General features: G+C 59.5%; 50 protein-coding genes and 2 tRNA genes (1 of these 52 cut by a window edge). 19 read left to right on the top strand and 33 right to left on the bottom strand.

Going from position 1 to position 56,042, the window contains the following annotated elements:
- Window positions 1-102 precede the first annotated feature (102 nt).
- From msrQ to mrcB, 9 genes are all read right to left on the bottom strand, one after another.
- Window positions 103-723 carry a protein-methionine-sulfoxide reductase heme-binding subunit MsrQ gene (msrQ, locus tag OPU96_RS13055; RefSeq protein WP_498559172.1) on the bottom strand — a complete coding sequence of 207 codons (621 nt, stop codon included), beginning with the start codon at window positions 721-723 and terminating at the stop codon, window positions 103-105.
- Complete coding sequence (gene msrP, locus OPU96_RS13050) at window positions 723-1,736, bottom strand: protein-methionine-sulfoxide reductase catalytic subunit MsrP (protein WP_226455712.1); 1,014 nt, start codon at window positions 1,734-1,736, stop codon at window positions 723-725. The genes msrQ and msrP overlap by 1 nt, the downstream gene beginning before the upstream one ends.
- 63 nt (window positions 1,737-1,799) lie before the next feature.
- Complete coding sequence (gene pssA, locus OPU96_RS13045; protein ID WP_017734128.1) at window positions 1,800-2,657, bottom strand: CDP-diacylglycerol--serine O-phosphatidyltransferase; 858 nt, start codon at window positions 2,655-2,657, stop codon at window positions 1,800-1,802.
- A gap of 144 nt (window positions 2,658-2,801) precedes the next feature.
- The gene (gene ilvC / locus OPU96_RS13040) at window positions 2,802-3,818 is read right to left on the bottom strand and encodes a ketol-acid reductoisomerase (RefSeq protein WP_003194132.1); all 1,017 of its coding nucleotides are present in this window, start codon (window positions 3,816-3,818) and stop codon (window positions 2,802-2,804) included.
- Between the two features lie 47 nt (window positions 3,819-3,865).
- Window positions 3,866-4,357 carry an acetolactate synthase small subunit gene (ilvN, locus tag OPU96_RS13035; RefSeq protein ID WP_003176102.1) on the bottom strand — a complete coding sequence of 164 codons (492 nt, stop codon included), beginning with the start codon at window positions 4,355-4,357 and terminating at the stop codon, window positions 3,866-3,868.
- Between the two features lie 2 nt (window positions 4,358-4,359).
- Window positions 4,360-6,084 carry an acetolactate synthase 3 large subunit gene (locus OPU96_RS13030; RefSeq protein ID WP_192298891.1) on the bottom strand — a complete coding sequence of 575 codons (1,725 nt, stop codon included), beginning with the start codon at window positions 6,082-6,084 and terminating at the stop codon, window positions 4,360-4,362.
- Window positions 6,085-6,515: 431 nt separating this feature from the next.
- Entirely contained in the window at window positions 6,516-6,845 is a 330-nt protein-coding gene (locus OPU96_RS13025; RefSeq protein ID WP_192298892.1) for a YqcC family protein, read from the bottom strand.
- The gene (locus tag OPU96_RS13020) at window positions 6,845-7,579 is read right to left on the bottom strand and encodes a tetratricopeptide repeat protein (RefSeq protein WP_192298893.1); all 735 of its coding nucleotides are present in this window, start codon (window positions 7,577-7,579) and stop codon (window positions 6,845-6,847) included. The genes OPU96_RS13025 and OPU96_RS13020 overlap by 1 nt, the downstream gene beginning before the upstream one ends.
- 16 nt (window positions 7,580-7,595) lie before the next feature.
- Window positions 7,596-9,920 (bottom strand): penicillin-binding protein 1B, encoded by a 2,325-nt coding sequence (gene mrcB / locus OPU96_RS13015; protein WP_192298894.1) that lies wholly within the window; start codon window positions 9,918-9,920, stop codon window positions 7,596-7,598.
- A gap of 118 nt (window positions 9,921-10,038) precedes the next feature.
- Between mrcB and OPU96_RS13010 the strand changes: the two genes are divergently transcribed.
- The 3 genes from OPU96_RS13010 (at window position 10,039) to OPU96_RS13000 (ending at window position 12,509) form a co-directional block, all read left to right on the top strand.
- Window positions 10,039-11,595 carry a bifunctional aminoglycoside phosphotransferase/ATP-binding protein gene (locus OPU96_RS13010; RefSeq protein ID WP_498559171.1) on the top strand — a complete coding sequence of 519 codons (1,557 nt, stop codon included), beginning with the start codon at window positions 10,039-10,041 and terminating at the stop codon, window positions 11,593-11,595.
- Between the two features lie 93 nt (window positions 11,596-11,688).
- Window positions 11,689-12,033, top strand: a complete 345-nt coding sequence (locus OPU96_RS13005) for a pentapeptide repeat-containing protein (RefSeq protein ID WP_192298896.1) — start codon at window positions 11,689-11,691, stop codon at window positions 12,031-12,033.
- 203 nt (window positions 12,034-12,236) lie between these two features.
- Window positions 12,237-12,509: a TfoX/Sxy family protein gene (locus OPU96_RS13000; protein ID WP_010562703.1), complete on the top strand. Its 273-nt coding sequence runs from the start codon at window positions 12,237-12,239 to the stop codon at window positions 12,507-12,509.
- Window positions 12,510-12,753: 244 nt separating this feature from the next.
- Here OPU96_RS13000 and OPU96_RS12995 read toward each other — a convergent pair whose 3' ends face one another.
- From OPU96_RS12995 to OPU96_RS12985, 3 genes are read right to left on the bottom strand one after another with little or no spacing between them, the layout of a single operon-like run.
- The gene (locus tag OPU96_RS12995; RefSeq protein WP_226455714.1) at window positions 12,754-13,521 is read right to left on the bottom strand and encodes a heme ABC transporter ATP-binding protein; all 768 of its coding nucleotides are present in this window, start codon (window positions 13,519-13,521) and stop codon (window positions 12,754-12,756) included.
- Window positions 13,521-14,504, bottom strand: a complete 984-nt coding sequence (locus tag OPU96_RS12990) for a FecCD family ABC transporter permease (protein WP_305392801.1) — start codon at window positions 14,502-14,504, stop codon at window positions 13,521-13,523. The genes OPU96_RS12995 and OPU96_RS12990 overlap by 1 nt, the downstream gene beginning before the upstream one ends.
- A gap of 50 nt (window positions 14,505-14,554) precedes the next feature.
- On the bottom strand, window positions 14,555-15,433 hold the full coding sequence (locus tag OPU96_RS12985; protein WP_498559170.1) for a heme/hemin ABC transporter substrate-binding protein: 879 nt from the start codon (window positions 15,431-15,433) through the stop codon (window positions 14,555-14,557).
- A 155-nt stretch (window positions 15,434-15,588) separates the two neighbouring features.
- On the opposite strand from OPU96_RS12985, the gene OPU96_RS12980 reads away from it, so the two are divergent.
- Window positions 15,589-15,906 carry a Rieske (2Fe-2S) protein gene (locus OPU96_RS12980; protein ID WP_226455716.1) on the top strand — a complete coding sequence of 106 codons (318 nt, stop codon included), beginning with the start codon at window positions 15,589-15,591 and terminating at the stop codon, window positions 15,904-15,906.
- On the opposite strand, the gene sfsA is transcribed toward OPU96_RS12980, so the two are convergent.
- Together sfsA and OPU96_RS12970 are read right to left on the bottom strand one after the other, a co-directional pair.
- The gene (gene sfsA / locus OPU96_RS12975; RefSeq protein ID WP_226455717.1) at window positions 15,903-16,613 is read right to left on the bottom strand and encodes a DNA/RNA nuclease SfsA; all 711 of its coding nucleotides are present in this window, start codon (window positions 16,611-16,613) and stop codon (window positions 15,903-15,905) included. The two genes, OPU96_RS12980 and sfsA, sit on opposite strands and share 4 nt — an antisense overlap.
- A complete protein-coding gene (locus tag OPU96_RS12970; RefSeq protein WP_498559169.1) occupies window positions 16,613-17,785 on the bottom strand; it encodes a pyridoxal phosphate-dependent aminotransferase in 1,173 nt (390 codons plus the stop codon). Before OPU96_RS12970 ends, sfsA begins: the two co-directional genes overlap by 1 nt.
- Window positions 17,786-18,103: 318 nt before the next feature.
- Here OPU96_RS12970 and dksA point away from each other — a divergent pair, with 318 nt between their 5' ends.
- From dksA to OPU96_RS12900, 14 genes are all read left to right on the top strand, one after another.
- Window positions 18,104-18,547 (top strand): RNA polymerase-binding protein DksA, encoded by a 444-nt coding sequence (gene dksA / locus OPU96_RS12965; protein WP_192298902.1) that lies wholly within the window; start codon window positions 18,104-18,106, stop codon window positions 18,545-18,547.
- 83 nt (window positions 18,548-18,630) lie between these two features.
- Entirely contained in the window at window positions 18,631-19,518 is an 888-nt protein-coding gene (gluQRS, locus tag OPU96_RS12960) for a tRNA glutamyl-Q(34) synthetase GluQRS (RefSeq protein WP_498559168.1), read from the top strand.
- A 62-nt stretch (window positions 19,519-19,580) separates the two neighbouring features.
- Complete coding sequence (locus tag OPU96_RS12955; protein ID WP_003176118.1) at window positions 19,581-19,757, top strand: hypothetical protein; 177 nt, start codon at window positions 19,581-19,583, stop codon at window positions 19,755-19,757.
- Window positions 19,741-22,695 carry a sensor histidine kinase gene (locus OPU96_RS12950; protein WP_192298904.1) on the top strand — a complete coding sequence of 985 codons (2,955 nt, stop codon included), beginning with the start codon at window positions 19,741-19,743 and terminating at the stop codon, window positions 22,693-22,695. The genes OPU96_RS12955 and OPU96_RS12950 overlap by 17 nt, the downstream gene beginning before the upstream one ends.
- Before the next feature lie 22 nt (window positions 22,696-22,717).
- Window positions 22,718-24,148, top strand: a complete 1,431-nt coding sequence (locus tag OPU96_RS12945; RefSeq protein WP_192298905.1) for a sigma-54-dependent transcriptional regulator — start codon at window positions 22,718-22,720, stop codon at window positions 24,146-24,148.
- 696 nt (window positions 24,149-24,844) lie between these two features.
- Complete coding sequence (locus OPU96_RS12940) at window positions 24,845-26,239, top strand: polynucleotide adenylyltransferase PcnB (protein ID WP_192298906.1); 1,395 nt, start codon at window positions 24,845-24,847, stop codon at window positions 26,237-26,239.
- A gap of 3 nt (window positions 26,240-26,242) precedes the next feature.
- The gene (folK, locus tag OPU96_RS12935) at window positions 26,243-26,728 is read left to right on the top strand and encodes a 2-amino-4-hydroxy-6-hydroxymethyldihydropteridine diphosphokinase (RefSeq protein ID WP_498559167.1); all 486 of its coding nucleotides are present in this window, start codon (window positions 26,243-26,245) and stop codon (window positions 26,726-26,728) included.
- A 278-nt stretch (window positions 26,729-27,006) separates the two neighbouring features.
- Complete coding sequence (panB, locus tag OPU96_RS12930; RefSeq protein WP_226455721.1) at window positions 27,007-27,807, top strand: 3-methyl-2-oxobutanoate hydroxymethyltransferase; 801 nt, start codon at window positions 27,007-27,009, stop codon at window positions 27,805-27,807.
- Window positions 27,804-28,655, top strand: coding sequence for a pantoate--beta-alanine ligase (gene panC / locus OPU96_RS12925; RefSeq protein WP_498559166.1), 852 nt, complete (start codon window positions 27,804-27,806; stop codon window positions 28,653-28,655). The genes panB and panC overlap by 4 nt, the downstream gene beginning before the upstream one ends.
- Before the next feature lie 213 nt (window positions 28,656-28,868).
- Entirely contained in the window at window positions 28,869-30,533 is a 1,665-nt protein-coding gene (pgi, locus tag OPU96_RS12920) for a glucose-6-phosphate isomerase (RefSeq protein WP_226455723.1), read from the top strand.
- A gap of 105 nt (window positions 30,534-30,638) precedes the next feature.
- The gene (gene acs, locus OPU96_RS12915; RefSeq protein WP_498559165.1) at window positions 30,639-32,576 is read left to right on the top strand and encodes an acetate--CoA ligase; all 1,938 of its coding nucleotides are present in this window, start codon (window positions 30,639-30,641) and stop codon (window positions 32,574-32,576) included.
- Between the two features lie 16 nt (window positions 32,577-32,592).
- Window positions 32,593-33,462, top strand: a complete 870-nt coding sequence (locus tag OPU96_RS12910; RefSeq protein ID WP_226455725.1) for an oxygenase MpaB family protein — start codon at window positions 32,593-32,595, stop codon at window positions 33,460-33,462.
- Window positions 33,463-33,529: 67 nt separating this feature from the next.
- Complete coding sequence (locus OPU96_RS12905) at window positions 33,530-34,546, top strand: class I SAM-dependent rRNA methyltransferase (RefSeq protein WP_192298913.1); 1,017 nt, start codon at window positions 33,530-33,532, stop codon at window positions 34,544-34,546.
- Between the two features lie 87 nt (window positions 34,547-34,633).
- A complete protein-coding gene (locus OPU96_RS12900; protein ID WP_226455726.1) occupies window positions 34,634-37,552 on the top strand; it encodes a DUF748 domain-containing protein in 2,919 nt (972 codons plus the stop codon).
- A gap of 237 nt (window positions 37,553-37,789) precedes the next feature.
- On the opposite strand, the gene OPU96_RS12895 is transcribed toward OPU96_RS12900, so the two are convergent.
- The 16 genes from OPU96_RS12895 to rlmE form a co-directional block, all read right to left on the bottom strand.
- Window positions 37,790-38,410, bottom strand: a complete 621-nt coding sequence (locus tag OPU96_RS12895) for a BON domain-containing protein (protein WP_192298915.1) — start codon at window positions 38,408-38,410, stop codon at window positions 37,790-37,792.
- A gap of 296 nt (window positions 38,411-38,706) precedes the next feature.
- Window positions 38,707-40,812, bottom strand: coding sequence for a polyribonucleotide nucleotidyltransferase (gene pnp, locus OPU96_RS12890; protein WP_192298916.1), 2,106 nt, complete (start codon window positions 40,810-40,812; stop codon window positions 38,707-38,709).
- A gap of 194 nt (window positions 40,813-41,006) precedes the next feature.
- A complete protein-coding gene (gene rpsO, locus OPU96_RS12885; protein WP_003176135.1) occupies window positions 41,007-41,276 on the bottom strand; it encodes a 30S ribosomal protein S15 in 270 nt (89 codons plus the stop codon).
- Between the two features lie 115 nt (window positions 41,277-41,391).
- Window positions 41,392-42,309 carry a tRNA pseudouridine(55) synthase TruB gene (gene truB / locus OPU96_RS12880; protein ID WP_026136642.1) on the bottom strand — a complete coding sequence of 306 codons (918 nt, stop codon included), beginning with the start codon at window positions 42,307-42,309 and terminating at the stop codon, window positions 41,392-41,394.
- A gap of 3 nt (window positions 42,310-42,312) precedes the next feature.
- Window positions 42,313-42,708 (bottom strand): 30S ribosome-binding factor RbfA, encoded by a 396-nt coding sequence (gene rbfA, locus OPU96_RS12875; protein ID WP_065883945.1) that lies wholly within the window; start codon window positions 42,706-42,708, stop codon window positions 42,313-42,315.
- Between the two features lie 159 nt (window positions 42,709-42,867).
- Window positions 42,868-45,384 carry a translation initiation factor IF-2 gene (gene infB, locus OPU96_RS12870; protein WP_226455727.1) on the bottom strand — a complete coding sequence of 839 codons (2,517 nt, stop codon included), beginning with the start codon at window positions 45,382-45,384 and terminating at the stop codon, window positions 42,868-42,870.
- Window positions 45,385-45,411: 27 nt separating this feature from the next.
- Complete coding sequence (gene nusA / locus OPU96_RS12865; RefSeq protein ID WP_017735551.1) at window positions 45,412-46,893, bottom strand: transcription termination factor NusA; 1,482 nt, start codon at window positions 46,891-46,893, stop codon at window positions 45,412-45,414.
- A gap of 47 nt (window positions 46,894-46,940) precedes the next feature.
- Window positions 46,941-47,399, bottom strand: coding sequence for a ribosome maturation factor RimP (rimP, locus tag OPU96_RS12860; RefSeq protein ID WP_032862957.1), 459 nt, complete (start codon window positions 47,397-47,399; stop codon window positions 46,941-46,943).
- Between the two features lie 140 nt (window positions 47,400-47,539).
- Window positions 47,540-47,616 (bottom strand) — tRNA-Met (locus tag OPU96_RS12855).
- 96 nt (window positions 47,617-47,712) lie between these two features.
- Window positions 47,713-47,798, bottom strand: a tRNA-Leu gene (locus OPU96_RS12850).
- Between the two features lie 22 nt (window positions 47,799-47,820).
- Window positions 47,821-48,204, bottom strand: coding sequence for a preprotein translocase subunit SecG (gene secG, locus OPU96_RS12845; protein ID WP_010206600.1), 384 nt, complete (start codon window positions 48,202-48,204; stop codon window positions 47,821-47,823).
- A gap of 4 nt (window positions 48,205-48,208) precedes the next feature.
- Window positions 48,209-48,964: a triose-phosphate isomerase gene (tpiA, locus tag OPU96_RS12840; protein WP_192298918.1), complete on the bottom strand. Its 756-nt coding sequence runs from the start codon at window positions 48,962-48,964 to the stop codon at window positions 48,209-48,211.
- A gap of 66 nt (window positions 48,965-49,030) precedes the next feature.
- Window positions 49,031-50,368, bottom strand: coding sequence for a phosphoglucosamine mutase (gene glmM / locus OPU96_RS12835; RefSeq protein ID WP_192298919.1), 1,338 nt, complete (start codon window positions 50,366-50,368; stop codon window positions 49,031-49,033).
- Window positions 50,369-50,384: 16 nt separating this feature from the next.
- The gene (gene folP, locus OPU96_RS12830; RefSeq protein ID WP_498559164.1) at window positions 50,385-51,236 is read right to left on the bottom strand and encodes a dihydropteroate synthase; all 852 of its coding nucleotides are present in this window, start codon (window positions 51,234-51,236) and stop codon (window positions 50,385-50,387) included.
- Between the two features lie 8 nt (window positions 51,237-51,244).
- On the bottom strand, window positions 51,245-53,155 hold the full coding sequence (ftsH, locus tag OPU96_RS12825) for an ATP-dependent zinc metalloprotease FtsH (RefSeq protein ID WP_226455730.1): 1,911 nt from the start codon (window positions 53,153-53,155) through the stop codon (window positions 51,245-51,247).
- 200 nt (window positions 53,156-53,355) lie between these two features.
- Entirely contained in the window at window positions 53,356-54,006 is a 651-nt protein-coding gene (rlmE, locus tag OPU96_RS12820; RefSeq protein WP_192298922.1) for a 23S rRNA (uridine(2552)-2'-O)-methyltransferase RlmE, read from the bottom strand.
- A gap of 105 nt (window positions 54,007-54,111) precedes the next feature.
- Here rlmE and OPU96_RS12815 point away from each other — a divergent pair, with 105 nt between their 5' ends.
- The gene (locus OPU96_RS12815) at window positions 54,112-54,420 is read left to right on the top strand and encodes a YhbY family RNA-binding protein (protein WP_017139256.1); all 309 of its coding nucleotides are present in this window, start codon (window positions 54,112-54,114) and stop codon (window positions 54,418-54,420) included.
- Between the two features lie 9 nt (window positions 54,421-54,429).
- On the opposite strand, the gene OPU96_RS12810 is transcribed toward OPU96_RS12815, so the two are convergent.
- The 3 genes in view from OPU96_RS12810 to carB are tightly spaced (at most 28 nt apart) and all read right to left on the bottom strand, a layout consistent with a single transcriptional unit that may run on beyond the window.
- Window positions 54,430-54,834, bottom strand: a complete 405-nt coding sequence (locus tag OPU96_RS12810; RefSeq protein WP_192298923.1) for an MFS transporter — start codon at window positions 54,832-54,834, stop codon at window positions 54,430-54,432.
- Between the two features lie 28 nt (window positions 54,835-54,862).
- Window positions 54,863-55,339, bottom strand: coding sequence for a transcription elongation factor GreA (gene greA / locus OPU96_RS12805; protein ID WP_003235048.1), 477 nt, complete (start codon window positions 55,337-55,339; stop codon window positions 54,863-54,865).
- On the bottom strand, window positions 55,336-56,042 hold the 3' end of the coding sequence (gene carB / locus OPU96_RS12800; RefSeq protein ID WP_192298924.1) for a carbamoyl-phosphate synthase large subunit. Its footprint extends 2,515 nt past the window's final position; only the last 707 of its 3,222 coding nucleotides appear in the window; its start codon lies off the right edge, out of view; the stop codon is at window positions 55,336-55,338. Before carB ends, greA begins: the two co-directional genes overlap by 4 nt.

Here is a 56,042-nt window from a genome sequence, read left to right as displayed (position 1 = left end):
CCGAAAACTGCGTAACTCATTGTTTACCAAGGAGTTTTCCGTTTCGACTGCGCCGGAAGTGGGGCGAATTATAGACAGTTACAATTCGCCGTCAACCTTTAATTACGCTTTTGTTGCAGAAGGTGCCTTTTTGGCAATAAGGCGAGGGATTCGGCGCATCACCGGTGGTATCCGCAGGGCCAAGAGCAACACACCTATAGATGCATAGACCGCCCACTCCTTTAGATCAGCCCGCACTATCCACAACATATGCAGCAAGCCGAGCCCAAGAATCACGTAAACCAGGCGATGCAATTTCTTCCACCGACTCCCCAAACGTCGCTGGCTATAGCGATTTGAGGTCACCGCCAACACCAAAAGCGACAAGAAGCCCAGCGCCCCCACAATAATATAAGGCCGCTTGCGCAACTCCACACCCAACTGCGACCAATCGAGCCCAAGGACAAACACGCAATAAGCCGCCAGATGCAGCACTACGTAAGTAAAGCACCACAAGCCCAACTGCCGGCGTACAGCTATCCACCCCGCCCAGCCGCTGAGCTTCTGCAACGGCGTCATTCCAAGGGTGATCAGCAAAAGGACCAACGCCCCCAGGCCCAGCCGATCCACCAGCACTTTGCCCGGATCAGGCCCGAGAACAGAGCTCCACGCCTCATATAGCCAGAATAGCGGCCACACGGCCACTGCGATAAAAACGCCGAGGCGCCAGATGGGGTAGCGCATCAGTAGTTCTTCCGCAGATCAAGGCCGGCATACAGGGAGGCAACCTCATCCGAGTAGCCATTGAACATCTGTGTCTCACGCACATTGGGACTGAACAGGCCGCTCGGCAGGCGACGCTCCCTCGCCTGGGTCCACCGCGGATGATCAACCGTGGGGTTCACGTTCGCGTAGAACCCATACTCATCCGCCGCAATACTCTGCCAGGTGGTTTTCGGCTGTTCACTCACCAGGCTGATGCGCACAATGGACTTCACGCTTTTGAAGCCGTACTTCCAAGGCACCACCAAGCGCAGCGGCGCACCGTTCTGGTTGGGCAGTTCACGCCCGTACATGCCAACGGCAAGAATCGCCAAAGGGTTCATCGCTTCATCCAGACGCAACCCTTCTATATATGGCCAGTCGATCAAACCAAAACTCGAACGCTGGCCCGGCATGCTCTTGGGATCCTGAAGCGTTTCAAATCGAATGTACTTGGCCTTGGAGGTCGGTTCGACTTGCTTGAGCAACGCCGAGATAGGGAAACCGATCCAGGGGATGACCATCGACCACGCCTCGACACACCGTAAACGGTAGATCCGCTCTTCCAACTGATAAGGCTTCATAAAGTCTTCCAGGGCATAACGCCCTGGCTTTGCAACCTCACCATCAATCACAACACTCCAGGGCTCGGTCTTGAGCGAACCCGCATTCGTTGCCGGATCGCCCTTGCCGGTGCCGAACTCATAGAAGTTGTTGTAGTGAGTCGCATCCTTGAAGGGGGTGATCGCTTCATCCTTCACCGTCACAGCCTGCCATTGAGTGCCAGGCAGTTTCTCGGCAAACCAATTCGGTGCCTTGCCCGGCTCAACATCGGCGTAACGGGAAGCATCAGTCGCACTGGCCCAGCGCGGCAAGCTGCTGGCAGCGATACCGGCGAGCGCACCACCGAGCAAGCTGCGGCGAGAGAAATAAAGGGATTCAGGTGTGACATCCGACTCGTGGCAATCGGACGCTTTTGGCAATTTGATTAACATGGCAACTCCGCAGCATTGGAGAACTGATGCACCAATAGACTGCGGAGTATGGGGGAAATTACATTAAGGCAATGTTTTGTCCCGACGCAGATGCAGCAAGTACTGAACCGGGCCCGACGCGGCATAGACCAGGAACGCCAGCAGCAGGATCCGCGGAGGATCACTGAAGACCACTGCAAACACCAGCACAACGGCCAGGATTGCCACAAAAGGCACGCGCCCCTTGAGATCCAGTTCCTTGAAGCTGTTGTACTTGATGTTGCTGACCATCAGCATGCCAGCGGCCGCAACCATCAAGGCCACCAGGAACGACATCTTCGAACCCTGGATACCGTAGTCACTGAATGCCCAGACGATACCCGCCACCACACCTGCTGCAGCCGGGCTGGCCAGACCAATGAAGTAACGCTTGTCAGCGGTCCCAACCTGGGTATTGAAACGCGCCAGGCGCAATGCAGCCCCCGCGACATAGATAAAGGCGACCATCCAGCCGACCTTGCCCATATCACCCAGCGCCCAGGCAAACGCCAGCAACGCAGGCGCAACACCAAAGGCAACCATGTCCGACAGCGAGTCATACTCGGCACCGAAGGCACTTTGGGTATTGGTCATGCGCGCCACACGCCCATCAAGGCCGTCGAGCACCATGGCAACAAAGATTGCGATGGCAGCAAAACCGAAGTATTTGCTGGCACTCACCGCATCACCCGCTGCCAGCGCACTTTGGGCGCTCATGGAGTTGATGATGGAATAGAACCCGGCAAACAGGTTCGCCGTAGTGAACAGATTGGGCAGCAGATAGATGCCACGATGCCGGACCTTGCGGCCCTCCGCGTCATGCCCTTCTTCGACATGCTCATCGATCGGTAGCAGGCTTTCGGCGTCAGGAGCCTGGTTTGGCTCTTCGGGACGTTCGCTCATGGACTTTACCTTGCAACGGTGTGAAAAAATTCGACAGATACTTGCGGCGAGTGTTCGCCCGCAAACGATGCAGCTTTATACCAGAACCTGCCCCCCAAACGAAAAAACGCGGCCTAAGCCGCGTTCTCCCTTGATCCGTACGACTTAGTTTTTGGCTTTGTCGACGATCTTGTTGGCACCGATCCACGGCATCATGGAGCGCAGTTGCTCGCCGATGACTTCGATACCGTGAGCGGCGTTGTTACGACGCTTGGCGGTCATCGAAGGGTAGCCGGTAGCGCCTTCGCTGATGAACATTTTGGCGTATTCGCCGTCCTGAATACGTTTCAGGGCGTTGCGCATAGCCTGACGGGACTCGGCGTTGATCACTTCCGGGCCAGTGACGTATTCGCCGTATTCGGCGTTGTTGGAGATCGAGTAGTTCATGTTGGCGATACCGCCTTCGTACATGAGGTCAACGATCAGCTTCAGTTCGTGCAAGCACTCGAAGTAGGCCATTTCTGGCGCGTAGCCAGCTTCAACCAGAGTTTCGAAGCCAGCTTTCACCAGCTCAACGGTACCGCCGCACAGAACGGCTTGCTCGCCGAACAGGTCGGTTTCAGTCTCGTCCTTGAAGGTGGTTTCGATGATGCCAGTACGACCACCACCCACGCCTGCTGCGTAGGACAGCGCAACGTTTTTGGCGTTGCCCGATGCGTCTTGGTAGATCGCGATCAGGTCAGGGATACCGCCGCCTTTGACGAACTCGGAACGCACGGTGTGACCCGGTGCTTTCGGCGCGATCATGATCACGTCGAGGTCAGCACGCGGCACAACCTGGTTGTAGTGGATCGCGAAGCCGTGGGAGAAGGCCAGGGTGGCGCCCTTCTTGATGTTCGGCTCGATTTCGTTCTTGTACAGAGAGGACTGGAACTCGTCCGGGGTCAGGATCATGACCAGGTCGGCAGCAGCAACAGCGGAAGCAACGTCAGTCACTTTCAGGCCATGGGCTTCTGCCTTGGCAACAGTGGCCGAGCCTTTGCGCAGGCCAACAGTCACGTCAACGCCGGAATCTTTCAGGTTGCAAGCTTGCGCGTGACCCTGGGAGCCGTAGCCGATGATGGCGACTTTCTTGCCCTGGATGATCGACAGGTCACAATCTTTATCGTAATAAACTTTCATGAGGTTCCTCTATATATCCAGGCCGTAAGGCCATTCGCTAATTTGGTTTAGATGCTGAGTACTTTGTCGCCACGGGCAATGCCGGTGACACCACTGCGTACCGTTTCCAGAATCGAGGCCGTCCCGATCGACTGGATGAAGCTGTCCAGCTTGTCGCTTGTACCGGTCAGTTGAACGGTATAAACGCTGGCGCTCACATCGACGATCTGCCCGCGATAAATATCGGTAGTGCGCTTGATCTCGGCACGTTGGGCGCCCGTGGCCTTGACTTTAACCAGCATCAGCTCGCGCTCAATGTGGGCACTTTCCGACAGGTCGACCAGCTTGACCACTTCGATCAGCTTGTTGAGGTTCTTGGTGATCTGCTCGATCACCTCATCGTGACCCACGGTGGTCAACGTCAGACGCGACAGGGTCGGGTCTTCGGTCGGGGCAACGGTCAGGCTTTCGATGTTGTAGTTACGTTGCGAAAACAGGCCGACAACACGAGACAGAGCGCCGGGTTCGTTCTCCAGAAGCAGGGAGATAATGTGCCGCATGATTAAGTACGCTCCGTCTTGTTCAGCCACATGTCGCGCATAGAGCCGTCTTTGATCTGCATCGGGTAGACGTGCTCGCTGGTATCCACCTTGATATCGATGAACACCAGGCGATCCTTCATGGCGAACGCTTCTTCCATCTTCGGCTTCAGATCTTTCAGATCGGTGATGCGAATGCCGACATGGCCATAGGCTTCAACCAGCTTGACGAAGTCCGGCAGCGATTCCATGTAGGAATGGGAGTGACGGCTGTTGTAGCTCATGTCCTGCCACTGGCGAACCATGCCCAGTACGCCGTTGTTCAAGCACACGATCTTCACTGGAAGACCGTATTGCAGGCACGTCGACAGTTCCTGGATGTTCATCTGGATACTGCCCTCGCCGGTGACGCACGCGACGTCGCTGTCCGGGAAGCTCAGTTTCACACCCATGGCCGCAGGGAAACCAAAGCCCATCGTGCCCAGGCCACCGGAGTTGATCCAGCGGTTTGGCTTGTCGAACTTGTAGTACTGCGCGGCGAACATCTGGTGCTGGCCCACGTCGGAGGTCACAAAGGCGTCGCCCTTGGTCACTTCGCACAGGGTCTCGATCACGGTCTGTGGCTTGATGATGCTGCCGTCACCCTTGTCGTAAGGGAACAGGCCGCGATCACCGCGCCATTCGTCGATCTGTTTCCACCAACTGGCAACGGATTCCTTGTTCGGCGTTTCGCCGATGTCCTTGAGCGCAGCGACCATTTCGGTCAATACGCTTTCTACAGGACCCACGATCGGCACGTCGGCCTTGATGGTCTTGGAGATGGACGCCGGGTCGATGTCGATGTGGATGATCTTGGCATTCGGGCAGAATTTGCTCGCGCCGTTGATCACACGGTCATCGAAACGAGCGCCCACGGCCAGGATCACGTCGGCGTGGTGCATGGTCAGGTTGGCGGTGTAGCTGCCGTGCATGCCGAGCATGCCGACGAACTGACGGTCGGTACCCGGAAATGCGCCGAGGCCCATCAAGGTATTGGTTACCGGCAGGTTGAGCAGCTTGGCCAGTTCGGTCAGCGGTGCGGAACCACCACCGAGAATCACGCCACCACCCGAGTACAGTACGGGACGCTTGGCCGCCAGGAGCATTTCTGCCGCCTTGCGGATTTGCCCCGAGTGCCCACGGACGGCCGGGCTGTAGGAGCGCAGCTTGGCTTTTTTCGGGAAGACGTATTCGAATTTTTCCGCCGGGTTGGTCATGTCTTTTGGAATGTCGACCACCACAGGGCCCGGGCGACCGGACTGTGCGAGGTAGAACGCCTTTTTCATGACTTCCGGGATTTCCGAGGCGTGCTTGATCATGAAGCTGTGTTTCACGATCGGCCGGGAAATACCGATCATGTCGGTTTCCTGGAATGCGTCAGTGCCGACCATGGTGCTTGGCACCTGACCGGAAATGATCACCATCGGAATAGAATCCATATAAGCAGTCGCGATGCCGGTAATGGCATTGGTTGCGCCTGGGCCGGACGTTACCAGTACCACGCCGGCCTTGCCGGTGGCACGGGCGTAACCGTCCGCCATATGGGTCGCGGCCTGTTCGTGGCGAACCAGGATGTGGTTGACAGCCGGTTCCTTGAACAGTGCGTCGTAGACATGCAGCAGAGCACCACCTGGGTACCCGTAGATATAGTCGACGCCTTCGTCACGCAAAAAGCGGACGAGCATCTCACCGCCAGATAAAAGCTCCACGTTGTTCACCTCTAAAACGCCAGAATACCGTCCGTTGAAAACCGACGGGTCTTAATAGGTTTACTTCTCAACAGAGCATGAGCGACGGTGGTCGCCGACTACGTCAGCACTGACTGAGCAAGTATTGGGATCGTCCCAAGTGTTGCGGGCTTTTCCCACCCAGCGCGAGGTAACGCGTTGCGGGTGTAACAGGTCGGCGCGGGTGTGCGCCTCATGATCTGCTGAGCGGGCCTGCTTCTGGCAGTCCCGATACAGCGGACTTTGGATTCTTCTGTTTCAGGCCGTTCAAGTCAAGCAATAATTGCGCTTTTTTCCAACTAAGCGCATGAGAACGTAGAAGAAAGGGCTTTGAGGAGGGATAAAACTCGCCTGAATGTCGTCAAGCGGTAGAAATGTGCGCAAGACTGCCGGAAAACCCGGCAGTCAGGCAATTAACGAGCGTCGACGATCAATTGGTCGAACTTTTTCAGCGCGTTACGCAATCCGAGGCTCTCACGCGGACGGTCGGCGTAGACCATTTCCGCCATCTCCAGGATCCCCGAGGCGTTGGGCAGCGGCAGGTCCTGTTCGAGGATCTGCTTCATGCGCACCAGGAAGATCCATTGCAGCCACTGGTGGAAGTCCAGGGTATCCACCGAAAACGGCTCGACACTGCTGAGCGCTTCAATGCCGGGGGACACCTCGTCCCACCAGCCCTGCACGCGCAATTCGCGCTCGATCAGCAATAATTGCTCAGCAATTGCGGGAAACCGTGCATCCATCAGTACGTGACCTTGCCTTTCTGCCGCGCCTGAGCAGCACCGGCGGCATCACCCTGGGCGGCGCGCGCGTCGCCGATCAGGGCCCACAGGTTGGCTTGCAGGTCGGGGCGACCATTGGCCAGCGTCAGGCCACGACGGGCGAACTGCTCGGCTTGTGGCGCATCACCCTGGGCCATGCGCACCTGGGCCAGGCGATACAACACTTGCGGCTCACGAGGTGCCACACGCTGGGCGCGCTCAAGACTCGACGATGCGCCGTTCAAATCGCCACCGGCCTGCTGTTGCTGGGCAGTGGTCAACAACGCCAGCACCGGGCCGTCCAGTTGCTCGTCGGCCGACAGGCCGCCGGAATTGGACGACGACGGAATGCCACTCGGCGTCGACGGCATATTGTAGGTGCCCTGGTTGATCGGCGCCGACTGGATCGGCGTGGAATCGATCGGGCCGGAAGTGCTTGGCCCCGGCGTCCACGGCTCGGCACTGATAGGCGCCGATGTCGCGGCGCCAGCACCCGGCACCATCACCACCACGCCCGAATCCTGCGGCACAGCCTGCGGCCGGGCCTGGGCGGGACGGTTGGTCACGGTCTGGCGGAAACCGCCATTGGCCGAGATACGGTCGCTGTTGGAGACAGCGGTGCTCGAATCCACCACGGGGATGGAGCCGCGCTGCACGCTGGAGCAACCACCGAGCAAAGCCAGAGTTGTAATAGCTGGAAACAACCACTTGTTCACGTGAAACCCTCTTCGCTTAATTCATCCAGCCCTTGACCCAATCCATCACCGACTCCGCGTCAGCAGGCAAACTGCCACCGCACGCGGCGCCGGGTGGTGGCTCGCTGCCGCGAATATACGGCATCTGTACCGCACCCGGACAGTTGGCGTCAGAGCCCTGCCCCGTGTGCGGATCAATCCAGGCCTGCACGATGTTGTCCGGCTGCGGCATGTTCAACGGCAGCGGGTCGGCCTTGCGCATGAAACTGGTCCAGACCTGCAACGCACCTGTCGCGCCGGTGAACGGAGTCTTGCCGTTATCATCACGGCCCATCCACACCACCGCCAGCACATCCTGGCCGAAACCGGCGAACCAGCTGTCGCGCGAGTCGTTACTGGTGCCGGTCTTGCCCGCCAGTGTCAGGTTCGACGGCAGCACCTTATAGACCGAGGCGCCCGTACCTTCACGCATCACGCGCTGCATGGCGTTCTGGATCAGGTAGATGGAGCCTGCATCGAAACGCTGCTGGATCTGGAACGGATAACGCTTGAGCGGCTCGCCTTCGGCAGTCAGCACGCTCCGAATCCCACGCATCGGCGTATTGAAACCGCCGTTGGCCAGGGTCTGGTACATCGTCGCGACTTCCATCGGCGTCATCGCACCGGCACCCAACAGGATCGACGGGAAGGCCGGGAACTCACGGGTAATGCCCAGGCGTGCGAGGGTTTTCAACACGTTCGGCACGCCCACTTCAAGCCCAAGGCGTGAAGTGGAGATGTTGTAGGAGTGCGCCAGGCCCTGGTACAGGAAAACCGTGCCGTGGGAACGGCGATCGAAGTTCTGCGGCGTCCACACCTGGCCATCCCCGCCTTTGACCGACAGCGGATCATCCGACAACCAACTGGTCAGCGTGTATTTGCTCGGCTTCTCCAGCGCGGTCAGGTAAACCGCCGGCTTGACCAGCGAGCCGATCGGTCGCACCGCATCCAGCGCGCGGTTGAACCCGGCAAAGCTGGCCAGGCGACTGCCAACCAGGGCCTGGACCTCGCCGGTCTCCGGGTTGGTCACGACCATGGCCGCTTCAACTTCGTCGGCGCCTTTGCGGCCGGTCATGCGCTTGAAGGTGTCATTTACCGACGCCTCGGCCTTCATCTGCAGGATCGGGTCGAAACTGGTGAAGATACGCAGGCCCTCTTCGGTCAAGTCTTCGTCGCGATAGTCTTCACGCAACTGGCGCTTGACCAGGTCGATAAAGCCCGGGAACGAACTGTCAGCCAACTTGCCGCGCGTGGTCACGCCCAGCGGCATCTTCTTCGCCGCAGCCACTTGTTCTGCAGTGGCAACGCCCTGCTGCTCAAGCACATCAAGCACCAGGTTACGACGCTCCAGCGCACGCTCCGGGTTGCGACGCGGGTTGTAGTAGGACGGGCCCTTGACCATCCCCACCAGCAAAGCGACCTGATGCAGCTTCAGCTCGGACAGCGGCTGGCCAAAGAAGAACTGGCTGGCCAGACCGAAACCATGCACCGCGCGCTGACCATCCTGGCCGACGAACACCTCATTGAGGTACGCCTCGAGGATTTCCTGCTTGCTGTAATGCACTTCCAGCAGCATCGCCATCATGGCTTCGGTGAGCTTACGGGTCAGGCTGCGCTCGTTGGTCAGGTAGAAGTTCTTCACCAACTGTTGCGTCAGCGTACTGCCGCCCTGGGTCATCTTGCCGCCGGAGGTGTTCACCCAGATGGCACGGGCAATCGACTTCGGCGAGACGCCCCAGTGGCTGTAGAAATCGCGGTCTTCTACGGCGACCAGGGTTTCGAGCAGGTACGGCGGCACCTGATCGAGCTTGATCAGGATGCGATCTTCAAGGTTCTTCGGATAAATCCCGCCGATCATCAGCGGTTCCAGACGCACTACCGGCAGCTTCGAACCGTTGAGGGACGACAACTCGGCCACATAGTCGCCGGAGAAACGCACGCGCACCGGCTGGGCTTTTTCCAGGCCTTCATAGAACTGGAAGCCACGGGTGTTCAGGTCGACGGTATTGCCGCTGACGGCAGCGGCGCCCGGGCCGTTGCTCACGGGCTCACGGCGATAGCCCAAGGCATCAAGCTCGGTGAGGAAGTCATCCTTGCTCAGCTTCTGGCCATTGAACAATTCCAATGGACGCGCATACACCTTGGCCGGGATGGTCCAGCGCTTGCCGGAGAACTTCTCCTGCACCACGGCATCGAGATACACGGCGAAGCCGGCGAGGACCACAAGGCCCACCAGGCTGAGCTTGAGCGCCCAGCCCAGCCAAGGGCGCAGGCCACGGGAAGGAGGTTTTTTACGGGAACGGGGAGATCGGGTTCGAGTCATGGCGGCGGATTATACGCACTTTATTGATGATCAACATGAGCCGGACAGCGGTTTGCACGGCAGACATCAGCAGCCATAATGCCCGCCATGATTTCCCCCAGTCTTTGAAGGATCGCCCGTGAGCCAGTCCCTGATCGCAGCCCTGCAAAACCCGGCTTTGTACCCTCATCCGGTTGAAGAATTCCAAGTGATCGAGACCCACATTTCCTGGGTCATACTCACTGGGCCCTACGCTTATAAACTGAAGAAACCGATGAACTTCGGCTTTCTGGACTTCACGGCCCTGGATGATCGCGGCCATTTCTGCCGGGAAGAGCTGCGCCTCAACGAGCGCCTGACCAAGGATTTGTATCTTGAGGTGCTGCCGATCACTGGCACCGCCGAAGCCCCACAACTGGGCGGTGAAGGCCCGGTCATCGAGTACGCGCTGAAAATGCGCCAGTTCCCGCAAAGCCAACTGCTCAGCACCTTGCAAGCCAACGGCGAACTGACCAGCGCGCACATCGATGAGATGGCCAAACAGATCGCACAGTTCCACCTGACGGCACCGAAAGTTGCGCAAGACCACCCGGCCGGCACTCCGGACGAGGTGATGGCACCAGTGCGCCAGAACTTCGACCAGATCCGTCCCTTCCTCAGCGACAAGGCCGACCTGATTCAACTCGACGCGTTGCAAGCCTGGGCCGAAAGCAGCTTCGAACGCCTCAAGCCACTGTTCATCCAGCGCAAGCAGGACGGCTTCACCCGTGAATGCCACGGCGACATCCACCTGGGCAACGCCACCTTGATCGACGGCCAGGTGGTGATCTTCGACTGCATCGAGTTCAACGAGCCGTTCCGTTTCACCGACGTGTACGCGGATACCGGTTTCCTCGCGATGGACCTGGAAGACCGTGGCCTCAAATCCCTGGCACGGCGTTTTATCAGCCAATACCTGGAACTGACCGGCGACTACCAGGGCCTCGAAGTGCTGAACTTCTATAAAGCCTACCGTGCCCTGGTACGCGCCAAGATCGCGCTGTTCAGCATGCCGGGCGACGCCAGCCCGGTGCAACGCGCCAGCAGCCTGCGCCAGTACCGCAACTACGCCAACCTGGCAGAAAGCTACAGCACCATTCCTTCGCGGTTCCTGGCAATTACCCACGGCGTTTCCGCGGTGGGCAAAAGCCAGGTGGCCATGCGCCTGGTCGAGGCACTGGGTGCCGTGCGCCTGCGCTCGGATGTGGAACGCAAACGCCTGTTCGGCGAGCAGCAGGTCGAGAACACACCCAAGGCCGGCATCTACGCAGCCGATGCAAGCGCTGCCACCTACGCGCGCTTGAATGAAATCGCCGATATCGTGCTGCGCGCCGGTTTCCCGGTAGTGCTGGATGCCACGTTCCTCAAGCGCACACAACGCGACGCCGCCGCCAAGGTTGCCGAAGCCACCGGCGCACCGTTCCTGATCCTGGACTGCAACGCACCACAAGCCGTTATCGAGAGCTGGTTGGCACAACGTCAGGCCGACAAAAACGATCCGTCCGACGCAACACTGGCCGTTATCGAAGAGCAACAGGCCAACCGCGAACCACTGAGCGCCGAGGAACTGCTCCTGAGCAAACGCGTCGAAACCAATGAAAGCGGGACACTGGACGCTTTGGTCGCGCACATCCGTCAGCGCCTGCCTGGGCTGTAAGAAAAATTTCTTGGCCGTGTCACCGACTTTCGGCGCACGGCCAAGCAATAGTGGCACTATAATGGCGTCATAAAACTAACAGGAGTTGCCATCATGAGTCAGCCGAAGCTTCTTGATACACCGCTCTACTCGCTCCTGCATAAAGACGATATTCGCGGCTTCAACCTGGAGCGCCCAAAAGGCGGCACGATCGACATGCGCGGTGGCGACTTCCGAGGGCTGGATTTACGCGAACTGGAAGCCGCGGGCGTGGACTTCACCGACGCCTATTTCCGCTCGGCCGATTTACGCGGCCTGGATCTGCGCGAGTGCTCGCTCGAAGGCGCCAGCCTGGCCCATGCACAGATCTCCGGTACTTACTTCCCGCCCGAACTGACCGCCGACGAGATCCTCATGTCGGTCAATTTCGGTACACGCCTGCGTTATCGCACCAAGTAATTCCCTGCCGTAAAGCCCCGGACACATTCAGTGCTCCGGGGTGCTCCATCCCTGCCCTGCAAAAAATCCCCGCACCATTCTTATAAGCTTTTAGGCCGTTTCAGGCCAAAGAACTACGCTTTTCCTACTGAGCGCTACACTCCTTTTCAGGCTTGCCTGGTCACGATACCCACCGCACCATTCGGCCGTCGCAAGGAGGCTTGATGAACGATGAGCTGCAACACCTGAAAAACCTCGGCAAGACGTCAGCACAATGGCTGCATGCGGTGGGCATCCACAGTGCGTCCGACCTGCGTCGCCTGGGCGCGGTCGACGCCTACCGAGCTGTACGGACTCGCGGGTTCCGCGCATCGAAAGTCTTGCTGTATGCAATTGAAGGGGCGTTGATGGATGTTCACTGGAATGACATTCCAGCCGAGCGCAAGGAAGCGTTGAACCGTCAATTGGATGCTATCTCGGCGCGCCAGAAGAATTAGCGCGACGGTCAGAGCCAGGGTTGACGGGGGTTACGAACGAGCGTTTGAGAAAAGCACGAATGCATGCAAAAACAAATGTTGACTCTCAAATGAGAATCGTTATGATTATCACAACTGGTCGCGAGATCAGCCGATAACTGAAAGACCATTGGTTCGGACTCTCAGATTATCTCCTCATCAGGCTAATCACGGTTATTTGACCCGGCTCTTGCCGGGTCTTTTTTTGCCTGCGCAAAAGTGCGTTTCAGCGCGCAATGATCAGCGGATGCCCCCGTTCCGGATGCGGCTGTACCAACACATCCAAACCGAACACTGCCTTGAGCGGCTCCGGCTGCATCACCTGTGCTGGCGTATCCAGGGCATGGGGACGCCCCGCCTCCAGCAGCAAGATCCGGTCACAGTAACGCGCCGCCAGATTCAGGTCGTGAAGAATCACCAACACTGCCGCGCCGCGATCGGCGAAGGTGCGGATAGCCTGCAAGGTCGTATGTTGATGCAAGGGGTCGAGCATCGATGTCGGCTCATCCAGCAACAATGTCTGCCCAGCCTCCCCCGGCCACAGCTGCGCCAGGACTCGCGCCAGGTGCACGCGTTGACGCTCGCCGCCGGACAAGGCGAGATAACTGCGACCGCTCAAATGCCCGACATCCGCCGCCAGCAGGGCCGCCGCGATGATTTCATCATCGCGCATCCGCCCGGTCTGATGGGGCAAGCGGCCCATGCCCACGACTTCTTCGACGCGAAAGGCAAACTCCAGGGACGAAGACTGCGGCAACACCGCCAAACGTTGCGCGCGCTGCGAACCACTCCACTCGCTCAGCGGGCGCTGATCCAACCATACGCCGCCCAGATCCGGCGGCAACTCACCGCACAACGCACCGAGCAGCGTGCTTTTGCCCGCGCCATTGGGGCCCAGCACACCGAGTACTTCACCCGGCAGCAGCTCCAGGGTGACATCCGCCAGCACGGTTTTGCGGCCGCGACGGATCTGCAGGTCTTCCACACGCAGCATCAGGCACGCCCCCGCAACAACAGGTAGAGAAAAAATGGCGCGCCGATAAACGCAGTCACAATACCGATGGGCAACTCCGCCGGCGCCAAAGCCAGCCTGGCCACCAAGTCGGCAAACAGCAACAAACTCGCCCCCGCCAGCACCGACGCCGGCAGCAACACCCGATGATCCGGCCCCGCCAGCAATCGCACCAGATGCGGCACCACCAAGCCGACAAACCCGATCATCCCCGCCGCCGCCACGGCTGCGCCCACACCGAGGGCCGTACAGAACACCAATTCGCGCTTGAGCCGCTCAACATCAACCCCGAGATGGCTGGCCTCGGACTCGCCCAGCAGCAGCGCATTCAAGGCCTTGGCCCGACGCGGCAGCCACAACGCGACAGCGGCACTCACCAGCAGCAACGGCCACAGCCGCGAATAGCTGGCGCCATTGAGGCTGCCCAGGTTCCAGAAGGTCAGGGTGCGCAAGGTGGCGTCGTCCGCCAGATAAGTAAACAGCCCCACCGCCGAACCCGCGAGCGCCGTAAGAGCGATGCCGGCCAGCAGCATTGTCGCGACGTTCGTCTGCCCGTTATGCCGCCCCAGCCGATACACCAGTGCGGTGACCCCCAAGCCACCGAGAAACGCACACAATGACAACAAATAAGGGCCGAACGCTTGCGGCAAACCGCCAAAAAAAGCGCCGCCGACAATCGCAATCGCCGCCCCCAACGCCGCGCCGCTCGACACCCCGACCAGCCCCGGGTCCGCCAGCGGATTGCGAAACAGGCCCTGCATCGCCACGCCCGACAACGCGAGCACCCCGCCCACCGCCAGCCCCAGCAACGTACGCGGCAAACGGATCTGCCCCAGGATCAGCTCCGCCTGCTCCAGCCCTTGGGCCTCGACAGGGGCGCCCATCAAGCGCAAAGCCGCGCGGAGCGTATCCAACAACGGCAGGCTGACCGGCCCCAGGGCCAATGAGAGCCAAATCGCCAACACACACAACAGCGCCAGCCCGATAAACAGCGTCTTGGGTTTAACCAGAGTGGTCATGGGGCAGGCTTGGCCTGGGACGGATAAAACCCGGCGGACAATTGCTTGAGGCTTTGCGGCAAGCGCGGCCCAAGCCCACCGACCAAGAGCGTGGGGTCCAGCTCAAACACCCGCCCCCCTTTGGCCGCCGGGGTTGCAGCCAGGATCGGGTTCTCCCTGAACAGGGCCGCCCGCGCCGCATCACCGCTCAGGGCGCGATCAGAGAACACCAGCACATCAGGGCTCAAGCCAGCCAGCGACTCTACCGAAAACGGCTTGTAACCACTGTGGGTCGCCAGGTTGCGTCCACCGGCCTGCTGCAACACCCAGTCCGCCGCCGTATCCTTGCCGGCAATCAGCGGCTTGCCACCCGAATGGCCGAGCAACAGCAATACACCCGGGGCCTTTTGCGTGGCTTGGGCCTTGGTCAACCAGTTCTTCTGCTGATCCAGAGCCTGCTCATATCCGCTAAACAACTCATTGGCCTTGGTTTCATCACCCAGCAACTTGCCCAAGTGCTGGAGGGTGCCCTTCAGCGTCGGCAGATCCGGCTGGGCCGAGAACATCTGCACCTGCACGCCCGCGCTGCGGATCTGCGCCAGCACCGGCGACGGCCCCATCTCCTCGGTGCCCACCAGAATCTGTGGACGCAGGCTCAGGATGCCCTCCGCCGACAGTTGTCGTTGATAACCAATACTCGGCAAGGCCTTGAGTGAGGCCGGATGCTGGCTTGTGGTGTCCACCCCCACCAGCTTCGACTCGCCCCCCAGGGCCGTCACCCACTCCGAAAGCGCCCCACCGGCACTGACCCAGCGTTGTGGCCGTTCAGAGGCGTGTGCCCCGAGGTTGAACAGCAGTCCGACAACAAGCGTAATAGCGCTGGCACTCAAGCGCATAACAGGGTTTCCTTCCAAAGGCGGGCCTTACGGGCACTCATCGATGTGACAGATAATCCCTGCCGGGCATCGTACTGGGCGCCCAGTCAGCTGACGGGCGAAGCCTGCATTTGATAATTGTTTGCATTTGAACGTCAAGGCACTTAAGGATTGAAATGAAGTTTCTCTGCCCCTCCGACACCCTCGCCCACGACAGCAGCCGCGGTTTTGAAATCGATGGCTGCAAACTGTTGGCGGTGCGCCGTGACGGCGTTGCCTACTTCTACATCAATCGCTGCCCTCATCGCGGCATCCCGCTGGAATGGCAGCCGGACCAGTTCCTTGACACCAGCGCCAGCCTGATCCAGTGCGCCACCCACGGTGCCTTGTTCCTGATCGAAAGTGGCGAGTGCATCTACGGCCCGTGCGCCGGCCAAAGCCTCACCGCCCTGCCCGGCCGTGAAGACGCACAGGGCTTGTGGGTGGAACTCTAGTCGAGCAGTACGTCCAGGCGACGCTCTACGCATACTTCCAGCGGCGTGACCCGCACGCCATACGCCAACACTTGTACACCGGCAGCCTTGGCCTCACGCAATGCCGCCGCGTAAGCGGGATCGATTTCCACGGCCGGGCGCACCGCCTCAATCCCCGAGAGGTTGACGCAATACAACTGCACCGCCCGTACCCCTTCGCGGGCCAGGTGCGCCAACTCGCGCAGATGCTTGGCTCCGCGCTGCGTTACCGCGTCCGGGAACGCCGCGACCGCACTGCCATCGAAGCCCAGGGTGACACTTTTGACTTCCACATAAGCCACACCGTCGGGGTATTCCAGGCGAAAATCGATGCGGCTTTTCTCCTGGCCGTACGGCACTTCACGCTTGAGTGCGGTGAAGCCATTGAGCTCAGCGATCACCCCGGCGTGCAACGCCTCCTCGACCAACTGATTGGCGCGTGCCGTATTGACGCAGGCCAGGCGGCCCTGGGGTGTCTCGGCGATTTCCCAGGTGCCGGGCAGCTTGCGCTTGGGGTCATTGGAACGACTGAACCACACCTGCCCGCCTTCCACCATGCAGTTGAGCATCGAGCCAGTGTTCGGGCAGTGAATAGTCAGCAACTCGCCGCCAACGGTTTCGATATCGGTGAGAAAGCGCTTGTAACGACGGATCAGCCGCGCTTCTTCGAGGGGAGGATTAAAACGCATCAGCCTTGCCAACTCCGCAACCCACGGGCGATCCGATCCACCGCCTCTTGTAGCCGCTCAAGGTTTTGCGTGTAGGCAAAACGCACATGATGGCTGGCCTGATGGCGACCGAAATCCAGCCCCGGCGTAAACGCCACATGTTCGGTTTCAAGGAAGTGTCGACAGAACGCGAAGGCATCACCACCGAACGCGCTGATATCGGCATACAAATAGAACGCCCCCTCCGGCTCAACCGCAATGCCAAAACCCAGTTCACGCAGGGCCGGCAGCAGGAAGTCGCGACGACGGCCGAATTCGGCGCGGCGCTCCTCGAGGATGCTCAGGGTGTCCGGGGTGAAACACGCGAGCGCGGCATGCTGGGCCATGCTGGGTGCGCTGATGTAGAGGTTCTGCGCGAGTTTCTCCAACTCCCCGACTGCAGCCGGTGGTGCTACCAGCCAACCCAGGCGCCAGCCGGTCATGCCGAAATACTTCGAAAAACTATTCAGGACGAAGGCGTCATCGTCCACTTCGAGCACGCTGGCGGCATCGGTGCCGTAGGTGAGGCCGTGGTAAATCTCGTCCACCACCAAGTGACCGTGACGCGCCTTGATTGCCGTCGACAAGCCAGCCAGTTCGTCGCGCGTGAGAATGGTGCCGGTCGGGTTGGCAGGGGAAGCGACCAGCGCGCCCACACTGTCCTGGTCCCAATGCCTGGCCACCAGCTCGGCGGTCAGTTGGTAGCGCACGTCCGGGCCCACCGGCACCAACTGCGCCGCGCCCTCCACCAGCCGCAGGAAGTGGCGGTTGCACGGGTAGCCAGGGTCGGCCAGCAACCAGTGCTTGCCCGGATCCACCAACAAGCTGCTGGCCAACAACAATGCACCTGAGCCCCCAGGCGTGATCAGGATGCGCTCCGGGTCGATATTCAAGCCGTAACGTTGCTGGTAGAAACCGCTGATCGCTTCGCGCAACTCAGGTAGGCCGCGGGCTGCGGTGTAACGGGTCTTGCCATTGGCCAGCGCCGCCTGGCCGGCACGGATAATCGGCTCGGCGGTGGTGAAGTCCGGCTCGCCGATTTCCAGGTGGATCACGTCATGCCCGGCGGCCTGCAGCTCATTGGCACGTGCCAGTAACGCCATGACATGAAAAGGTTCGATGGCGCGACTGCGCGCACTGTAGGGCTGGACCATTAGCCTTCCTTAACGGTGAGGACAAAATCCGGATTCTACCGAACCCACGCGGTAAAACATGTTCTATTGCCTGCCCGGCTATCCGCGCAGGCCGGGCAAGCGCCTGCAAAACGACTAAAATCAAGATTCGAGACAGTGCATGCCCAGCTACGACGGGCCGCCGCAGTTTGCGACGCCTTCGCCACGGCCTCGACAACCGGGAGTGGCGCACCCCGAATCTATCTGGTAAGTTCGCCCGCTTGCAGCCGCAGGGCCGGCAGGTGTCGGTGATGTTGCAATCCTGCGCAATGGATTAGAAGAGTGAGAGGCGGTCTATTCATGTCCACCCAAGCAAAGCAACAGCAGACTCAAGGCCTCAGCGGCTTCGAACCCTATGTGGAAAAGAAGGGCGAAGAGTACATGGGCGAGCCCATGCGCGAGCACTTCACCAAGATCCTGAACAAGTGGAAACAGGACTTGATGCAGGAGGTCGACCGTACCGTTGACCACATGAAGGACGAAGCAGCCAACTTCCCTGACCCGGCAGACCGTGCCAGCCAGGAAGAAGAGTTCGCCCTCGAACTGCGCGCCCGTGATCGCGAGCGCAAGTTGATCAAGAAGATCGACAAGACACTGCAAATGATCAAAGACGAAGAATACGGCTGGTGCGAGTCCTGCGGCATCGAGATCGGTATTCGCCGCCTCGAGGCCCGTCCTACCGCAGACATGTGCGTGGACTGCAAGAACCTTGCGGAAATCAAGGAAAAGCAGGTCGGCAAGTAATCCTTGCGAGCTGAACAAATGGGGCGTGCAAACGCCCCATTTTTGTTTCTGGCGTTTACCGTTTTTCCAGTAGTATCCGGCCCATGACAGCCTCTACCTATATCGGGCGCTTCGCCCCCACGCCCAGCGGCCATTTGCACTTTGGCTCCCTGGTCGCAGCCCTCGCCTCCTACCTCGACGCCCGCGCCAATCAAGGCCGCTGGCTCATGCGTATGGAAGACCTCGACCCTCCCCGTGAAGAGCCCGGCGCCCAGGCAGCCATCCTGCATGCGCTGGAAAGCTACGGCTTCGAATGGGACGGCGAACTGGTCCGACAAAGCGAGCGGCATGACGCCTACGCCAAAGTGTTGAACGATATGTTCAACCATGGCCTGGCCTACGCCTGCACGTGCTCGCGCAAACAGCTGGAGCCCTACAACGGGATCTATCCCGGCCTGTGTCGCAACGCCGGTCACGATCAGCAAGATGCCGCAATCCGTTTGCGTGTGCCGGAACTGGAGTATCACTTTACCGACCGGGTTCAGGGCGAATTCCGACAGCACCTGGGCCGCGATGTCGGCGACTTCATCATCCGTCGCCGCGATGGCCTGTACGCCTATCAACTGGCCGTGGTCCTCGACGACGACTGGCAAGGTGTTACCGATATTGTCCGCGGTGCCGACCTGCTCGACTCCACGCCACGCCAGTTGTATCTGCAAGAACTGCTGGGCCTGCGCCAACCGCGCTACCTGCACGTACCGCTGATCGTCCAGCCGGACGGTAACAAACTGGGCAAGTCCTACCGCTCCCCACCGCTGACGCCAGACCAGGCCACGCCTTTGCTACTGCGGGCACTGCGCGCCCTCGGCCAGCAACCCGGCGACGAGCTGTTGCACGCCAGCCCACGGGAACTGCTTGATTGGGGCATCCAGCACTGGGATGCGGCACAGATCCCCCGCACACTCACGCTGGCCGAAGCGCAATTGAGCTGAAGGCGCTTGCAGCTTGCCCACCATCCGTTACCATCGCCGCAGTTTTCTAATCAGAGGCCAACATGTACATCTATCGATTGGTCCTGCTGCTGGTCGTCGGGATCTACCTGTTTTCTCCCGCCATCATGGATTGGTGGATCGACGCCACGGGCGCCTGGTATCGCCCGTATCTGCTGTGGCTGATCCTGATCGTCGTGACTTTCATCCTGCAGAGCCAAAAAGATGCCGATGAGCTTTAGTCTCACCCAGATGCTACTGGTCAGCGCCGCCTACCTGGCCGCGCTGTTCGGGGTGGCCTGGATCAGTGAGCGCGGAATGATTCCGCGGGCGATCATTCGCCATCCGTTGACCTACACCTTGTCCCTCGGCGTCTATGCCAGCGCCTGGGCGTTCTACGGTACGGTGGGCCTGGCCTATCAGTACGGTTATGGTTTTCTTTCCAGCTATCTCGGCGTGTCCGGCGCGTTTCTGCTGGCACCGGTGTTGCTGTACCCGATCCTGAAAATTACCCGCACCTACCAGCTGTCGTCCCTGGCCGACCTGTTCGCCTTCCGCTTTCGCAGCACCTGGGCTGGCGCGCTGACTACGATTTTCATGTTGATCGGCGTGCTGCCGCTGCTGGCCCTGCAGATCCAGGCGGTGGCTGATTCCATCAGCATTCTCACCCGCGAGCCCGTGCAGCATCGCGTCGCCCTGGCGTTCTGCGCACTGATCACGCTGTTCACGATCTTCTTCGGTTCGCGCCATATCGCCACCCGCGAGAAGCACGAAGGCCTGGTGTTTGCGATTGCCTTTGAATCGGTGATCAAGCTGATCGCCATCGGCGGCGTCGGCCTGTATGCGCTCTACGGCGTGTTCGACGGCCCGCAACAGTTGGAACTGTGGCTGCTGCAAAACCAGACCGCCCTCGCGGCCCTGCACACACCTTTGCAGGAAGGCCCGTGGCGCACGTTATTGCTGGTGTTCTTTGCCTCGGCGATCGTGATGCCGCACATGTACCACATGACCTTCACTGAAAACCTCAACCCCCGCTCGCTGGTCAGTGCCAGTTGGGGCTTGCCGCTGTTCCTGTTGCTGATGAGCCTGGCGGTGCCGCTGATCCTATGGGCCGGCCTCAAGCTGGGCGCGACCACCAACCCTGAATATTTCACCCTTGGCATCGGCATTGCGGCCAATAGTCCGGCCTTGGCGATGTTGGCGTATGTCGGCGGTTTATCGGCGGCCAGCGGGCTGATCATCGTCACCACGCTGGCGCTCTCGGGCATGGCGCTCAATCACTTGGTGCTGCCGCTGTACCAGCCGCCGGCCGAAGGCAATATCTACCGCTGGCTGAAGTGGACGCGCCGTGCATTGATCGTCGCGATCATCATGGCCGGCTACGGCTTCTACCTGCTGCTCGGCGCCGGGCAGGACCTGGCCAACCTGGGCATCGTCGCGTTTGTCGCCACCTTGCAGTTCCTGCCGGGGGTGTTGTCGGTGCTGTACTGGCCGACAGCCAATCGCCGCGGTTTCATCGCCGGGCTGCTGGCCGGGATCCTGGTCTGGACGGTGACCATGCTGCTGCCGCTGGTCGGCAACTTGCAGGGCTTCTACATCCCGCTGCTGAACATGATCTACGTGCTCGACGACACCAGTTGGCACATGGCGGCGATTGCATCCCTGGCCGCCAACGTCCTGATGTTCACCCTGATCTCGCTGTTCACCAATGCCAGTCCCGAGGAAACCAGCGCCGCCGAAGCCTGCGCGGTGGACAACGTGCGCCGCCCGCAACGGCGCGAACTGCACGCGGCCTCACCCCAGGAATTCGCCACGCAACTGGCGAAGCCACTGGGCGCCAAGGCCGCGCAAAAGGAAGTCGAGCAGGCCCTGCGCGATCTCTACCTGCCGTTCGACGAACGTCGCCCGTACGCGCTGCGCCGTCTGCGTGATCGCATCGAGGCCAACCTGTCCGGCCTGATGGGTCCCAGCGTGTCCCAGGACATGGTGGAAACCTTTCTGCCCTACAAGGCGGGCGGCGAAAACTACGTCACCGAAGACATCCATTTCATCGAAAGCCGGCTGGAGGACTACCACTCGCGCCTCACGGGCCTTGCCGCCGAACTCGACGCCTTGCGCCGTTACCACCGCCAGACGCTGCAGGAACTGCCGATGGGCGTCTGCTCCCTGGCCAAGGATCAAGAGATCCTGATGTGGAACAAGGCCATGGAAGAACTCACCGGCATCGCTGCGCAACGGGTCGTCGGCTCGCGCCTCAATACCCTGGGCGAGCCGTGGAGAGAGTTGCTGCAAGGTTTCATCAACCTGCCCGACGAACACTTGCACAAACAGCACCTGGCCCTCGACGGCCAGACCCGCTGGCTGAACCTGCACAAAGCCGCCATCGACGAGCCCCTGGCGCCGGGCAACAGCGGCCTGGTGTTGCTGGTGGAAGATTTGACCGAAACCCAGATGCTCGAAGACAAGCTGGTGCACTCCGAGCGGTTGGCCAGTATTGGTCGCCTGGCAGCCGGTGTGGCCCACGAGATTGGCAATCCGATCACCGGTATCGCGTGCCTGGCGCAGAACCTGCGCGAAGAGCGCGAGGAGGACGGTGAAATCACCGAGATCAGCGGGCAGATCCTCGAACAGACCAAGCGCGTATCACGCATCGTGCAGTCGCTGATGAGCTTTGCCCACGCCGGCGCCCATCAAAATCAGGACGAAGCGGTGTGCCTGGCCGAAGTGGCGCAGGACGCCATCGGGCTGCTGGCCTTGAACCGACGAAATTTCGAAGTACAGTTTTTCAACTTGTGCGACCCGGACCATTGGGTCGATGGCGACTCACAGCGTCTGGCCCAAGTGCTGATCAACCTGTTGTCCAATGCCCGTGACGCGACCCCGGCCGGTGGTGCGGTACGCGTCAAGACCGAGGCTTTCGAGCATACGGTCGACCTGATCGTCGAGGACGAAGGCAGCGGCATTCCACAGAACATCATGGACCGATTGTTCGAACCCTTCTTCACCACCAAGGACCCGGGTGAAGGCACCGGTCTGGGCCTTGCACTGGTCTATTCCATCGTTGAAGAGCATTATGGACAAATCACCATCGACAGCCCGGCTGACACCGAAAGCCAACGCGGCACCCGTATTCGGGTGACCTTGCCGCGTCATGTCGAAGCGACGTCCGCTGTGAACTGAGACCGTCGAGAGAATTGAATCAATGCCGCACATTTTGATCGTCGAAGACGAAACCATTATCCGCTCTGCCTTGCGTCGCCTGCTTGAACGTAATCAGTACCAGGTCAGCGAAGCTGGCTCGGTACAGGAAGCCCAGGAGCGGTTCAGCATTCCCACGTTCGACCTGATTGTCAGCGACCTGCGCTTGCCGGGCGCACCTGGCACCGAGTTGATCAAGCTTGGCCAAGGCACCCCGGTGCTGATCATGACCAGCTACGCCAGCCTGCGCTCGGCGGTGGACTCCATGAAGATGGGCGCGGTGGACTACATCGCCAAGCCTTTCGACCATGATGAAATGCTCCAGGCCGTGGCCCGTATCCTGCGCGACCGTCAGTCGGCCAGCAGTACCCCTGCCGAGCCGCGTCCAGCCGGCAAAGCGGCCGACAAGCCAGGTGTCGACAACAGCAATGGCGAGATCGGCATCATCGGTTCCTGCCCGCCGATGCAGGACCTGTACGGCAAGATCCGCAAGGTAGCGCCTACCGATTCCAATGTACTGATCCAGGGCGAGTCGGGCACTGGTAAAGAGTTGGTGGCCCGTGCCCTGCACAACCTGTCCAAGCGCGCCAAGGCACCGATGATTTCGGTGAACTGCGCGGCAATCCCGGAATCCCTGATCGAGTCCGAACTGTTCGGCCACGAAAAAGGCGCCTTCACCGGCGCCAGCGCCGGGCGTGCGGGCCTGGTGGAAGCGGCGGATGGCGGCACCTTGTTCCTCGACGAAATCGGCGAACTACCATTGGAAGCGCAGGCACGTTTGCTGCGTGTACTGCAGGAAGGCGAGATTCGCCGCGTCGGTTCGGTGCAATCGCAGAAGGTCGACGTGCGCCTGATCGCCGCGACTCACCGGGATCTCAAGAGCCTGGCCAAGATCGGCCAGTTCCGTGAAGACTTGTATTACCGCCTGCACGTGATTGCCCTCAAGCTGCCGGCCCTGCGCGAGCGTGGCGCCGACGTCAACGAGATCGCCAACGCGTTCCTGCAACGCCAGAGTGCACGCATCAACCGTACCGACCTCAAGTTCGCCCCGGATGCCGAGCAGGCGATCCGGCATTACTCGTGGCCGGGCAACGTGCGGGAACTGGAGAACGCGGTGGAGCGTGCGGTGATTCTGTCGGAGAGCCCGGAAATTTCCGCCGAGCTGCTGGGTATCGATATAGAGCTCAGCGACCTGGAAGACGACGACTTCATCGGCCTGGCCCCACAACAGGGCGGCGCCAACGCTACCAGCCATGAGCCGACAGAAGACTTGTCACTGGAGGACTACTTCCAGCACTTCGTCCTCGAGCATCAGGACCACATGACCGAAACCGAACTGGCACGCAAGCTGGGCGTGAGCCGCAAGTGCCTGTGGGAACGTCGCCAGCGCCTGGGCATCCCACGGCGCAAGACCGGGGTGGCCAGCGAAAGCTGAGGGTGTGACCCCACAGGTAACACCCTCAGATGTGAAAAAACTGTTACCGATGATTTTCACGTAACAAAAGCCGGGGCTTACGGTAACGAAGCCCCGGCTTTTTTTTGCCCGCCAAAAGCCCAAAAACCGCTCAAACCCCCGTTTTTATTGGGCGGTGCAAAAGTTGGCACGCACCCTGCTATATGCTTAGTACAAAAACAATAACAAGCTTTGTACAAGACAATAAAAATAAGACGAATCGACTCACGCATAACAAAAACAACACGGCGGAGGCGCAGCTAACTGATTCTTTTGGAGAGGCGTTGCATTTGGGGCTTGCCCCGCAACCAGGCCGAGAACAACAAAAACTGCCCTAAGGCAGAGCCTGAACTGGTTGGATCGTAGATCAGCAACACAGCGACCAAAGCAATCCGTTTGCTCTTGACTCCCGATTGGGAGTGTCATGAAGGTGAAGCTTCATGGCGAGGGCGATCAACAAAAACAAGAAGCCCGCAATCAATAATAAAAATAGAGCACGCAACTACTTCTGGGGGAGCTTCGGCTCCCCTTGTAGTTTCCGGAATTTGACCACCAAAGGCTTATGGCGCAATGCCTGTAGCTTGTTCCTACACCATCCCCTGACTAAATGCTAGAATCCCCGCCCATCATGCGGTCATTCTTCGTTATGGCCGAACATTCCTTCAAACAGTGCATCCCATGCTGAAGAAGTTGTTCCAGTCATTCCGTTCCCCCTTGCGTCGTACGCAACACAAACGCAGCACGCCTGAAGTGCTCAATAGCAGCCAACATTCGCTGCAACGCGCTCAATTCAGCCGTTATGCGGTGAATATCGTCGAACGCTTGCAGAACGCTGGCTACCAGGCTTACCTGGTCGGCGGCTGTGTGCGCGACATGTTGCTCAACATCACGCCCAAGGATTTCGACGTCGCCACCAGCGCCACGCCTGAACAAGTGCGCGCCGAGTTCCGCAATGCGCGCATCATCGGCCGTCGCTTCAAGCTGGTGCACATCCACTTTGGTCGCGAGATCATCGAGGTCGCGACCTTCCGCGCCGGCCACCCGCAAAACGATGAAGAGGAAGACACCAACCAGTCTTCCCGCAACGAAAGCGGACGCATCCTGCGCGATAACGTCTATGGCAGCCTGGAAGAAGACGCGCAACGTCGCGACTTCACCATCAACGCCCTCTATTACGACCCGGTCAGCGAGCGCATCCTCGATTACGCCAACGGCGTACACGACATTCGCAACAACCTGATCCGCCTGATCGGCGACCCGACGCAGCGCTACCAGGAAGACCCGGTGCGCATGCTGCGGGCGGTGCGGTTTGCCGCCAAGCTGAACTTCGGTATCGAGAAACACACCGCCGCGCCGATTCGCGAGCTGGCACCGATGCTGCGGGAAATCCCTTCGGCGCGCCTGTTCGAAGAAGTGCTCAAGCTGTTCCTCTCGGGCCACGCCGCCGATACCTTCGAAATGCTCGTCGACCTGCAGTTGTTCGACCCCCTGTTCCCGGCCAGCGCCGAGGCGTTGGAGTACAACCCGACGTACACCCACACGCTGATCAGCGAGGCATTGATCAACACCGACCTGCGCATCAAGCAGAACAAACCGGTGACCCCGGCTTTCCTGTTTGCTGCCTTGCTGTGGCCTGCCCTGCCGAAACGCGTCCTGCGCCTGCAAGAGCGCGGCATGCCGCCGATTCCGGCCATGCAGGAAGCGGCTCACGAGCTGATTGCCGAGCAGTGCCAGCGCATTGCCATTCCCAAACGTTTCACCATGCCGATCCGCGAGATCTGGGACATGCAGGAGCGCCTGCCGCGCCGCAGCGGCAAACGCGCCGACCTGCTGCTCGACAACCCGCGCTTCCGTGCCGGCTACGACTTCCTGCTGCTGCGCGAAAGCGCCGGCGAGCAGACCGACGGCCTGGGCGAATGGTGGACCGATTATCAGGACGCCAATGACAGCGAGCGCCGCGACATGATCCGCGACCTCGGCAGCAAAGGCGATGGCGCCAGCGAAGGGCCCAAGAAACGCCGACGCAGCGGCAGCAAGCGCAAACGCAGCGCGGCCGACGCCTCGGGCGAATAAGCCGTGGAACGTGTCTACATCGGGTTGGGCAGCAACCTGGCTGCCCCGGACCAGCAATTGCGCAGCGCCATCGAGGCGCTGGCGTTATTGCCCGGCACCACGCTCGTCGGCGTGTCCGCCTTCTATCAAAGCGATTCCTTGCTCCCGGGCCAACCGCGCTACACCAACGCGGTGGCCGCGCTGGACAGCGACCTCGCGCCGCTGGCCCTGCTGGATGCGCTGCAGGGCATCGAAAACGACCAGGGCCGCGAGCGCCTTGAGCGTTGGGGCCCACGCACGCTGGACCTGGACATCCTGCTGTTTGGCGATCGCCTGATCGACGAACCGCGCCTCAAGGTGCCGCACTACCAGATGCACCTGCGGCCCTTCGTGCTGTACCCGCTGGCCGAACTGGCGCCGAGCACCCTGCAGTTATCCGACGGCCGGCAACTCAGTGACCTGTTGGCTGCGTGCCCATTCGTCGGACTGGAACGCATCCTTCCAGACTGACTCGATCAATGTGGGCGCTTCGGCACTGTAAAAACGGCTGATCACTGCTGAATCGCATCAGTAACAGCGGTAACACCGCCATCGTAACAATGCGGTAACACATCCAATTGACTTCCCGTGTCCTCCTCACGACTATAGGCGTCCCGCTGCCGCCAACCCGGCACTGAAGGGCGCAATCCAGGCCTTATAAGCGCTGCTCTCAAGACAGTGCGCCTGTATAAACGAAGACTCACGCGCGTTACTCGCTGTTTCCAAGCGCCTGAACGAGGACCCTTTTCATGCCAGACATTACCCTGACCACCTTGCAGAGCCTCAAGCTCAAAGGTGAAAAAATCACCATGCTGACCTGCTACGACGCCACCTTCGCCCACGCCTGCTGCCAGGCCGGAGTCGAAGTGTTACTGGTGGGCGACTCCCTGGGCATGGTTCTTCAAGGGCATGACAGCACCCTGCCTGTGACCACCGATGAACTGGCCTACCACACGGCCAGCGTCAAACGCGGCAACGATGGCGCATTCATCATTGCCGACCTGCCGTTCATGGATTACGCCACCGTCGAACAAACCTTCCACAACGCCGGCAAGCTGATGCGTGCCGGTGCACATATGGTCAAGGTCGAAGGTGCCGTCTGGCTCGCCGAGTCGATCCGCCTGCTGGCCGAACGCGGCGTGCCGGTGTGCGCCCATATGGGCCTGACGCCACAGTCGGTGAACATCCTCGGCGGCTACAAGGTTCAGGGCCGCAACGAAGCCCAGGCGCGCCAGATGCGCGCCGATGCCATCGCCCTGGAACAGGCCGGCGTGGCGATGATCCTGCTTGAATGCGTGCCGAGCGAACTGGCGGCGGAAATCACCCAAGCCGTTAAAGTGCCAGTCATCGGTATCGGCGCCGGCTCGGCCACCGATGGCCAGGTGCTGGTGCTGCACGACATGCTCGGCCTGTCGATCAGCGGCCGCGTACCGAAGTTCGTGAAGAACTTCATGACCGGCCAAGACAGCATCCACGCGGCATTGAGCGCTTACGTCGCCGAAGTCAAAGGCGTGACCTTCCCAGGCGCCGAACACGGATTCTCTGCATGAACACCGTAAAAACCCTACGCGAACTGCGCGCCGCTGTGACCCACGCGCGCAACGCCGGCAAACGCATCGGTTTTGTGCCGACCATGGGCAACCTGCACAGCGGCCACGCCACACTGGTGACCAAGGCTGCGCAACAATCGGACTTTGTCGTCGCCAGCATCTTCGTCAACCCGCTGCAATTCGGCGCGGGTGAAGACCTGGACAAATACCCGCGCACCCTGGCCGCCGACCAGGAGAAACTCCTGCAAGCCGGTTGCAACCTGCTGTTCGCACCCTCCGTCGACGAGATGTACCCCGGCGGCATGAGCGGCCAGACCCGCGTCAGCGTCCCGCTGCTGTCGGAGGGCCTGTGCGGCGCCAGTCGCCCCGGGCACTTCGAAGGCGTGGCGACCGTGGTGAGCAAGCTGTTCAACATGGTCCAGCCGGACATCGCGGTGTTTGGCCAAAAGGACTACCAGCAGTTGGCAGTGATCCGCGCCATGGTGCATGACCTGAATATGCCGATCCAGATCATCGGCGAGCCCACCGTGCGCGCCGAGGATGGCCTCGCGCTGTCGTCGCGCAACGGTTACCTCAGCGAGGAACAACGCGCCATCGCGCCGGTGCTGTACCGCAGCCTCAGCCAGATTGCCGCGGCCATCCAAGCCGGTGACCACGACTTCGCCAAGCTGCGTGCCGAACACATCCGGCAGATCGAAGCCGCCGGGCTGCGCATCGATTACCTCGAAGTGCGCCAAGGCGTGCACCTGCGCCCGGCAACGCCTGAAGACCGTGATGTCGTCATCCTCGTTGCGGCCTATCTGGGCGCCACCCGCCTCATCGACAACCTGCATCTGAACCTCGACTGACCCCCGCCTGTTGCCCTCCTCTCTGTGCCGGTATAAAAAAGTACCGGCCACAGCGCAGACAAAGCCAAGACATATTCACACGCTAGGTTTAATGTAATCGCCCTGCGCTCTTGGTTAGCGCTGTCCGGAGTCCGCCGCTTGATGAGAGGCAGGACGTTCCGGGCTTAGAAGTGTCCTAAAGGCAGTCCCCGTAATAAAAGGAAACCCGCAGCGATGGCGTACTACCGCACTCCTCACGACGTTACCGCTCTGCCCGCCTGGCAAGCGCTCAATCAACACCGCCAAGCCATGCAGGATTTCAGCATGCGCGACGCGTTCAATGCCGATCCCCAGCGTTTTTCCCAATTCACCTTGAGCAGCTGCGGACTTTTCCTCGATTACTCGAAAAACCTGATCACCAGCGAAACCCGTGACCTGCTGGTGGCTCTGGCGAAGGAAGTCGACCTCAAGGCCGCGATCAACTCGCTGTACGCTGGCGAACCGGTCAACTCATCCGAAGGCCGCCCTGCCCTGCACACCGCCCTGCGCCGCCCGGTGGGTGACAAGCTGTCGGTCAACGGCGTGAACATCATGCCGGACGTGCACAAGGTGCTGAACCAGATGACTGACCTGGTCGGCCGCATCCACGACGGCCTGTGGCGTGGCTACACCGAGAAGCCGATCACCGACGTGGTGAACATCGGTATCGGTGGCTCGTTCCTCGGCCCGGAGCTGGTCTCCGAAGCGCTGTTGTCCTACGCCCACAAAGGCGTGCGCTGCCACTACCTGGCGAACATCGACGGCAGCGAGTTCCACGAGCTGACCATGAAGCTGCGCGCCGAGACCACACTGTTCATCGTCTCGTCGAAATCCTTCAACACCCTTGAAACCCTGAAAAACGCCCAGGCCGCCCGCGCCTGGTACTTGGCCCAGGGGGGTTCGGAAGCCGAGCTGTTCCGCCACTTCATCGCCGTATCGAGCAACAACGCCGCGGCCGTGGCGTTCGGTATCCGCGAAGAAAACATCTTCCCGATGTGGGACTGGGTCGGTGGCCGCTACTCGCTGTGGTCGGCCATCGGCTTGCCAATCGCCCTGGCCATCGGCATGTCCAACTTCAAGGAACTGCTGTCCGGTGCCTACACCATGGACCAGCATTTCCAGAACGCGCCGTTCGAAGCCAACATGCCGGTACTGTTGGGCCTGCTGGGCGTGTGGTACGGCAACTTCTGGGGCGCGCAGAGCCATGCGATCCTGCCGTACGACCACTACCTGCGTAACATCACCAAGCACTTGCAACAACTGGACATGGAATCCAACGGCAAGAGCGTGCGCCAGGACGGCACTCCGGTGTCCACCGATACCGGTCCGGTGATCTGGGGCGGCGTAGGCTGCAACGGCCAGCACGCTTACCACCAGTTGCTGCACCAAGGGACCCAACTGATCCCGGCCGACTTCATCGTGCCGATTGTCAGCTTCAACCCCGTGTCGGACCACCATCAGTGGCTATACGCCAACTGCCTGTCCCAGAGCCAGGCGCTGATGCTCGGCAAGACCCGCAGCGAGGCCGAGGCCGAACTGCGCGACAAGGGCATCGCCGAAGAAGACGTGCAGAAGCTGGCACCGCACAAGGTGATCCCGGGCAACCGTCCGAGCAACACCCTGGTGGTGGAACGCATCAGCCCGCGGCGTCTGGGCGCACTGGTGGCGATGTATGAACACAAGGTGTTCGTGCAGAGCGTCATCTGGGGCATCAACGCCTTTGACCAATGGGGTGTGGAACTGGGTAAAGAGCTGGGCAAGGGCGTCTACAACCGCCTGACCGGCACTGAAGAAGCCGTGGCGGATGACGCCTCGACCCAGGGTTTGATCAACTACTTCCGCGGTCGTCACCGCGGCTGATCCGGCCACTCCAGGGCCAACGTCCGTTTGGATGTTGGCCTTGAACCCTCCCCCCACAGCGTGCATCTTTATGACTTGTGCCAAAAACAAGAATAAGGACCGCTCATGTTCGATATCAGCACGTTCCCCAGCGCCGATGCCGTCCGCCGCGCTGCGCAACTCAGTCAAGAGGACTATCAGCGCCTCTACCGCCAATCCATCGAGCAACCGGATACCTTCTGGGCCGAACAGGCCAAGGGCTTTCTGGACTGGATCACGCCCTGGCATACCGTTCAGCAATCAGACATCCACACGGGCGCTGCCCAATGGTTCGCGGGCGGGCAACTGAACGTCAGCTACAACTGCATCGACCGTCATCTGGCGCAACGCGCTGAGCAAACCGCCTTAATCTGGGAAGGTGATGATCCGACAAAGTCCTCGAAAATCACCTACCGCAAATTGCACCAAAACGTCAGTCGCCTGGCCAATGTGCTGAAAGGCCGTGGCGTGAAGAAAGGTGATCGGGTGTGCATCTACATGCCGATGATCCCGGAAGCGGCCTACGCCATGCTGGCCTGCACGCGTATTGGCGCGGTGCACTCGGTGGTATTTGGGGGCTTTTCGCCGGACGCCCTGCGCGACCGCATCCTGGATGCCGACTGCCGCACGGTGATCACCGCCGACGAAGGGGTACGCGGCGGCAAGCCGGTGGCGCTGAAACAGAATGTCGACAAAGCCCTGGCCAACTGCCCGAACGTCAGCACCGTATTGGTAGTGGAACGCACCGGCGCGACCGTGAACTGGAGCGAAGGCCGCGACCTCAAGTATCAACAGGCGCTGGACGCCGCAAGCGCCGACTGCCCACCCGAGCCGATGGACGCCGAAGACCCGCTCTTCATCCTCTACACCTCCGGCAGCACCGGCAAACCCAAAGGCGTGCTGCACACCACCGGCGGCTATCTGCTGCAAGCGGCAATGACCTTCAAGTACGTGCTCGACTACCGGGACGGCGAAGTGTTCTGGTGCACCGCCGACGTGGGCTGGGTCACCGGCCACAGCTACATCGTGTACGGCCCGCTGGCCAATGGCGCGACGTCGCTGATGTTCGAGGGCGTGCCGAGCTACCCGGACAGTTCGCGGTTCTGGCAGGTGATCGACAAGCACAAGGTCAATATCTTCTACACCGCGCCGACGGCCCTGCGTGCCTTGATGCGCGAGGGCCACGGCCCGCTGGAGAATACGTCCCGCGCCAGCCTGCGGTTGCTCGGCAGCGTCGGCGAGCCGATCAACCCCGAAGCGTGGGACTGGTACTTCAATGCCGTCGGCGAGCAGCGCTGTCCGATCGTCGATACCTGGTGGCAGACCGAGACCGGCGGCATCATGCTCAGCCCGCTGGTGAGCGCGCAGCGGATCAAGCCCGGTTGCGCCACGCAACCGATGTTTGGCGTACAACCGGTGTTGCTGGATGAGCACGGCAAGGTGTTTGCCGGCGCCGACAGTGGCGTGCTGGCGATCAAGGCGAGTTGGCCGGGGCAGATCCGCAGCGTCTACGGCGACCCCCAGCGGATGATCGACACCTATTTCAAACCCTACCCCGGCTACTACTTCACCGGCGACGGCGCGCGACGCGACGAGGACGGCGATTACTGGATCACCGGGCGCATCGACGATGTGATCAACGTCTCCGGCCACCGCATCGGCACCGCCGAGGTGGAAAGTGCCCTGGTCCTGCATGACCTGGTGGCCGAGGCCGCCGTGGTGGGCTACCCCCATGATGTCAAAGGCCAGGGCATCTACGCCTTTGTCACGCCGATGAATGGCGTAGCGCCCGACGATGCGCTAAAAAAACACCTGCTGGACTTGGTCAGTAAGGAAATCGGCAGCTTTGCCAAGCCGGAACTGATCCAATGGGCACCCGCGTTGCCGAAGACCCGTTCCGGCAAAATCATGCGCAGGATCTTGCGCAAGATCGCCTGCAACGAACTGGACAGCCTCGGTGATACTTCCACCCTGGCCGATCCCAGCGTTGTCGACGGCCTGATCGACAAACGCCTGAACCGATAGGAAACCCAGCGTCGCCATGGAATTTATCCGCAGCCGTATCGAAACCCAATTGATGAGCCTCACAGGGCTCTCACTGGGCCAGCTGGACCTGGAAAACCCCAAGGGCGACCCAGGCCTGTTCGGACCGAGTTCGGTCAGTTGGCAAGTGCATGGCGACTTCAGCAGCATGTTGATCGGCGGCATCAGCGCCTTGATGTTGCAGGCCCTGCACCCGCTGGCCCTGGCTGGGGTGTGGGATCACTCGAACTTTCGCGAGGACATGCTCGGGCGTTTGCGGCGCACCTCGCAGTTCATCTCCGGCACGACCTTTGGCTCGCGCAAGGACGCGCAGTGGCTGATCGAAAAAGTGCGCACCATTCACCTGCAAGTGGTTGGCCATGCGCCGGACGGCCGACCTTATGCAGCCAGCGATCCGGAACTGCTCACCTGGGTGCATGTGGCCGAGGTCAGCAACTTCCTCGCCGCTCACCTGCGCTATCGCAACCCGCTGCTCTCGGGTCGGGACCAGGACCGTTACTACAGCGAGATCGCCTTGGTCGCCGAACAACTGGGCGCGCGGCATGTTCCGCGTTCGCGGCAGGAAGTTTCGGATTACCTGGCACGTATCCGCCCGCAACTGCTGTGCGACGCGCGCAGTCGTGAAGTGTTGCGCCTGCTGCTCAATGCCCCGGCACCCAGCACGATGGCCAAGCCGTTTGGAGCCTTGATGATGCAGGCCGGCATCGACCTGCTGCCAGACTGGGCCAGCGCCATGCTCGATCAACACCAGAGCCCGCTGCAACGCCAGATGATCCGGGGCGCGGTCAAACGCAGCGCGCCGTTGCTGCGCTGGGCGATGCGCAACGGTTCGGTACAACGGGCGCATCGGCGGATGGGGTTGATGTAGGCGAGGCTTTATAACTGTTAAACTCCGCGCCCACATTTACCCCCATTACTTAAGCAAGGCGCGCTCCATGTCTCCCTTGAATCAGGCGCTGCGCGCCGCCCTCGATCATCGCCAAGACCTGATCAACGAGCTGCACGCCCAGGGCACCGACTGCTATCGCTTGTTCCATGGCAGCCAGGAAGGCGCCGGCGGCCTGACCATCGACCGTTATGGCCCGCAACTGCTGGTGCAGAGCTTCCATCAGTCACTGCATACCGAGGAGTTGCTGGACCTGCACCAGTTGATCAACCAGTACATGGGCCTGGAATTGCTGCTGGTGTACAACGACCGTTCCCGTGGCAACTCGCGGGTCGACCGTGAAGACACGGTGTACCGCGCCGAGCCGGCGGCACTGGAAGATCTGGTCGGCCATGAATGGGGGCTCAATTACCGCGTACGCGGACGGCATGCCGGGCAGGACCCGCTGCTGTTCCTCGACCTGCGCAACACCCGCGGCTGGGTCAAGAACCATAGCGCCGGCAAAAGCGTGCTGAACCTGTTCGCCTACACCTGTGGCGTCGGCCTGAGCGCTGCGGCCGGCGGGGCGCGGGAGGTGTGCAACCTGGACTTCGCCGAGGGCAACCTGGCGGTCGGCCGCGAGAACGGCCTGCTGAACCCGCAGTTGCCGACCATGGAGTTCGTGCAGTCCGACTACTTCCCGGCGATTCGCCAACTGGCCGGCCTGCCAATCACCCAGCGCCGCGGCCAGAAACTGCCGAGTTATCCACGCCTGGAGCAGCGCCAGTATGACTTGGTGTTGCTCGACCCTCCGGCCTGGGCCAAGAGCGCATTCGGCACCGTCGACCTGTTGCGCGACTACCAAAGCCTGCTCAAGCCAGCACTGCTCGCCACGGCCGACAACGGTGTACTGATTTGCTGCAACAACCTGGCGAAGGTCAGCATGGATGACTGGCGCGAACAGGTACTGCGTTGCGCAGAAAAAGCCGGACGTGCGGTACGCGACTGGCAAATCATGACGCCGGGGGCGGATTTTCCTTCACAAGACCAGCAGCCCCCCCTGAAAACATTGATACTCCAGCTGTAGGACGCTTCCCAAAGCCCTCGTTCTTCGGAACCGAAAACCCGTGCCATACTCCAAGGCACTCCTGTTTGACATAGATGGCGCCGCCCCATGCACAAAGGATTGATTCGCGCCGTTGGCGCCTTGTTGACCGCCCTTGCCCTGTACAGCCTGTTGGGCTTCTTGATTTTGCCCGGAATTGCCCTGCGGATTGCCAACCAGCAACTGGCGAATTACGCCACGGTGCCGGCGCGAATCGAACGGATCGAACTCAACCCCTTCAGCCTCGAGCTGACCGTCTGGGGCCTCAAGATCGGCGACCCCGGCAAGGAGCAGGTGGGTTTCGAGCGCCTCTACGCCAACCTGCAGGTCGACAGCCTGTGGACCCGCGCGCTGCACCTGGCCGATGTGCAACTGGACAAACCGAAGACTGAGTTGCTGTTCGACAAGTCCGGCCAGTTGAACCTGGCGCAACTGTTCAAAATCCCGCCGAGCGAACCAACTCCGACCGACCCGAATGCCAAACCGTTTCCTCTGCGTATCGACGGCATCAAGCTGGCCGGCGGCTATGTGCACTTTGAGGACTTGCGCCCCAGCGAGCCCATCGAATTCCTCTACGACAAGCTCGACTTCGAGCTGAAGAACCTCAGCACCCTGCCCGAAGACAATGCCGACATGACGCTCGTCGCGGCAGGCCCGGCAGGCGGGCAAATCGATTGGAAAGGCAACTTCAGCCTGGTGCCAATCACGTCCCAGGGCACACTGAAAGTCACCGACGGCAAGATGAAGGCTTGGTGGCCCTACGTGCGCGATGCCCTGCCGCTGGTGCTTGAAGACGGCGTGCTCAACTTCAGCACCGAGTATAAATTCAGCCTGGCCAAAGAGACCGAGCTGAACCTGACCAACACCTCCGCCAGCATCGCACCGTTTGCCATCAAGGCACCGGATGGCCGCCCTCTGGTGCGCCTGGAGCGCCTGGACGTCAGCGAAACCACCGTGGACCTGGCCAAACAGCAGGTCGTTGTCGGCAAGATCCGCAGCAACAAGCTGGAAACCTGGGCGGCGCTGGAAGCGGATGGGCAACTGGACTGGCAGAAATTGTTCGCCAGCCAGCCGAGCAAACCAACCAAGGCGCCGGAGCCGAAAAATGCCCCCGCCACCGCCGACTCGCCAAAAGCCGAGCCCGCGGCGCCAAGCAAACCTTGGCAAGTGCTGCTCAAGGATGTGCAACTGCGTAACTATCAGGTGCACCTGGCTGACCGCCAGGCCAAGCCGGCGGTCGCACTGGAAGTCGGCCCGCTGAATGTCGATGTGCAGAACTTCGATAGCCTCAACCAGAGCCCGTTCACGCTGAAACTCGACACGGGCCTGGGCAAGCAAGGCAAGGTCCAGGCGACTGGCGAGGTCAACCTCAACCCGGTCAGCGCCAAGCTGAAAGTAAATACCCAGGACATCGACCTGCGAGTCGCCCAGTCCTATATCAGCCCGTTCATCCGCCTGGAACTGCGTAGCGGCATGCTCGGCAGCAATCTTGATGTGAACCTTAAAAGCACTGATCCTCTGAAGTTCCAGGTCACCGGCCGGGCGCAGGTGGACCAGTTGCACACCCTGGACACCCTCAAGACCCGCGACTTCCTCAAATGGCAGCGCCTGGTGCTCGAAGGCGTGAACTATCAGCACGGCGATAGCCTGTCGATCGATAAGGTCAACCTGCTGCAGCCGTATGCGCGCTTCATGATCAACGACGACCGCACCACCAACGTCGACGACTTGTTGATCCCGCAACCACCGGACAAAGGCTCGAAACCTGTCAGCAAAGAAAAGCCCCTGGGCATTCGTATCGGGCAGATTGCGATCAACGACGGTTCCGCCAACTTTGCCGACTTCAGCCTGACCCCGAACTTCGCGACCGCGATTCAACAGCTCAACGGACAAATTGGCACCATCGACAGCCGCCAGGCCAAACCGGCCAGCGTCGACATCAAGGGCAAGGTGGATCGCTACGCCCCCGTGACGATCAAGGGCAGCGTGAACCCGTTTGACCCGATGGCGGCGCTGGATATTGCAACCAGCTTCAAACGCGTAGAACTGACCACCCTCACGCCCTACTCTGGCAAGTTCGCCGGTTTCCGCATCCGCAAGGGGCGACTGAACCTCGACCTGCACTATGTGATCACCAAGGGCCAGCTGAAGGCCGAGAACAAAGTGGTGGTCGAGCAATTGCAACTGGGCGAGAAAGTCGACAGCGCCGATGCCGTGGACTTGCCGATTCGTCTGGCAATCGCGCTGCTCAAGGACTCCGACGGCAAGATTTCCATCGAACTGCCGGTGACTGGCGATCTGAATAACCCGCAGTTCAGTGTCATGCCGATTGTCTGGCAGACCCTGCGTAACCTGGTAGTGCGTGCAGCGACAGCGCCGTTTAAGTTTATCGGTGGGCTGGTAACGGGCGGCGGTTCGGAAGACCTCGGCAATGTATCGTTCGCCGCCGGTTCCAGCGAATTGGACAAGGATGCTGAAGGCGCCCTGAACACGCTGGCCAAAGCACTGAAAGAACGCCCTAGCCTGCGCCTGGAGATCGAAGGCACCGCGGCGGCCAGCAGCGACGGGCCTTTCCTTGCCGCTCAGCGACTGGAGCGCGAGTACCAGTACAACTACTACAAGATTCTTCAACGTCGTGGAGAAAAGGTTCCCGCCCAAGCGTCATTGCTGGTGGTACCCGAGAAGGAAAAAGCACCATTGCTTGAAGGCATTTACCGCACCCGCCTGAAACAGCAACCGCCAGCCGAATGGAAAGACCTGAGCAACGATGAACGTAGCGCGAAGCTTCGTGACGGGGTGATCAAGTTCTGGAGCGGCAGTGATGTACTGCTGCGCCAGCTGGGCCAAGACCGTGCCAGCACCATCAAGGACTACCTGGTGGATAAGGGACAGTTGGAAGATGACCGGGTGTACTTCATTGATGCCAACTTGGGCCAGGCCGAGAAGGATGGGCGTGTCGTCACACCGATGCACCTGGACGCGGAGTAAGCCCCTTGCAAGAGCCGGCTTGCCGGCGATGCAGCCTTGAAATCGACGACGGGTCGAGGGCCTGATCGCCGGCGCTTACAGTTAACGTCACCCACAATAGAACAGGCCCCGACACAAGTGCCGGGGCCTGTAATGACCACATCCGTGTGGTCGCTCGCATGAACTCCAGAGGTGCATCAGGTGGATGTCTAACTCACCCTAAGCCGCCGCCGTCCAGTTCAGACGAAAAGGGGTGCGTTACTCTGCTTTCAGGCCGTCGGCCGATACAGCTTTAACGCCTTTAATTTTCTTGGTGATGTTCACCGCGGTAGTTTTCTGAGCTTCAGTGACAGCGGCGGTCGAAGACAGGGACACTACGCCTTTGTTGGTTTCGACTTTGATGTCGGTACCAGGAATGCCTTTCTCGGTCACCAGGTCAGCTTTTACTTTGGTGGTGATCCAAGTGTCCGAAGTGGACTCTTTGGCGTCAGCCGCTGCGCTTTTGGTTTTGTCGATATTGTCAGCCTTGGTAGCGCCGCCAGCCATCAGGCCGTCAGCCGAAACGGCGGTAACACCTTTGATTTTCTTGGTGATGGCTACGGCAGTGGCTTTCTGAGCGTCGGAGATCGCGACTGTCGAAGACAGGGAAACCACGCCTTTATTGGTCTCAACCTTGATGTCCGAACCAGGAATGCCTTTCTCGGTCAGCAGATCAGCTTTCACTTTGGTGGTGATCCAGGTGTCCGAGGTGGACTCTTTAGCCTTGGTCACTTCACCGGCCGCCAGGGTCATAGGGGCTTGGGAAGTCTGAGCAAAGGCTACGTTAGCACCCATGGCCAGGGTCAGAGCGGTAGCAGTAGCGAGAGCGAACTTCTTCATACGAGTAACTCCTGTTTTATTAAAAGTCTGCAGTACGTAAACCTTGATGCTGCAGCGTTAACAGGGATATTGCAGACAGTGTGCCAAGTCGCATCAGGCAATTAAAACCTTACAAAACAACGAGTTACGAAAACAGCTGTTTTTTGTAATCGTGCAACTTGCATGAAACCCCTCGCCTCTGCATGCAAGTTGCGGCTTTTGGATCTGGGTAAGCACCTGATTTCCAGGCATTTTCCTCCAGGCATAAAAAAAGGACTCCGAAGAGTCCCTTTTTTCAGCGAAAAGCCTGAGGGTGATTAAACGCCCGAAGCCTTGGCTGCTGCTACGTCCTTGATGGACAGCTTGATACGGCCGCGGTTGTCCACGTCCAGTACCAGCACTTCCACTTCCTGGCCTTCTTTCAGGATGTCGGTCACTTTCTCAACACGAGCGTCGCTCAGCATGGAGATGTGAACCAGACCGTCCTTGCCCGGCAGGATGTTGACGAATGCGCCGAAGTCGACGATGCGCTCAACCTTACCGACGTAGATCTTGCCGATCTCGGCTTCAGCGGTAATGCCCAGGACGCGCTGACGTGCTGCCTCAGCGGCTTCCTTGGTTTCGCCGAAGATCTTGATCGAGCCGTCGTCTTCGATGTCGATCGAAGCCTTGGTCTCTTCACAGATCGCACGGATAGTCGCGCCGCCTTTACCGATAACATCACGGATTTTGTCGGTGTCGATTTTCATCGCGATCATGGTCGGAGCATTTTCCGACAGTTCGGTACGGGACTGACCAATGATCTGGTTCATCTGGCCGAGGATGTTCAGGCGCGCTTCCAGGGCTTGGCCCAGGGCGATTTCCATGATCTCTTCGGTGATGCCCTTGATCTTGATGTCCATCTGCAGCGCGGTGACGCCTTTGGCGGTACCGGCTACCTTGAAGTCCATGTCGCCCAGGTGGTCTTCGTCGCCCAGGATGTCGGTCAGGATGGCGAACTTCTCGCCTTCTTTAACCAGGCCCATGGCGATACCGGCAACCGGCGCCTTCATCGGCACACCAGCATCCATCAGTGCCAGGGAAGCACCGCAGACCGAAGCCATGGAGCTGGAACCGTTGGATTCGGTAATTTCCGATACGACACGGATGGTGTACGGGAACACGTCGGCAGCCGGCAGCATGGCTGCAATCGAACGACGGGCCAGACGGCCGTGGCCGATTTCACGACGACCAGCGCCACCCATGCGACCACACTCGCCCACCGAGAACGGAGGGAAGTTGTAGTGCAGCATGAACGGGTCTTTTTTCTCGCCTTCCAGGGTGTCCAGCAGCTGTGCGTCACGGGCAGTACCCAGAGTCGCGACAACCAGGGCCTGGGTTTCACCACGGGTGAACAGCGCCGAACCGTGAGTCTTTGGCAGAACGCCGACTTCGATGTTCAGCGGACGTACGGTCTTGGTGTCGCGACCGTCGATACGTGGCTTGCCGTTGACGATGTTTTCGCGAACGGTGCGGTATTCGATTTCGCCGAAAGCTGCTTTGACGTCGCTGGAGGAAGGCTGACCTTCTTCACCGGACAGCTTGGCAACGACCTGATCCTTCAACTCACCCAGGCGAGCGTAGCGGTCGGCCTTGACGGTGATGGTGTAGGCGTCGGAGATCGCAGCGCCGAACTCGGAGCGGATAGTGCTCAGCAGCTCGGTGGCTTCCGGGGCAGCAGTCCAGGTCCAGGTAGGCTTGGCGGCTTCGGCAGCCAGTTCGGTAACGGCCTTGATGACCGCCTGGAACTCGTCGTGGGCGAACAGTACGGCGCCCAGCATCTGGTCTTCGGTCAGCTCTTTGGCTTCCGATTCAACCATCAATACGGCTTCCGAGGTACCGGCAACGACCATGTCCAGGCTCGATGCTTTCTGTTGCTCGTAAGTCGGGTTCAGCAGGTAGCCGGTGCTTTCGTGGAAAGCAACGCGAGCGGCGCCGATCGGGCCGTCGAACGGAATGCCCGAGATAGCCAGGGCAGCCGAAGTACCGATCATCGCAGCGATGTCCGGATCGGTTTTCTTGCTGGTGGAAACGACGGTGCAGACAACCTGCACTTCGTTCATGAAGCCTTCTGGGAACAGCGGACGGATCGGACGGTCGATCAGTCGGGAAGTCAGGGTTTCTTTCTCGGAAGGACGGCCTTCACGCTTGAAGAAACCGCCAGGGATCTTACCGGCAGCGTAAGTCTTTTCCTGGTAGTGAACGGAAAGAGGGAAGAAGCCTTTGCTTGGGTCAGCGGTCTTGGCGCCAACAACGGTCACCAATACGGTCACGTCGTCGTCAACGGTAACCAGCACTGCGCCGGAGGCTTGACGGGCGATACGGCCTGTCTCGAGGGTAACGGTCGACTGACCGAACTGGAATTTTTTGATAACCGGGTTCACGGTGTCCTACCTTCTTTGTGGCTCTTGGGGAACTTGTCTTCTTGCGAAATTCTTGGGCAATGTCGGGAATCGGCCCGACGCTAGTCCAGGGTAAAACGTGTATCCAGATAAAACTTGAGGCTGGGAGCCTGCCATGGGCCAGCGGGAATCCCACTGACACACGGCAGACAACCAACCTCTAGCGCAATCGCTTATTAGCGACGCAGACCCAGGCGACCGATCAGAGCCTGATAACGACCCAGATCCTTGCCTTTCAGGTAATCCAGCAGCTTACGACGCTGGTTTACCATGCGGATCAGACCACGACGGGAGTGGTGATCTTTACCGTTGGCCTTGAAGTGACCTTGCAGCTTGTTGATGTTGTGGGTCAGCAGTGCAACTTGCACTTCTGGCGAACCAGTGTCACCAACAGCTTGCTGATAGTCAGCAACGATTTGTGCTTTTTCTTGAACGTCGAGAGCCATGAGGCAATCCTTTTTTCAGGAAACCACCCAAAGGGCGGTCTCAACAGGCCAGGGACAAATCCCTGTATCTAAAAATGAGTGTTGACCGTGCCTGTTAACAGCCACACTCGTTCGGTCATTCTGACCGAATCAGTCGACGCGGCGCGATGCGCCCGTCTTCGCTCACTTCACCGATACCGATAAAGCGACCGTTATGATCCTGTACCCGCACCATGCCGAACTTCGGGGCATCCGGGGCACGTACCGGCTGGCCGTTGAGCCAGTAGAACGCGCTGTGCTCCGAGAAGTGCAGCAATGGCCAATCCAGCAAACCGCTGTCCGATGGCATCAGGAAGCGATCAACGGCTTCATTGCCGCCTTCGGCGTGCACCGCTTCCAACTCTTCCAGCGTGACCGTCTGGGCCAGGGTGAAAGGGCCGGCCTGGGTGCGTCGCAGTTCTGCAACGTACGCGCCGCAACCAAGCTTTTCACCAATATCTTCCACCAGGGTACGGATATAGGTGCCTTTGCTGCAGTCCACGGCCAGACGCGCAGTGTCACCTTCACAGGCGAGCAATTCCAAGCGCGCAATAGTAACAGAACGCGGTTCGCGCTCCACTACTTCGCCCGCACGTGCCAGCTTGTAAAGTGGCTGCCCATCACGCTTGAGCGCCGAGTACATCGGCGGTATCTGACTGATTTGCCCACGAAAACCGGGTAAAGCCGCTTCAATATCCGCACGACCAACGGTCACATCGCGAACCTGCAAAACATCACCTTCGGCATCGGCCGTGGTGGTGGTCTTGCCCAGTTGCATGAGGGTTTCGTAACCCTTGTCGGAATCGAGCAGGTATTGCGAGAACTTGGTGGCCTCGCCAAAGCACAACGGCAACACGCCGGTGGCCAGCGGATCAAGGCTGCCGGTGTGCCCGGCCTTCTCGGCATTGAGCAGCCAGCGGACCTTCTGCAAAGCGGCATTGGAGGTAAAGCCAATGGGCTTGTCGAGCAGAATGATGCCGCTGACGTTGCGACGGATACGTTTGACCTGAGCCACCGCTTACTCCTTGGCGTCTTCAGGTGTGGACGGGTGCTGACTGTCTTCCGCCACGGCGCGCTCGATCAGTGCCGACAGATGCGCACCACGCACGACGCTTTCGTCGTAGTGGAAGTGCAGCTGGGGAACGCTGCGCAGCTTCATTTCACGGGCCAATTGCATGCGCAGGAAACCTGCCGCAGCGTTGAGCACCTTGATGCTTTGCGCGATTTCTTCACTGTTGTCCTGCCCCATCACGGTGATGAAGATCTTGGCGTGACCAACGTCACGGCTCACTTCAACGGCGGTGATGGTGACCAGGCCAACCCGTGGGTCTTTGACTTCGCGACGGATCAGTTGGGCCAGCTCGCGCTGCATCTGATCGCCGATACGCTGGGTACGGCTGTATTCTTTTGCCATGTCTTGTTACCTGTTACTGCCACACGGTGAAACCCGTGGGGTCTGAAAGCGGCAAACGCCCGGCCTGACAAAAGCCAGACCGGGCGTTGCGTTTAGAGTCCGTACGCTGCGCGGGGCATTTGCATGCCCACTCGCTGCGTGGCTCCGGAAGTGCGCGAGTTAGAGGCTGCGAGCAACCTGAACCTTCTCGAAGACTTCGATCTTGTCGCCAACCTTGACGTCGTTGTAGCTCTTGACGCCGATACCGCATTCCATGCCGGCACGTACTTCGGAAGCGTCATCCTTGAAGCGGCGCAGGGATTCCAGCTCGCCTTCGAAGATAACGATGTCTTCACGCAGTACGCGGATTGGACGGTTACGGTACACAGTGCCTTCGACAACCATGCAGCCGGCGATCGCGCCGAATTTCGGCGAGCGGAACACGTCACGTACTTCGGCGATACCCAGGATGTTCTCCCGGACGTCGCTGCCAAGCATGCCGGTAAGGGCTTTCTTGACGTCTTCGATGATGTCGTAGATGACGTTGTAGTAACGCATGTCCAGGCCTTCCTGCTCGACGATCTTGCGAGCGCCAGCATCGGCACGCACGTTGAAGCCGAACAGTACAGCGTTGGAAGCCAGTGCCAGGTTGGCGTCAGATTCGGTGATACCACCGACACCGCCACCGACAACGCGCACTTGCACTTCGTCGTTACCCAGGCCGTTCAAGGCGCCGTTCAACGCTTCGAGGGAACCACGTACGTCAGATTTGAGGACGATGTTAAGCGTCTTCTTCTCTTCCTGGCCCATGTTCTCGAAGATGTTTTCCAGCTTGCCTGCGTGAGCACGGGCCAGTTTGACTTCGCGGAACTTGCCTTGACGGAACAGAGCCACTTCACGGGCTTTCTTCTCGTCGGCCACTACGCTCATCTCGTCGCCAGCGTCCGGCGTACCGTCCAGGCCGAGGATCTCGACCGGGATAGCAGGACCTGCTTCCTTGATTGGCTTGCCGTTCTCGTCGAGCATGGCACGTACACGGCCGTAGTTCGAACCGACCAGGACCATGTCGCCTTGGCGCAGGGTACCGTCTTGAACCAGAACGGTCGCAACCGGGCCACGGCCCTTGTCGAGACGGGACTCAACCACAACGCCACGGCCAGGAGCCGAGGGAGTAGCAGTCAGTTCCAGGACTTCGGCTTGCAACAGAACGGCTTCGAGCAGTTCGTCAACGCCAGTACCCATCTTCGCGGAGACTGGTACGAATGGAGTGTCGCCACCCCACTCTTCGGATGTCACGCCGTGAACCGACAGTTCGCTACGGATGCGATCAAGATCAGCGCCCGGCTTGTCGATTTTGTTCACCGCAACAACCAGCGGAACGCCAGCAGCCTTGGCATGCTGAACGGCTTCGATGGTTTGTGGCATCACGCCGTCGTCAGCTGCAACCACCAGGATCACGATGTCAGTCGCCTTGGCACCACGGGCACGCATTGCGGTAAACGCAGCGTGACCAGGGGTGTCGAGGAACGTCACCATGCCACGGTCGGTTTCAACGTGGTACGCACCGATGTGCTGGGTGATACCGCCGGCTTCGCCAGCAGCAACCTTGGCACGACGGATGTAGTCGAGCAGGGAAGTTTTACCGTGGTCAACGTGGCCCATTACGGTCACGACCGGTGCACGGGAAACCGCCTCACCTTCAAACTTCAGGGACTCGGCCAGGGAATCTTCCAGGGCGGTATCGCTGACCAGGGTCACTTTGTGGCCCAGCTCTTCAGCAACCAGTTGGGCAGTTTCCTGATCCAGTACCTGGTTGATAGTGGCCGGAGTACCCAGCTTGAACATGAACTTGATGATTTCAGCTGCCTTGACCGACATCTGCTGGGCGAGATCGCCAACAGTGATGGTCTCGCCGATCTTCACTTCACGCACGACAGGGCCGGTTGGGCTCTGGAAACCGTGGGCGTTGCGTTTCTTCAGCTTGGCCTTGCCGCGACCACCACGACGGAAGCCATCGCTTTCTTCGTCGGTAGTACGTGGGGCAACGCGTGGAGCAGGCGCTTTCTCTTTGACCGAAGCACGATGCGGAGCGTTTTTGCGCTCGCCATCGCCACCACCGCTGCGACGATTGTTATCGTCGGCACGTGGCTTGTCCGGGCGACGAGGTTCGTCACGCTTGCGGGCGTCAGCTGCCGGAGCAGGTGCAGCGGCAACCGGAGCGGCCTCACGCACAGCTTCAACAGGCGCAGCGACCGCTTCAGTGGCAGCAGGTTGCGCAGCAGCAGGCTGGCGACGCGCTTCTTCTTCGGCGCGACGCTTGGCTTCTTCTTCAGCCTTCTGACGAGCAGCATTTTCTACTGCGCGACGCTCTTCCAGTTCGCGTTTGCGCTCGGCTTCGATTTCTTCCGGGCTGCGCTGTACGAAGACTTTCTTCTTGCGTACTTCAACGCTGATGCTCTTGCTACCAGCAACACGCAGTGTGCTGGTGGTTTTGCGCTGCAATGTAATCTTGCGCGGTTCTTCCACTTTCGCCTTGTGGCTGCTCTTCAAGTGAGTCAGCAAAGACTGCTTCTCACTATCGCTCACACCTTCATCGGCGGCGGTGTGCGGCAGACCTGCCTCACGCATCTGCTGCAACAGGCGCTCTACCGGTGTTTTGACCTCATCGGCCAGTTGTTTCACCGTGACTTGCGTCATGCACTTCTCTCCTCAGGCCGCGCCTAATTACTCGAACCAATGGGCTCGGGCGGCCATGATCAACTTGCCGGCACGATCATCGTCAATGCCGTCGATGTCGAGCAGGTCGTCAATAGACTGCTCGGCCAGGTCTTCGCGGGTAATTACGCCGCGCACCGCCAGTTCCATCGCCAAATCCTTGTCCATACCCTCAAGCGAGAGCAGGTCTTCGGCCGGATGGGCGTCTGCCAGCTTTTCCTCAGTAGCGATGGCTTTAGTCAACAAACGATCCTTGGCCCGAGCGCGAAGCTCGTTGACGGTATCTTCGTCAAAGCCGTCGATGTTGAGCATTTCTTCCAACGGTACGTAGGCAATCTCTTCCAGGCTGGTGAAGCCTTCATCTACCAGCACCTGCGCCAGGTCTTCGTCGACTTCCAGCTCGTCGATGAAGTTGCGCAGGATGTCACCGGTTTCAGCTTGCTGCTTAGCCTGGATGTCCGATTCGGTCATCACGTTCAGGGTCCAGCCGGTCAGTTGGCTGGCCAGACGCACGTTCTGACCACCACGACCAATGGCCTGAGCCAGATTGTCTGCGCCAACGGCGATGTCCATTGCATGGGCATCTTCGTCAACGATAATTGCCGCCACTTCAGCTGGCGACATGGCGTTGATCACGAACTGCGCCGGGTTATCGTCCCACAGGACGATGTCCACACGCTCACCGCCCAATTCGCCCGACACTGCCTGGACGCGCGAACCGCGCATACCAATGCAAGCGCCTTGCGGGTCGATGCGTTTGTCCTTGGAGCGGACCGCGATCTTGGCGCGCGAACCCGGGTCGCGGGACGCAGCCATGACTTCGATCAGGCCTTCGGCGATTTCCGGCACTTCGATGCGGAACAGTTCAATCAGCATTTCCGGCGCGGTACGCGACAGGATCAGCTGAGGACCGCGGTTCTCGGTGCGGATTTCCTTGAGCAGCGCACGCAGACGCACGCCGACACGGAAGGTTTCGCGAGAAATGATGTCTTCGCGAGCCAGCAACGCTTCTGCGTTGTTGCCCAGGTCGACGATCACATTGTCGCGGGTGACTTTTTTCACGGTGCCGGAGATGATTTCACCCAGGCGCTCGCGATAAGCGTCAACGACTTGAGCGCGCTCGGCTTCGCGGACTTTCTGCACAATGACCTGCTTGGCAGTCTGTGCAGCAATGCGGCCGAACTCGATGGATTCGATTTTCTCTTCAACGACATCACCGACCTTGGCGCCAGGATGCGTTTGCGCAACCTTGCTCGGCCAGGTTTCGATGGCCGGATCATCAAGATCGTCCTCTTCGACCACCGTCCAGCGACGGAAAGTCTCGTAGGCACCGGTGTGGCGGTTGATTTCCACACGCAGATCAACTTCGTCTTCAAAGCGCTTTTTGGTAGCAGTGGCCAGGGCCAGCTCCAACGCTTCAAAAATCACGCTTGCCGGTACACCCTTTTCGTTGGATACCGACTCAACAACCAGCAGTACTTCTTTGCTCATCGTACGCCTCGCCTTTCGCAAGCCATTGGATCCGCGGGATCCGCGTCTCAGTCAAAACTGGGAATAATGTTGGCCTTGTCGATCATATCGATCGGCAACAGGAACTCATGGTCTTCTACCTGCACCACGACATCCTGTTCTTCTACACCGCGCAGAAGGCCCTGAAAATTGCGTCGCCCTTCGAACGGGGATCGCAGCTTGATCTTCACTTGTTCACCGACATATTTAGCAAACTGCTCGATAGTGAACAGTGGGCGTTCCATGCCTGGCGAGGAAACTTCGAGGGTGTATTCAACGGCGATTGGATCTTCAACATCCAGGACACCGCTGATCTGACGGCTGACAATGGCGCAATCGTCCACCAGCACACCGCCCTCTTTATCGATATAAACGCGCAACATTGAGTGGCGACCTTGAGCCGAAAACTCAATACCCCAGCATTCATAGCCTAGGGCCACGACCACCGGGGCCAGCAAGGCCTGCAACTCTTCTAGCTTGCTCGACACCTGAACCCCCTCGTGCATGTATGTGCATGCTGTGCAAAATAAAAAAATGGGCGAAACGCCCATCCTTGAAACGCCGTCGAACAGCGGCGTTGAAAGTGTCCAGCTAACAAAAAGCCCCTTAAAAGGGGCTCCGCTAAAACTGGTTGCGGGGGCCGGATTTGAACCGACGACCTTCGGGTTATGAGCCCGACGAGCTACCAGACTGCTCCACCCCGCGACAAAGCTGGGGCGGAAGTATACGACCGATCCCTTGCAGGGTCAATGTAACCTTCCACCTACAAGAAAGCCCGCAACAGCGGGCTCTCCTGATAATTGGTACCGAGAAGGGGACTCGAACCCCTACACCCTATGGGCACAACCACCTCAAGGTTGCGTGTCTACCAATTCCACCACCTCGGCAATACAGCGTTTACAACCCTTCTTACTTTTGCTCTTGAGCTGGAGGTACGTCAGTCGCTGGAGTAGCCGACTTTTGCTCTTGAAGCACCGGGACATCATCAGAAGCCGGTTTTGCTTTTGGAACTTCCAACACTGCTGGGTTTGGGAGACCTACCTGAGTCAGCACATGAGCCTTCTCTTTAGCAAAGTAACCTAACCCCAAGCTGGTTATGAAGAAACCGGCGGCAAGTATAGCAGTAAACTTACTAAGAAAGGTAGAGGAACCTTGGCTTCCGAACACAGTATTTGAAGCACCTGCACCGAAAGACGCACCAGCATCCGCACCTTTACCCTGTTGCAGCAAAACCAGGGCAACTACGCCCAGTGCGGCCAACAGATGAAAAACGACTACGACTGTTTCCAGCATTTTTTCAGTTTCCCGCGGCGCGACAGATCGCACCGAACTCATCTGCATTCAGGGAAGCTCCACCAATGAGCCCCCCATCGATATCCGGCATGCCGAACAGTTCGACCGCATTGGCCGCCTTCACGCTGCCGCCGTATAGAAGACGCACACCTTGTGCGACTTCAGAATTCTCTGCCGCCAACTGCGCGCGAATGGCTGCGTGCACATCCTGCGCCTGTTGCGGCGTAGCAGTCAGCCCGGTACCAATGGCCCAGACCGGCTCGTAAGCGATTACTGCCTTTGCAAACGCACCGACACCCAGCTCCTCGATGATGCTGCCTAGCTGACGCGAGACAACTTCAAGAGTCTTGCCCGATTCGCGCTGCTCAAGGGTTTCCCCTATGCACAACACTGGAATCAAGCCACAAGCCTGTGCCGCTGCGAACTTGCGATTGAGTGTCCCATCCCGCTCGCCCATCATCTGGCGACGCTCGGAGTGCCCGACCAGCACATAGGAACAACCCGCATCAACCAACTGACTCGGTGCAATCTCACCGGTCAACGCACCTTGCATGGCTTCCACCGCAGAATTCTGCGCGCCGACCTGAATCGACTTGCCTTTCAAGCCATCAACCACTTGGGTGATATGCAAGAGAGGCGGGAAAACCGCCACATCAACGCCGCTAGGCAAGGCCAGGTGACGAAGGCCGTTGATCAGCTCAGCGACACTGGCGCGGGTACCGTGCATCTTCCAGTTACCAGCTACCATAGTGCGACGCATGCTGTACCCCGTCGGTCAAAGTGGGCGCAGATGTTACCCAACCACATCACCACTGGCAAGCCGAATTCAGGCGCAAACTTCACTTACCAGTTTTGCCAGGCTTTCTGCATGCTCGCGAACCTGCGTTTCATCGTCACCTTCGACCATGACGCGCACCAAAGGCTCTGTGCCGGACTTGCGCAGCAACACCCGCCCACGCCCCGCCATTGCCAGCGTCACACGCTCACAGGCATCTTTGACAGCCGGGTGCTCGATTGGGTTTTCACCCCCTGCAAAGCGCACATTGAGGAGCACTTGCGGGCACTTGCGCAGCGCCTGACGCGCCTGAGCAAGACTCTCTTCACGACGACGCAAAGACAGCAATACCTGGAGCGCCGCGATAATTGCGTCGCCAGTAGTGGTGTGCTGGAAGCAGACAACATGCCCGGAGTTCTCGCCACCCACTTGCCAGTTACGCTCCAGCAGCTCGGCGATTACGTAACGGTCACCGACATTGGCACGAACAAAGGGAATCCCCAGGTCAGCCAGGGCCAACTCCAATCCCAGATTACTCATCAACGTACCAACGACGCCGCCCTGCAGCTTGTTACGCTCATGCAAGTCGCGAGCAATGATGAACAGCAGGTCATCGCCATCGACCACCGCGCCCGTGTGATCCACCATCAGCACGCGATCGCCATCGCCATCAAAGGCAATACCCAAGTCAGCATGCTTGGCCAGCACGGCTGCCTGCAACTGCTCCATGTGCGTGGAGCCACAGTTCTCGTTGATATTCAAACCATCAGGCTGCGCCGACAGCACCGTTACTTCGGCACCCAACTCCTTGAACACGCTCGGGGCAACCTTGTAGGTCGCACCGTGTGCGCAATCGACAACAATTTTCAGCCCGGCAAAATTGGTGCTGGTAGGAACACTGCTTTTGCAAAACTCGATGTAACGCCCAGAGGCATCATTGATGCGCGACACCTTGCCCAGCTTACTGGACTCGACCACAGTCATCGGTGCGTCGAGCAATTCTTCGATCATCAGCTCGATTTCGTCAGGCAACTTGGTGCCCTGACCGGAAAAGAACTTGATGCCATTGTCATCGTGGGGATTGTGCGAAGCGCTGATCACAATACCGGCTTCAGCGTGGAAGGTACGCGTCAGGTAGGCGATCGCCGGCGTCGGCATCGGCCCCAGCAACATCACATCAGCACCGGCAGCAGACAAACCCGCCTCGAGCGCAGACTCAAACATATAACCCGAAATGCGGGTGTCCTTGCCCACCAGGATGCGGCACGCGCCCATGCTGCGGAACGCCATGCCTGCCGCCCAACCCAGCTTGAGCATGAAGTCAGGAGTAATCGGAAACTCGCCGACCCGACCACGGATACCGTCGGTGCCAAAGTATTTTTTAGTCATAAGTGCTCCATCATTCTTATTCGGCAGATTCTACAGCGGCAATCATGCGCACCACATCGACCGTCTCGGCGACATCATGTACACGCAAGATGCGTGCGCCCTTGGTCACGGCAAGCGCCGCAAGCGCCAGGCCACCATACAACCGCTCACCCACTGGACGATTCAATGCCAGCCCTATCATGCTCTTGCGCGAAACCCCAACCAACAAGGGACGACCAAGCGCATGGAGGGATTCCATGTGTTTAAACAGACTCAAATTATGTTGCAGGGTCTTGGCGAAGCCAAACCCGGGATCAAGGATGATCTTCTCGGGAGCGATGCCTACTCCAGCGCACTGAGCGATCCGCTCAGCCAGGAAACTGCTCACCTCACCAACGAGATCGTCGTAGTGCGGATTGTCCTGCATATTTCCAGGCTCCCCCAGCATGTGCATCAGGCACACCGGCAGACCGGTGGCTGCAGCCGCATCCAGGGCACCGTCACGCCGCAAGGAACGCACGTCATTGATAAGCCCAGCCCCCAGCCGCGCGGTTTCGCGCATCACCGCCGGGGTCGAGGTATCAACCGAGATAATGACATCCAGCTCCTGGGCGATGCGCTCGACAATCGGCGCAACCCGCTCCAGCTCCTCCAAGGGAGAAACCACACGAGCACCGGGACGGGTGGACTCCCCTCCCACATCGATCAAGGTCGCACCAGCCAACACCATCGCCTCGGCGTGGCGCAACGCAGTATCGAGCTGGCTGAAGCGACCACCATCAGAGAAGGAATCAGGAGTGACATTAAGAATGCCCATGACATGCGTATGGGCCAAATCAAGAACCCGATTGCCGCAAGGCAACCGGGTGGAGGACAGCACAGAAGTCATTTCAAACCTTAATGGTCAGCCGCAGGGCCGCCGATCGGGGTTTCAGGGCGTTCATTCTGGACCACTGGCGGCGTACCCGAAGTACCCGAACCACCTTCCCAATCGCGAGGCTCACGCGGGGTGCGGCCAGCCATGATGTCGTCGATCTGGTCGGCATCAATGGTTTCGTACTTCATCAGCGCGTCAGCCATCGCGTCGAGCTTGTCGCGGTTATCGGTCAGGATCTGCTTGGCCGTGCCGTAGCACTGGTCGATGATGCTGCGCACTTCGGAGTCGATCAGCTTGGCTGTCTCACCGGAGAAGCTGGCGCTTTGACCGCCGCCGCCACGACCCAGGAACACCTCACCTTCTTCCTCGGCATACATCAAAGGACCGAGTTTTTCCGACAAGCCCCACTTGGTCACCATGTTTCGCGCAATCTGGCTGGCACGCATGATGTCGTTGGACGCGCCGGTGGTCACACCGTCAAAGCCCAGGGTCATTTCTTCCGCGATACGGCCGCCGTACAGCGAACAGATCTGGCTGATCAGCGCACGCTTGGAAAGGCTGTAGCGATCCTCTTCCGGCAGGAACATGGTGACACCCAGCGCCCGACCGCGAGGAATGATCGATACCTTGTAGACCGGGTCATGCTCTGGCACAACGCGACCAACAATGGCGTGACCGGCTTCGTGATAAGCAGTGTTCTGCTTTTCTTTCTCGGACATGACCATGGATTTGCGCTCGGCACCCATCATGATCTTGTCTTTCGCCAGTTCGAACTCTTTCATTTCGACGATGCGCTTGCCGGTACGGGCCGCAAACAGCGAAGCCTCGTTAACCAGGTTGGCCAGGTCAGCACCGGAGAAGCCAGGAGTACCACGGGCAATCACGGCCGGAGCCACGTCGTCGCCCATCGGCACTTTGCGCATATGCACTTTGAGAATCTGCTCACGACCACGGATGTCCGGCAAGCCGACCACGACCTGGCGGTCGAAACGGCCCGGACGCAGCAACGCAGGGTCCAATACATCCGGACGGTTGGTAGCAGCGATGACAATGATGCCGTCATTCATTTCAAAGCCGTCCATCTCAACCAGCAGTTGGTTGAGGGTCTGCTCACGCTCATCATGACCGCCGCCCATGCCGGCGCCACGATGGCGACCAACGGCGTCGATTTCATCGATGAAGATAATGCAAGGTGCGTGCTTCTTGGCCTGCTCGAACATATCGCGAACACGGCTGGCGCCGACACCAACAAACATCTCGACGAAGTCAGAACCGGAAATGGTGAAGAACGGCACTTTCGCTTCGCCGGCAATCGCCTTGGCCAGCAAGGTTTTACCCGTACCTGGCGGGCCTACCATCAGCACACCACGTGGAATGCGACCACCCAGGCGCTGAAACTTGCCCGGATCGCGCAGGAACTCGACCAACTCACCGACTTCTTCCTTGGCTTCATCGCAACCGGCAACATCAGCCAGGGTGGTCTTCACCTGATCTTCGGAAAGCAGGCGCGCCTTGCTCTTGCCAAAGCTCATCGGCCCGCCCTTGCCTCCCGCACCACCTTGCATCTGGCGCATGAAGAACATGAACACGGCAATAATCACCAGGATCGGGAAGCTGGCGACCAGGAGCTGGGTCCAGATGCTCTGCTGCTCAGGCTGCTTGCCTTCAACCACGACGTGGTTGTCCACCAGATCGCCGATCAGGCCGTTGTCCGGAATGTTCGGACGAATGGTCTTGAAGCTATCGCCGTCGTTGCGCTTGCCGTTGATCACAAAGCCATCAATCGCTACACGCTCGACCTTGCCATCCTTGACTTGCTGGATGAAGTCGGAGTAGTTGAGGGTCTGCGGTTCGTTAGGGCTGGAGAAGTTGTTCATCACCGTCACAAGGACAGCCGCGATGATCAACCACAGGATCAGATTCTTTGCCATATCGTTCAATTAACTACCCTCTGAAGCAAGCTCCGCTACTGGCGCGCGCTTCGCATGATATTCACCGGCCTAACTTACTACATTACCTACAACTCTGGCAGGCGCCGTCTGTAACCCTTTGTGAAACTTTGACTACACAATATTCGTAAAGCTTCGTGACGAAAGCGACATAAAAAAACCTATCGCCCTCCTCGACTTTCTCAAAAACGCTCTTCACTCGTCGCACCTTCGACGCCACGGAAGCCACGGCACAGCAGGTATTGCTCTCTGGACCGGTCCCGGGAAGAGTCTGGCTTACGCGTCTGCACCTTATCGAACAACTTGCGTATGTTCTTGTGGTACTCGTCGAAACCTTCACCCTGGAAGACCTTCACCAGGAAATCGCCACCGGGACGCAATACCCGACCCGCCAAATCCAGTGCCAGCTCGCAAAGGAACATTGCACGCGGCATATCGACGGCCGGTAATCCACTCATATTGGGGGCCATGTCGGAAATCACAAGGTCTACCTGCGAATTTCCCACAGCCTCAAGGATTTGGGCGAGCACCGTGTCCTGGGTAAAGTCACCATGAACAAAGGTCACGTCCGGGATGCTGTCCATCTCGAGGATGTCGGAAGCGATAAGGCGACCTTGCCCACCAATCAGACGACTGGTCACCTGGGACCAGCCACCAGGGGCTGCACCAAGATCGATAACGCTCATGCCTGGACGGATCAGCTTGTCCTTGTCCTGGATCTCCAGCAGCTTGTAGCTGGCACGGGAACGATAGCCGTCCTTTTGCGCCTTTTTGACGTAAGGATCGTTGAAATGCTCTTGCAGCCACTTGAGGCTAGTTTTGGAACGGGCCACGGGCCACCTCGAAAATAAAACGGGTTGTGATTAACTGGGCGGTCCCGGACTCGCTCGGGTAAACTGGCCGCCGCTTTTTACAAGATCAGACGCAGGGGTCAGATTATGCCGCTCACTCAAGAGCAGAAGAAACAGTACAAATCCATTGGCCACCATCTGAAACCAGTTCTGATTGTGGCAGACAACGGTTTGACTGAAGGTGTGTTAGCCGAACTTGAACGCGCATTGGGCGATCACGAACTGATCAAGATCAAGGTCAACATCCTTGACCGCGAAGCGCGCCTGGCCGCCATTGCAGAACTGTGCAAGGTGGGCAAGGCCGACCTGGTTCAGGTCATCGGCAAGATGGCGCTGCTGTATCGCAAGAACTTCAGCGTCAACAAGCAGCTGTCGAACGTTCATCGCTTCAAATGATTCAAAGGGTCACGGGCGTGCTTCGCGCGCCCTGCCGCTCCATCCCGGTGCAGGTTGCACAACCAGGACCAAGCCAGAGAACCCTAGCACAAGATAGCTGAACAACTGCCAGCGCAACGCTTCCGGCAGCCACACATGCACGATGCAAAACATTGCACACGCATACAGCGCCATCAACAGCAGTTGGCCGCGAATATCCCGCCACAAACTCCCCCAGCCTTCGGCCTTGACCAGCACCAACGCCTGGAGTGTCACGCACGCCGCCGCAAAACCCACCAGCAGCGCACTCAGTAATCCGTCGATCTCATCGATCAGCAACGGTGCCAGGCCTATCAGGCCCAGCGCCGGTAAAACACCAATGTGCAACAACCACAGGCCACCCACCCAAAGCATCTGGGAGAGCTGCCAAAGCATGGCGCCCGCACGGAGCGGGCGCCGCCTTTCAGACGTGACGAACTTCAACAATCTCGTACTCGATCACGCCACCCGGCGTCTTGACGGCCACCACATCCCCCTCTTCCTTGGCAATCAAGGCGCGGGCCAGCGGTGAACCGACGGAGATCTTGCCGAGCTTGAAGTCAGCTTCGTCCTCGCCAACGATGTGGTAGACCACACTTTCGTCAGTCTCGACATTGGCGATTTCCACGGTCGTGCCGAAAATCACCTTGCCGGTCTTCGGAATGGTCGTCACGTCGATCACCACCGAGTTCTGCAGGCGGCCTTCGATGTCACGGATCCGCGCCTCAACCATACCCTGCTGCTCGCGAGCAGCGTGGTATTCAGCGTTTTCCTTCAAGTCACCCAGCTCGCGGGCCGTACCGATGTCCTGGCTCAGCTTTGGACGGACGACCTTGGTCAGATGGGCGTGTTCCTCTTCCAGGGCCTTGAAGCCCTGGACGGTCATTGGGTATTTGGTCATGCCTTCAATCCTGCGTGTAGATCCTGCAAGCGACGCACGGTCTTTTCCGGACCGAACTTGAGCGCTTCGCAGATAGCTTCGCCAGCAGCAATGGTGGTGGTGCAGTAGATCTTGTGCTGCAAGGCGTTACGACGAATGGAGTAGGAATCCGCGATCGACTGGCGACCTTCAGTGGTGTTGATGATCAAGGTGACTTCGTCGTTCTTGATCATGTCGACCACGTGCGGACGGCCTTCCGTCACCTTGTTCACGCGACGCACTTTCAGACCGGCAGCCTCGATCAGCTTGGCGGTCCCGGCAGTGGCCACGACTTCGAAGCCCAAGTTGATCAGATCACGGGCAACGCCTGCAACCAGTGGCTTGTCGTCATCACGCACGCTGATGAACGCAGTACCGCCGGTCGGCAGCACTTCGCTGGCGCCCATCTGGGCCTTGGCGAATGCTTCACCGAAGGTATCGCCCACGCCCATCACTTCACCAGTGGACTTCATTTCAGGGCCCAGGATCGGGTCCACACCAGGGAATTTGGCGAATGGGAACACCGCCTCTTTCACGCTGTAGAAGTTCGGGATGATTTCCTTGGTGAAGCCGATTTCCTTCAGGGTCTTACCAGCCATCACACGGGCAGCGATCATGGCCAGGGAAACACCGATGCATTTGGAAACAAACGGCACGGTACGCGAAGCGCGCGGGTTGACTTCAA

The organism is Pseudomonas sp. RP-B7 (assembly GCF_059803535.1).
This window is presented reverse-complemented; position numbering and strand designations above follow the sequence as displayed.

What these genes read in the sequence shown, in the direction of transcription:
- msrQ (WP_498559172.1), bottom strand. Translation starts at nt 723, where the DNA reads ATGCGCTACCCCATCTGGCGCCTCGGCGTTTTTATCGCAGTGGCCGTG.
- msrP (WP_226455712.1), bottom strand. Translation starts at nt 1,736, where the DNA reads ATGTTAATCAAATTGCCAAAAGCGTCCGATTGCCACGAGTCGGATGTC.
- pssA (WP_017734128.1), bottom strand. Translation starts at nt 2,657, where the DNA reads ATGAGCGAACGTCCCGAAGAGCCAAACCAGGCTCCTGACGCCGAAAGC.
- ilvC (WP_003194132.1), bottom strand. Translation starts at nt 3,818, where the DNA reads ATGAAAGTTTATTACGATAAAGATTGTGACCTGTCGATCATCCAGGGC.
- ilvN (WP_003176102.1), bottom strand. Translation starts at nt 4,357, where the DNA reads ATGCGGCACATTATCTCCCTGCTTCTGGAGAACGAACCCGGCGCTCTG.
- OPU96_RS13025 (WP_192298892.1), bottom strand. Translation starts at nt 6,845, where the DNA reads ATGGATGCACGGTTTCCCGCAATTGCTGAGCAATTATTGCTGATCGAG.
- mrcB (WP_192298894.1), bottom strand. Translation starts at nt 9,920, where the DNA reads ATGACTCGAACCCGATCTCCCCGTTCCCGTAAAAAACCTCCTTCCCGT.
- OPU96_RS13005 (WP_192298896.1), top strand. Translation starts at nt 11,689, where the DNA reads ATGAGTCAGCCGAAGCTTCTTGATACACCGCTCTACTCGCTCCTGCAT.
- OPU96_RS13000 (WP_010562703.1), top strand. Translation starts at nt 12,237, where the DNA reads ATGAACGATGAGCTGCAACACCTGAAAAACCTCGGCAAGACGTCAGCA.
- OPU96_RS12995 (WP_226455714.1), bottom strand. Translation starts at nt 13,521, where the DNA reads ATGCTGCGTGTGGAAGACCTGCAGATCCGTCGCGGCCGCAAAACCGTG.
- OPU96_RS12985 (WP_498559170.1), bottom strand. Translation starts at nt 15,433, where the DNA reads ATGCGCTTGAGTGCCAGCGCTATTACGCTTGTTGTCGGACTGCTGTTC.
- OPU96_RS12980 (WP_226455716.1), top strand. Translation starts at nt 15,589, where the DNA reads ATGAAGTTTCTCTGCCCCTCCGACACCCTCGCCCACGACAGCAGCCGC.
- sfsA (WP_226455717.1), bottom strand. Translation starts at nt 16,613, where the DNA reads ATGCGTTTTAATCCTCCCCTCGAAGAAGCGCGGCTGATCCGTCGTTAC.
- OPU96_RS12970 (WP_498559169.1), bottom strand. Translation starts at nt 17,785, where the DNA reads ATGGTCCAGCCCTACAGTGCGCGCAGTCGCGCCATCGAACCTTTTCAT.
- dksA (WP_192298902.1), top strand. Translation starts at nt 18,104, where the DNA reads ATGTCCACCCAAGCAAAGCAACAGCAGACTCAAGGCCTCAGCGGCTTC.
- gluQRS (WP_498559168.1), top strand. Translation starts at nt 18,631, where the DNA reads ATGACAGCCTCTACCTATATCGGGCGCTTCGCCCCCACGCCCAGCGGC.
- OPU96_RS12955 (WP_003176118.1), top strand. Translation starts at nt 19,581, where the DNA reads ATGTACATCTATCGATTGGTCCTGCTGCTGGTCGTCGGGATCTACCTG.
- OPU96_RS12950 (WP_192298904.1), top strand. Translation starts at nt 19,741, where the DNA reads ATGCCGATGAGCTTTAGTCTCACCCAGATGCTACTGGTCAGCGCCGCC.
- OPU96_RS12945 (WP_192298905.1), top strand. Translation starts at nt 22,718, where the DNA reads ATGCCGCACATTTTGATCGTCGAAGACGAAACCATTATCCGCTCTGCC.
- OPU96_RS12940 (WP_192298906.1), top strand. Translation starts at nt 24,845, where the DNA reads ATGCTGAAGAAGTTGTTCCAGTCATTCCGTTCCCCCTTGCGTCGTACG.
- panB (WP_226455721.1), top strand. Translation starts at nt 27,007, where the DNA reads ATGCCAGACATTACCCTGACCACCTTGCAGAGCCTCAAGCTCAAAGGT.
- panC (WP_498559166.1), top strand. Translation starts at nt 27,804, where the DNA reads ATGAACACCGTAAAAACCCTACGCGAACTGCGCGCCGCTGTGACCCAC.
- pgi (WP_226455723.1), top strand. Translation starts at nt 28,869, where the DNA reads ATGGCGTACTACCGCACTCCTCACGACGTTACCGCTCTGCCCGCCTGG.
- acs (WP_498559165.1), top strand. Translation starts at nt 30,639, where the DNA reads ATGTTCGATATCAGCACGTTCCCCAGCGCCGATGCCGTCCGCCGCGCT.
- OPU96_RS12910 (WP_226455725.1), top strand. Translation starts at nt 32,593, where the DNA reads ATGGAATTTATCCGCAGCCGTATCGAAACCCAATTGATGAGCCTCACA.
- OPU96_RS12905 (WP_192298913.1), top strand. Translation starts at nt 33,530, where the DNA reads ATGTCTCCCTTGAATCAGGCGCTGCGCGCCGCCCTCGATCATCGCCAA.
- OPU96_RS12900 (WP_226455726.1), top strand. Translation starts at nt 34,634, where the DNA reads ATGCACAAAGGATTGATTCGCGCCGTTGGCGCCTTGTTGACCGCCCTT.
- OPU96_RS12895 (WP_192298915.1), bottom strand. Translation starts at nt 38,410, where the DNA reads ATGAAGAAGTTCGCTCTCGCTACTGCTACCGCTCTGACCCTGGCCATG.
- rpsO (WP_003176135.1), bottom strand. Translation starts at nt 41,276, where the DNA reads ATGGCTCTCGACGTTCAAGAAAAAGCACAAATCGTTGCTGACTATCAG.
- rbfA (WP_065883945.1), bottom strand. Translation starts at nt 42,708, where the DNA reads ATGGCAAAAGAATACAGCCGTACCCAGCGTATCGGCGATCAGATGCAG.
- infB (WP_226455727.1), bottom strand. Translation starts at nt 45,384, where the DNA reads ATGACGCAAGTCACGGTGAAACAACTGGCCGATGAGGTCAAAACACCG.
- nusA (WP_017735551.1), bottom strand. Translation starts at nt 46,893, where the DNA reads ATGAGCAAAGAAGTACTGCTGGTTGTTGAGTCGGTATCCAACGAAAAG.
- secG (WP_010206600.1), bottom strand. Translation starts at nt 48,204, where the DNA reads ATGCTGGAAACAGTCGTAGTCGTTTTTCATCTGTTGGCCGCACTGGGC.
- tpiA (WP_192298918.1), bottom strand. Translation starts at nt 48,964, where the DNA reads ATGCGTCGCACTATGGTAGCTGGTAACTGGAAGATGCACGGTACCCGC.
- glmM (WP_192298919.1), bottom strand. Translation starts at nt 50,368, where the DNA reads ATGACTAAAAAATACTTTGGCACCGACGGTATCCGTGGTCGGGTCGGC.
- folP (WP_498559164.1), bottom strand. Translation starts at nt 51,236, where the DNA reads ATGACTTCTGTGCTGTCCTCCACCCGGTTGCCTTGCGGCAATCGGGTT.
- ftsH (WP_226455730.1), bottom strand. Translation starts at nt 53,155, where the DNA reads ATGGCAAAGAATCTGATCCTGTGGTTGATCATCGCGGCTGTCCTTGTG.
- OPU96_RS12815 (WP_017139256.1), top strand. Translation starts at nt 54,112, where the DNA reads ATGCCGCTCACTCAAGAGCAGAAGAAACAGTACAAATCCATTGGCCAC.
- OPU96_RS12810 (WP_192298923.1), bottom strand. Translation starts at nt 54,834, where the DNA reads ATGCTTTGGCAGCTCTCCCAGATGCTTTGGGTGGGTGGCCTGTGGTTG.
- greA (WP_003235048.1), bottom strand. Translation starts at nt 55,339, where the DNA reads ATGACCAAATACCCAATGACCGTCCAGGGCTTCAAGGCCCTGGAAGAG.